The following is a 55,418-nucleotide window of genomic DNA, read 5'->3' on the forward strand; positions in this document are numbered from 1 at the left end:
AAGCTCGGCACCATCCTCTATTTCGCTTGTCTCGGCCTCGGCTACATCATGGTCGAGGTCGGGCTGATCAGCCGCTTCACCGTGGCGCTGGCCAACCCGACCGTGTCGGCCTCGGTGCTGATCTCCTCGATGCTGGTGTTCTCCGGTCTCGGCAGCCTGTTTGCCGAGCGTATCTTCGACCGCGCGAGATCGCTGCTGCCGGTGGTGCTGCTGGCGGTCAGCGTGCTTCTGCTCGCCTATGGCTTCTATCTGTCGCCGGTGCTCGACTGGATCGGCGCCTATCCCTATGCGGTGCGGCTGCTGCTCTGCTTCCTGCTGGTGTCGCCGCCGGCCTTCCTGATGGGCATGCCGATGGCCACCGCCATGACCTGGCTGGCACGGCTCGGCAAGGAACATCTGTTCGTCTGGGCCTGGGGCATCAATGGCTGTTTTTCGGTGATCGGCTCAGCCGCCGTGCCGATCGTCGCCACCAGTTTCGGGCTGAGCGCCGTGCTGCAATGGTCGGCGATCGCCTATCTCATTGCCATTCCGGCCTTCTTCGCGGTGCTGTTGCCGTCGAAGGCGCCTTCCATACGCCTGGTGCCAGCCTGATGCCGGACCGGCGCGCCATCGTCGCCGGATTGCTGGCCACGGTGGCATATCCGGTGGCCAGTGAGGGGGCGCGCTTGCACAAGGCCGTATCGACCATCCTGCCGTTCCAGGTGTCGCCCTTTCCCTACCGGGGCAAGCTGCCCGACGGCTCCGCGCCGTTTCTCGACGTAACGGCGGCGGGTGGCCGGCGCGGCCACACCTCGCCGCGCGGCGGCATCTATTGGGAGGACGAGACCTATTCCGACCGCTCGACGCTGCTGGCAGTTCCGAAAGGGTTCGATCCGGCCAAGCCGGCGGTCATTGTCGTGTTCTTCCACGGCAATGGCGCAACCTTGCAGCGCGATGTGGTCGGGCGCCAGCGGGTCGTTGCGCAGCTCGAGGCGTCGGGCCTCAATGCCGTGCTGGTGGCGCCGCAATTCGCCAGCGATGCGCAGGATTCCAGCGCCGGGAATTTCTGGACGCCGGGCTATTTTGCGAAGTTCATGGCCGAGGCAGCGCGGGAGCTTGCCAAACTCACCGGCGCCAAAGCGGCAAAATTCGACGCCATGCCGGTGGTGCTGGTCGCCTATAGCGGCGGCTACAACCCGGCGGCCTTCGTGCTGAAAAACGGCGATGTTGGTGGCCGCTTGCTCGGCGTCGTCCTGCTCGACGCGGCGTTCGACGAGGCCGACATTTTTGCCAGCTGGATCGCGCACCACCGCAAGAGTTTCTTCGTCAGCGCCTACAGCAAATCCTCGGCCTCCGGCAATGCCGAGATCAGGCAGTTGCTGGCGGGCCAGGGTTTCAACGCGAGCGCCGAACCGCCACGCCGCCTCGAAGCCGGGACGGTTGCCTTCCTCGCCTCGGATGCAGGCCACGATACGTTCGTCACACGGGCCTTTGTCAGCAATCCATTGCAGTGGCTTCTAGGGCGCGTGCATGGCTTTCCCCGTTAGAGCACGTTTGCATTTGCGCGATTGATGGGCAGCGTCCTAAATGTTTGCCTGCGAGAAAACTCACGAGGCTGAGTGATGGCTGCGGTGGTCGGAGATCGAACGTCCTTTGCTATCGAAAGTGCAATCACGCAGGCATTTCCCAATCATGCGCAAGGCGCGTTGGGCTACTTTCTCATTCACATTCGAGGGAAGGCGTATGGTGTCCACGAACCTGATGCCTCGATGTTGGGCTGCTCCTTCGAAGCGGTAAATGATCGTCTGCGGCGACGCGGAACGCATCAAGTTCTGTTTCTATCGACCATGGACGCGTCGCAGATTGCCGAGGCTTTCCTCGATGCCGTGTACAGGCAAACCGCTCGTGTTGATTATTTCGGCCTGCCGGCCATCGAGTTCACCGAAATTCTTTATGGAAACGCGATCGTATGGGCTCCGGATGGTGATGAGGCATTCGATGACGGAAGCCATGTTCTCCAATTCGATGTCGGCAACAAGGTTCGCCTCATTGCTTTCGTGAATACGGAATCTCCCGAGGATGTCGGCGGCACGGTTGTGGAGGAATGGCTCGACGACGAGGTTTTCTACAGCGTTCTCTCTCGTTGGAGAGAGCAGTTCGCTGCCGAGTGGGTGAATAAATCAATTGAAAATCATGCGACCTCGGTATCGAACTGATTGGTGGAACGTGGCATTGACCTGACACGGATTTACTGAGGCAAGGCGCTATCGATGCCGATATCGGCAATCGCTGCCAGTTCAGCGGCAAAGACGGCGGCGCGGCGGGCCTTCGGCCCATTTTCAGGCCAGACCAGCCGGCGCTTGATGGTCAGTGCCGGTACCTCGCCCCCGATCTCGACGAGATGGCCTGCGTCGAGATGGCGGCGCAACACCAGTTCGCTGGCCAGCAACGCGCCCATCCCGGCGATCGCCGCTTGCGCCGCGACAATGGTCAATCCGAAGCGCGGACCCTGGTCGATATCCTTCCTCTGCCGCGCTGCCGCGATGAACCAGTCCCGCCAGGCGGGGTAGACATCGTCGCCCATCGTCGGGTCGATGTGCAGCAGCGGCATCCTGTCCAGCACTTCGGCTCTGGTTGGCCCGGTGTGACCCTCGACCAGCGCCGGCGCGCAAGCTGGAATGACCCGCTCGGTGAAGAGGTCGAGTGCCGCGATGTGCGATGCCGCGCCTTTGCGGTAGCTGATGGCAAGATCGACGCCTTCCTCCGCCATTGTCTCGAGCGCGACGGATGCGACAATGCGGACCTCGAGCCGTCCAAGGGCCGGTCGCACCATCGCAAGGCGCGGTGCCAGCCAGAGCGAGGCGAAGGACGGATCGGCTGAGATGGTGAAGGTCTCCGCCCGCCGTTCGAAGCGCAGCCGCCGCATGCCGGAGGCAAGCGCGTCGAAGCCTCGGTCGATGTCGGGCAGGGCTGCCTCGGCGGCCCGGGTAAGCACGATGCCATTGCCTTCGCGCCGCACCAGCTTGATGCCGAGCCGGTCTTCCAACTGCCGGATCTGATGGCCGATGGCGCCGGGCGTCACGCCCAGCTCCTCGGCGGCGCGCGTCAGGCTGCCGGCCCTGGCGGCGGCCACCAGCGCTCGTAAGCCGGAAAGCGGCAAATCCCTTAGCACCATGTTTTGAATTTATCTCAAAACTTTGGGAAGGGAACTCGTTTGAGTTGGGATTCTTCTCTGCCTAGGCTGGTCGAAGAAATTCAACCGCCGGGGACATCAGATGCTCGACACTCCGAAGCACCAGCAAAGACATGCCGTCGCACCAATCCGTGCCATGCGCGCAGAAGGCGCACGTATTGCCGTCGATTTGGCTGACGGTCGCTCGGCAAAACTCTCGACGCGCTGGCTGCGGCTGGCCTGCGAGTGCGAGCAATGCGGCGACACCGCCTCGGGCAAGAGGTGGCTGACGCCGGCCGATGTCGGCAAGGAAGTCCATGCCGAGAGCTTCGATGTCTCCGTGCCCGGGCAGGTCACTGTCATTTGGCAGGATGGGCACGTGTCGCGCTACGACGCGGCCTCACTGGCAAACCATGCCGGCGGCTCAGGCCCGGACCGGTTCCAGCCGCTTCTGTGGAACAGCGACCTCTCCGCACGGCTCGGCCGCTTCGCCTTCGATGCGGTGGTCGCGGATGACGAAGCGCTTTTCCAATCACTGCGGGCGTTGAGGGATCACGGCATCGCCATGTTGACCCGCGTTCCAGCCGAGACCGAAGCGACGGCGCGGGTTGCCAGCCGTTATGGGCCGATCCGCGAAACCAGCTATGGCAAGGTCTTCGATCTCATCTCGCGGCCGGATGCGCGGGTGGCGGGCGAGACGGCGCGGGCGCAAATCCCGCACACGGACGAGCCGTTCCGTTATGCGCCGCCGGGCTTCATCTTCTTCCACGCCATCCGCACGGGCGCGGGCACCGGCGGCACATCGCTGATGGTCGACGGCTTTCGTGTCGCAGAGCTGATGCGGGCGCGCACGCCTGACCTGTTCGAGCTGTTGACGCGGCACGGCGTCACCTTCCACCGCGAGCATTCGGGCGAGGTGTTCTTCAGCGCCGAGGCGCATGTCATCAGCCTCGACGCGACGGGTGCGGTCACCGGCATCCGCTACAATGACCGTTGCCTGGCGCCGCAATGGGCACCTCTGGACCAGATCGACGGGCTGATCGAGGCGCTGGCTGAACTGACGCGGCTGATCTGCGATCCGCAAAACCAGTTTCAGCATCAGTTGCAGCCCGGCGAAGTGCTGGTCTTCGACAATCAGCGCGTCCTGCACGGCCGCAGCGCCTTCGACCCGACGCTTGCCGTGCGGCATTTGAGAAGCTGCAACATTGACCGTGATGGTGTCCACAGCGCGTTTCGGACGTTGGCCAGGCGGTTCGCGCCGGAGGAGGCGGAGGCGATGTTGTATCAGGGGGCGATTTTCTGAGGGCACGGCAGGGTTCCCCGCCCCGCCCCGCTCCCGCTTTGCGCTACGCCATGCACACATTCCGTGACTGGGTGACTGATCGGCCCGAGGCTTGATTACCACGTGGTTCCCCCAATCCGTCGCTGCTTCGCAGCGCCACCTTTCCCCCTCCGGAGGGAAAGGAAGGGCGCGTTGCTGGAGGAGTGTTGACGGCAAAAAGCCTGGCACCTTTCCTCTACCCCGTCGATCGGGGGAGAGGTGGCTCGGCGAAGCCGAGACGGAGTGGGGGTCGACCAGCGCAGCATAAGAGAATGTATCCGCCAAGCACGCTATCGCCAAAGACCAGCTGCTTGGAAATGTGTGCATAGCGCAGCCGCTTTGCGGGCGAGGAACCCAAGTTCTGCTGGACCTCAGTTAAACCACAGCGCAAAGGTCAAAAACCCACCACCGCCGAACTCGCGCTGGATCTGGTCGAAATCCTCACTGGTCAGGATCTTGCCGGTTTCCAGATAGGGCGCGATTCCAGGGCCTGTGATCGACAGCACCAGGTCGAAGGGCTTCGGCTCGTCGAAGAAGCGCTTCATGTTGATGCCCTTGCCGGTGATGCGGAAGTGCGGCAGCAGCACGCGGCCTTCGAGGAGATCCTCGGCCATGCTCAAGGTGGCGAGCCAAGCTTGCACCTGCTCTTCGCCGACTTCGAGGCCGGTGAGCGGGTTCTCGCCCTTCTGCTGCGGTCCCGGCAGCCATTCGCGGTCATTGTCGGTCTCGGCACGGATCGCCTTCCAGTCCTCGCGCGACAGCCGGATCATTTCCAGCAATTCCAGGCGCGCAGCCTTGCGGCGCTCCGGCTCCACCACCGGCCAGTTGATGAGATGCACCATCGAGATGAAATCGGCGATGCGCCATTCCGAGGAGAAGATGTTCGAGCCCATCTCGCTCGGTGGGGGCACGAGAATGTCCTGCAACGGCAGTTTGGCGCGCGGGAACAGCATGTGGAAGGAGCCGTCGAAAGTGCTCCTGAAATCATGCGCCAGCCAGAAATCGGCTTGCGCCATCAGGAACTCGGCATAGCCCTGCAGCCAGTAGCCGTCGGCGCGATCGAAGCGGAAGGTGAGCGCGGGTGCGGCATCACCCTGCGAGATGCTGCCGCGCGACAGCGCGGCCATGACCGCCGCCATGCTTTCGTCCGGCGCGATGGTGCCGTCCTCGTTGAGGTCGATGCCGACATGGGTGAGGTCGATGACCATGCCGATATCGGCATCGGCCGGCACCGAGCCCAACGTGGTGGCGGATTTTTCCAGCCGGTCGCGGAAGGCGACCAGTATGGCGCGGAACTCTTCGTAGGTCAGCGGCTCGGGGTTGGGATTGGGCGGCACCGGCAGCTGCATCAGCGGCAACATGAAGGACTGCGGGCTCTCGAAGCCATGGCGGTGGAGGCCGCTGGCGAGCAACTCCAGTGCTGTGAAGAATTCGCCGGCGCCGGCGGCATAGGCCGATGCCGGGTCTTTTGGCGCGGCTGCCTCCAGCGCCGAGAGAGCGCTGTTGCGCGCGGCCACGGTCTTCGCCTCGAACAGCGCCGTTGCCGCTTCGGGCATGGCGGCACTGGCGGAAGCAGCACTGGCGGAAGACAGGGGCAGAAGCAAAATGAAGGCGGATGCCAGCAGGCTTGCTATTCGGGTCATCATTTTCCTCCCATGCATTTGTCGTTGGCGACCATATACGAATGTCGGTCCATGCGCTTCAACCCGCCCAGCGGACAGTCTAAACAAGGCAAACGATTGGACGTCGCGTGTCGAACTATCCGCTTTCCTACAAACTGTCCTGGCTGCCGCGTTTCCTGAAGCCGTCGCTTGGCGGCGATAGCAGTGGTTTCGCGCCGATGGCAGGGACGTTCATGGATCCGCCGCCAAAGCGGACGGTGCGGTTGGCCTTCGTGGGCGACATCTCGGCGGTGGCCAATCGCCGTGCGCCGGACTGCGATCCGGCGATCAAGGCGCTGCTTGACAGCGCCGATCTGGTGATCGGCAATTGCGAAAGCCCTGTTGTAGACAAACCAAGTGCCGTGCTGGGCACGAAGCTCGGCACGCATCATGCGATGACCGAGCGCTTCCTGGCCGAGGCGCTGGCGGCGGTCGGAATCGCGCGTGAAAGATTGGTGCTGTCACTCGCCAACAATCATGTCCTCGACCAGGGCGTCGCCGGTTTCGACGGGACGGTGGCGGCGCTGCAGCGGATCGGCATCCGCATCATTGGCCTCGCTGCCAATGGCCCCGTGCAGCCGGTCAAGGTCGGAGCCCTGAATGTCGGCTTCGCTGCCTTCACGCTGTGGCGCAATGCCGACGAACACCTGTTTGCCGGGCGCGTGTTGACGGATGGCGATCTGACAGGCCGGCCGCGTGACGGTTTCGATCTTCTCTGCGCCGTGCCGCATTGGGACTGGGAGTTCCGGCACTTTCCCCGCGTCGGGACGCGGGCACTGGCGAGGCGGCTGGCCGGGCAGGGCGTTGGGCTGATCGCCGGCCACCACGCCCATGTCGTGCAGCCGGTGGAGCGGATCGGCAGGACGGTCGTCGCGTATGGGCTCGGCGATTTCCTCGGCACGGCCCTTGCCCGCCAGCCATGGCCTGGGCGCATTGGCGGGATTTTCGTTGTCGATGTGAGTGCTGATGCCGGGACGCGTGGGATGGTTGCGGCTTACCGACTGCGTCCGTTTGTGCGGCTACGGAACGGGGATCATGAGCGGCTGGTGCCGGTGGAGGCGCTGGAGGGCCGAATGCGCGAGAAGGTGGTGGGGCGGCTAGGCGCGGTTTTCCCTTCTCCCCTTGTTGTGGGAGAAGGTGGATCGGCGCGGTAGCGCCGAGACGGATGAGGGGTGTTCCAGCGGAGTGAGGCGTTGGTGTTCCCTGGAGCACCCCTCATCCGTCGCCTTCGGCGACACCTTCTCCCGCAAGGGGGCCTGTTGCGTAATTCGCTGGTTGTGATTCTCTGATGCGGACGCTCGGAGGGAATCACGATGGCAGTGAAGCAGACGGGTCAGTTGAGCTTGGCGGAAGCCTTTCTGGGTACCAAGCTGGTGGGCGGTTCTTCGCCGCTCGACCGGCTGTCAGGTTTGGTGAAGTGGTACCGCTTCGAGAAGCTGCTCAACCCGCTGCGCGATGGCGGACCGGGTCGGGCTGCATGGCCGCCGCTGGTGCTGTTCAAGGCACTGCTGCTGCAGTCGCTCTACGGCCTATCTGATCGCGAACTGGAGGAGGCGCTGAGCGACCGGTTGTCATTCAGGCGTTTTGTCGGGCTTGGTCTTGAGGAGAGCATTCCCGATCACACGGTGCTGTCGCGCTTTCGCAACCTTCTTGTCGGCGAAGGGCTGATGGAGAAGCTGTTTGGCGAACTGGATCGGCAGTTGGAGAAGGCCGGCGTGATCTTAAAGCGCGGCACAATGCTGGATGCCACGCTAATCGACGCGGTCTCATTGCCGCCGACGGACGAGCGGCCGTCGAGGGATGCCGATGCCCGTCCCACCGTAAGACAGAGTAAGCGCGACTTCACCTTCGGTTACAAGGCCCATGTCGGGGTGGATGAGGGCTCCGGCCTGATCCGCACGGTGATCACCACTCCAGCCAACGTCAACGACACCGTGGTGGCCGATGCCTTGATCTGCGGCGACGAAAAGACGGTATGGGCGGATGCCGCCTACGACACCCATGCCCGCCGTGCTCGGCTCAAGGCTGCAGGCAAGAAGCCCCGCATCGCGCGCCGCCCCAACAAGCACCATGCGCTGCCGCCGCGGCTCAAACATTACAACCGTCTGATCGCCAGACGGCGTGCCGCAGTCGAGACCACCTTCGCCACGCTCAAGAACCGCATGAAGCTGACCACGATCCGCTATGTCGGGCTGGCGAAGGCCACTGCCCAGGTGACGATGGCGGCGATCGCCTTCAACATGCGCCGATGGATTGCCATCTCGGGATAGGTGCGCCCGGTATCCGGCTTCAAGGGCCGCACTACCATCGAACTCCACCCCAAAACCCAAAGCCAAGCGAGACCTCTCGGTCAAATCGCTCCGCAAGTCTGCTCTCGCTAACTACGCAACAGGCCCACAAGGGGGAGAAGGGAAGGTCGCGCTTGTTGCTCTGGCTGGCGACTTTCCCATAGATGCAGATATCATGAGCCGGTCGAGGCAGCAGGGGGGTAGCGGTGGAAACAGCGGATTTCATGCCAAGCGAGACGATCATCGCCGGCATCCGGAAAGCCATCGAGGCCTATGAGACGGCGAGGGCTTCGACATTGCGGCAGGTGCGCTGGCGGGTGCCGCTGTTTGTCGGGCTGGTGCTGGTGGTCGTGGCGCTGATCGCCTGGCTGTTCAACAAGGTCGCCGATCCCCACGAGCAGTGGTTTTCGCCGCCGCATGTGTTTCTCTACATCATCGGTTTCGTGGTGGCGATCCTGCTCTATTTCCGGGCGATCCGGCCGGCGACGCGGCTGCAGCAATCGTTTCGCGAAACGCTGATGCCGATCATCTTCGGCTTCATCGGGGACATGCGCTATCAGCACGATGTGACGCCACATTCCTTCGACCGGCTGCCGCGCGAGACAGTCGGCGGCGCCAGCATGAGCCGCTTCGACGATATCATATCGGGACGCTATGACGGGTTTGCGTTCGAACTCTACGAAGCTGACCTTTGGGATGGGGCGTCGACCAAGACCAAGGCGACAACCTTCAAGGGCGTCATCGTCGCTTTCGAGGCCGTCGAGCCGTTCCCGGGAATCCTGGTGGCGACACGGCGCACCAATGCGGTGATGGGCTTCTTCCGCGGCATGTTCGCCAGCAAGATGCAGGAATTGGCGTCCGGCGTGCCCGAACTTGATGCAGCCTACGAATTCCGCTCCGACAATGTCGAGGCGGCGCGGCCGCTGGTGATGGGCCGGCTGGCACAGGCGCTGAAATGGCTGGGCGAGACATGGCCGGACGATCCGGCCCGCGTCGCGCTTAATGGCGGCGACGGTTTCCTGCTGTTGCCGCAGGCGAAGAATTTCTTCGAGCTGCCCGAGATTTCGGTGCCGCTCGATTACACCAGACATGTCGCGCCGATGATCTCGGACATGGGTGCGATGCTGGCGACGGCTGCGCTGGTGCGCAAGATCGGGGCGAAGGACGGATAGACTCTTTGTTTTTACGCAATTCCCAAGGGAAAGCGCTACGCGCTTTTCCCGGGAAAAACCGCCACGCACTTTTCCTGGAATTGCTCTGTCGACCCTCGTCCGCACCGATCCATGAAACAAAATTTGTCCCGATGGAAAATCAGCAGGCTGTTTCGTGATGCTGGCCGATGCGGATTGCGGCAGCGGCGTGGTGGTTGAAGCTCGCCCGCCGCAATCCAGCTAAAGGACTCATTTCATGGAATGAACTGCGCACATCGCGGAAGCTGAAACCCCTGGATGTCATGCCGGCCGCAAGCAATGTGTCAGAATTAAGCCTATGATTTTGTTTGCGAAAATTCATCCAACGTGATTTGCGGCCAGCAGGCTTTCGGCCCAGTGTCGGCTCGTTCGGTGCTGTCGTTGCCCAAGGCGACGGCCCGGAAAACCGAAACAGCACGGAGTGCATCCGATGAAAAGAACCCTCGTAACCACCGCCGCTCTGCTCGCCTTCCTCGGCACGGCCTATGCAGCGTCCGTTCAGGGCACCATCCAGGCGGTCGATCCGACGACCAAGTCGATCACGCTTGACGACGGCAAGATCTACCAGCTGTCGCCGGAAGCGAATGTTGGCAAACTGAAGGTCGGCGCCAAGGTGGCGGTGACGGTGGATGACAAGACCGGCATGGTGACGTCGATCAAGAAGGCGTCGTAGAGACCGTTCAGGCGTCTCCCTTCTCCCCGTTTTACGGGGAGAAGGTGCCGGAACGCCGTTCCGACAGCGCCCCTATGGTTTTTGCCAATGAGCCACGCTATCCCTTGGCCAACGGGGGATATACATGGCCGAGGACCAAAAAGGCTTTCGCCTGTCGCGCCGGCTGGTGCTCGGCGCGGCGGTGGTCGGCGGCGCGATGCTGTGGGGCGGTACCACATTGGCGCGGCTGGCGCGCGGCCCGTCGGGGCCAAAGAACGCTGGACGCATCGCCGATATCGATGGCATCGCCCTGCCGCTGAAGCCCCTCTCCAGCCCGCCGGCCTTTGACCCTGCGCTGCCATGGTCGGCCAAGGGCGGCGACATCAACGACGCCAGCGGCCTGTCGCGGACGCCGGTCTACGGTATCGTCGAGGTCAGCGAGGAGGACCACATCGCCAAGGCGTTGGCTTTCGCCCGCGCCAACGGCTTGAAAGTGTCGCTGGCCGCCATCCGCCATTCGATGGGTGGGCACGCCTTCGACGACAATGCACTGGTGCTCGATCTCAGGAAATTCAACAAGGTCAGCGTCGACGCGGCGGCCAAGACCATGACCCTGCAGCCGGGCGCGCGCTGGCACGACATCCAGAACATGCTGCATCCGCGCTTCGCGGTGAAGGCGATGCAGTCGACCGACATTTTTTCGGTCGGCGGTTCGCTGTCGGTCAACGCGCATGGCATGGACCATCAGGCAGGCTCGGTGGCGGGCTCGATCCGCTCGATGCGGGTGATGCTGGCGGATGGCTCGGTGACGACCTGCTCGCCAAGCGAGAACACTAACCTGTTCCGCCATGTCGTCGGCGGCTACGGCCTGTTCGGCGTGGTGCTGGAGGCGACACTCGATATCGTCGACAACGCCGTCTACCGGACCTCGCGTGAAATCATCAAATCGGATGATTTCCCGAAATTCTTTGCGCAGGTGCTGGAGCCGAACAAGGATATTGGCCTGTTCTACGGCCATCTGTCGACGGCACCGGGCAATTTCCTCGAGGACATGATCGTCTATCGCTACGACAAGGTGGCGGAGGAGCCGCCGGCTGGCCAGCCCGAAATCGGCGAACCGGAGGGCGTCGGGTTGAAGCGGGTAATCATCAATCTGGCGAAATGGGGCAGCGTGTTCCAGGAGCTGAAATGGTTCACCGAAAAGACGCTGGAGCCGAAATTCGAAAGCTGCACGGTGCCGCGCACGGCAGCCATGGCGCAAGGCGAGGCGTGCCTCGTCACCCGCAACAATCCGATGCACGATTCGGTGCCGTACTTGTTCAACGATCTGACTGACGAGACCGACATACTGCACGAATATTTTATTCCGCGTGCTGCGTATAATCCCTTCATCACGCAAGCCCGCGAGATCCTGCGCAACCAGACTCTGCCGGTGCTCAACGCCTCGGTGCGCATCGTCCACAAGGAGGATGTGGCGCTCACCTATGCGCCGGAGCCGGCCTATTCGCTGGTGCTCTATATCAACCAGCCGACCGATGCCGACGGCGATGCGAGGATGCGGGCGCTGACAAGGGCGCTGATCGACGTGACGATCAAGCATGGCGGGCGCTTCTTCCTGCCCTACCAGCTGCATTACACGGGCAAGGAGTTGCTGGCATCCTATCCCGAGGTGCCGGCCTTCCTGGCGGCAAAACGGCACTATGACCCGACGGAACTGTTTTCCTCGACCTTCTACCGTGCCATCAAGGCGCTGAGCGGGGTGGCGTAAGCAGTTCCAGGAAAAGTGTGAAGCGGTTTTCCGTCCGGAACTGCTCAGGAATAGAGCAGGAGAACAGTCAATGCGGATGGTATCGGCGGCAGCCCTCACTCTCATCGCGCTGTGCGCTGGACCGGCCGGAGCCGAGGACCTCAAGGCCTTCAAGCTGACCATCGATGGCGTCACGGTCGATATCGATCCCGGCGACACCGCAAATGTGACGCTGCCCGGCGGCAAGCAAAGCAAGGTGACGCTTGAACGCAACGACTTCGCCACCTTTTCCGGCGGCGGCTTCTCTTTCGTCCATCCGAGCGGCATTTCGGTGACCAAGACCGATCTCGGCGAAAACATCACGCAATATCTGATGGCATCGGCGCTGGGCACGATCGTCGTGGTACAGGAATATGGCAATATGAATCCGGTGTCGCTCAACCAGCTGATGCTGCAGGAAATGACGAAGGAATCGGTGCAGGCGGGCGCTGAGCTGACGCAGCAACCGACGACGCGCAAGCTCGCCGACGGCAAGGAATTGACCGGCATCAGCGCTGACGTGAAGACGCGTACCGATGCTGCGCATTTCGAGATCGTCGGCTATGGCCTGGCCGATCAGGGCCTGCTGTTCATCACGCGCGTTGCTGCCGGCGATGACGAGGCCACCGAACAGCCGCTGATCGACAGGTTCTGGGAGAGCCTGAAGCTTGAGATGTAGAGGGAGCCTAAAGCTTGCTCGGCACCAGACCAGCCAGCCAGTTCACCGAGCGTTTTGCCACATCGGCGGTCGCGGAAGCCGCGCGGCCGAGATCGGTCTTGACCACGGCATAGCCGTTCTTGGTGCGATAGAGCACGCCGGTTCCGCCATCGACGACCTGCTCATAGGCGACGGGCCGGGCAGCGTCCGCTTCGACCGCCGTTGTCGGCGAGCCGACCGGGACGCTTGGCCGATGGCTCAATTCCGGCGGCAGCGGGCTTTCTGTCCTGACGACCCTGCTGGCCGGCTTCAGCTCGGGGCCGGATGCGATCGCGGCCAGGTGTGAGGTGGACGACGAGCCCTTGGTGCGGCAGATGCCGGACACCAGCGGATAGTCGAAATTGCGCTGGTGCAGGATCTGGCTCTTCATCGCGGCTTCGCATTCGGCGATCGTCGACCACTTGGCCGGCGTCTCGCCGATATATTCGCACAGCTTGGCATCGCAGTCGCAGCCGACAATGGTCATGGCGACAAGGGCGGTCTTGATCACGGGTCTCGTCCCTTCGAGATGCCCCCCGGCAGCCCATTCAGGTGCATGTCGCGTTTTCAGGCGGCATGCAACCCTCCATCGCGCGCGAACAAGGCGGGATTTGGCCGCGATTGTGAAATGAACGTGGCGGCGCGACGAAACTGCCGCCTATTGGGCCGAGAGCGCGGTCCGTGCCAGGAAATTGGCGATCAATCGCACCACGTCCCGCGGGCGTTCCACCTGCGGGATGTGGTTGACGCCATCGAGAACAGCCAACTCGGCGCGCGGAAACAGCGAGGCAATCTCTTCACCTTGGTCAAGCGGCGTGGTCGTATCGTCTCGCCCCCAGATGACGAGAACGGGTGGTCTGAAGGCACGATAGTTCGCCTTGTTGGCGGCAAGCGATTTCCGTTCGTCGTTGTAGAGGCCGCTGAACAGCCAGTGGCCGACCGCGTCGGTGGTGCCTCTGACGTTCAGCGGGCGCCTATAGATCGCCTCGCGCTCGGCCGTGACGAGATCGTCGTTTTCAATGAAGTTGCGCAGGCCAGGACCGGTCATCAGCGGATTGGTGAAGGTCGAGGCCGTTAGGAGCTGGCGCGGCCAGTCCCTGTTCAGGAACGATGCGAACGGCAAGGCCGGCGCCTCGGTCCGGCCAAGGCCAAGGGCGACATCGAGCAGGATCAGCGCATCGATGCGATCCGGGGCCGAGAAGGCGGCTTCGATCACGCCACCGCCGCCATAGGAGTGGACGCCGACGCTGAAATGGCGAAGGCCGAGCGCGTCGGCAAAACCGAGGACGCGCCTGGCGTGGGCGGCGCGAGAATAGTCCTGATCGGCCGGCCTTTCCGAATAGCCGAAGGGCGGCATGTCGGGCGCTATCACGCGAAAGCCCCGTTCTCCCAAGGGTGCCGCGATATCGCGGTAGGTCTCGGCCCACGAGGCCGTCCCGTGGAACAGAAGCAGCGGCGGTCCGTCGGCCGGGCCCCAGACCTGATAGTGCATCTTCAGCCCGTTGACGGTCACGAATAGCGCGCCGGCCGGCGCTGCCTCCTGCGGCGACAGGTTTTCGCGCAAGGCCGCAGCGCAGCGAAAGCCAACGAGCGCGACAACGATCAGCACGACCAGCGTGAGCGCGAACCAGCCGACAATCCGGATCAGTCGACGCATGGCCGTCTGCCGTTTCAGTAGTCGTAGACGTGTTCGAGCTTCGCGCCTGCCTTCATGAGCGATGGCAGCACCAGATGCAGCTTGCGCACGGCCACCACCATGCCGGTGCGGCGCGTCGAGGGGTCGGCCGGCAAGGGATAGCTGAACAGGATGCGCATGCCTTCGGGCACGGCGATCGAGTCGGTCGAGAGCATGGTGACCATGATCTCGTCATTGCCGCCGATCTCGACGAAGGAGACGCCCTTGTCGATCAGGCGCGGGATCATGTCGGTGAACGCCTGATAGCGCTTGGTGACGAAGATGGTGCCCTCGGTGCCGTAGTCACGTTCCAGCAAGGTGTCGGGTTCGTTGCGGGTGGCTTCGCCGACCGGGCCCTTGGCCCAGACATGGACATCGAGCAAGGCCGGGTCTGAGGTGGCGGCGAGCGCCTGTTTGATCAGGTCGGCATAGCCCTGCTTGATGGTGTCGGCGAGACCGAAGGCGAGCTTGCGTTCGCTGGTGCGGATGGAACTGTCTCCCGGCGCCGGCTGTATGGCGAACAGGCCGGCGCGCTTCTCGGCATACGGGAACTGGTACCACGGCACCTGGTCGAGAAAGCTTGCATAGTCTGCCGCCACCTTGGCCTGGTAGATGTCGGCGGCGGTGCGCTTGGTTGCGGTCGCCTCGGTGATGCGGCCGACCGTGTTCTCATAGGCCCATTGCAGGATGTGCTCGATCGAATGGCTGGTGCCGATGATGACCAGCATCTGGTGGTTTGCATAGTTGAACTTGTAGGGAGAACTGGCGCGGATCACCGTCGCGTAGTCCTGCCAGAAGCGGCCGACATAGGACCAGTAGGGAAAGCCGCTCGGCTGGTCCTTGGCGACGAAGCCGGCATATTCGCGCGCGGCGTAGACGATCGCCCATTCCGGATAGGTGAGGAAGGTCGATTCCTCCGGCCGCTGATAGCCGGGGATTTCGGCGCGCACCTTGTCGGCCAGCGCCTTGGGTGGCGCGCAGTCGGCGATGCCGGGCAGGGGTGACTTGTCGAGCGACTGCGTGGTCAGGAAGCCGTAGCTCAGCCCGGCGATCGGGATGAGGATGACGATGACGATCAGCCAGATAATCGTCTTGATAAGGCGCTTCAGCCAGCGGAACAGGAACATGGCCGGTCAGGCCGTGGCGAAGTGGTCATAGATGCGCTTCGACAGCCAGAAGCCGACATAGACGGCGAAGCCGCCAATGACGATGTGCGGCAGATTGGCGAAGAAGCGGGTGGGGAATTCGATGTCGTTGAGGGAGCGGAAGCCGTTGATGAAGATGCCGGCATCGAGACAGCCGGAGCCGGTGATCAGCCCGAGCACGCCGTCGAACAGGTAGACCGAGCCGAACAGCTTGAAATAGAACACTGCCTGACGGTGCGAAATGAAGGCCGCGGCCAGCGCCCAGACGCCGGAGAAGGCATGCAGCAGGTCGTCGTACCATTGCAGCGAGAACAAGCCGAACAGATTGCCATTGGCATCGTTGAAGGCCGGTATGTAACCGATGGCGACGACGCCGAAGAACAGGAAGGCGTAGGCAACGGCAAGCTTCTGGATGAGCGTCATGAAGTATCCCCCTTCAAAGAGCCCATTTGCAAACGCTACTCTCCCGGTCGCCTGACGCGGTTTTCTGCGCTTCCGATGCTCACGGACCCAAACGTCCGCTGCGCTTCGGTTCTCGAAAGCCACGCCATCCGACTCGGCAGAGCGCGTTTTCAAACGGACTCCGACGTCGAACGTTAGCCGATTTTGGCGCCGGTTGCAGCCCCAACCGAAAACACCGTAAAAATTGTGGGGAATAGCCACAAGACAGTCGGCGCCGGGATTTCTCCCAGCGCCTCCCTGTCAGATCAGGACACGGTCGCGGCAGCAACTTCCGTAAAGTCGTCGCGCCATGCCGGCCTTGATTTTGACGGTCCTGCCAGCCACCGCCCGAAAGCAGCGTCCGTTCCAGACCACGCTGGTCTTGGCCCTTGCGGGCTTTGCCCTGCGCGCCATCGAAGGTTTTTGCCGTCCTTCATGGCAGCATCGGTCCGCCGTCGGCGTTGGCACGCTTTCCGCGGCCCCGTAGGTCTCGGCTACCGTCCCTCGAACAGGCAAGCCTGCTCTCGCTTCGGGCCGTACGGGCCTCAGGAAATCCGCCTTTCACTTCGCCTTTCGGCTTGATGATTGGTAGCCGCCTGAGATGGGTTAAACTTACGCCGGGTAAGGGTCTTGGGGAATGGCCCCAGGCCTGTGGATAGCGGGATTATCGGGGATCGTTTGCCACGAGCCCCGGAATTTCCGTGCCGGCTGCTTTAGACAGCCCGCCCGCTTTTTCGCGTACAGCCGACAGCGCCCCTTGCTCCACCGGCGGGCGCGATGTTGAATGCCGGCAAAGGATCGGGCCTGAACGTCCGGCGCCGGGGAGAGCGGGTATTTGAAAGTCGGGGTGGTACTCAATCCGATTGCCGGTGGCGGCCGGCTGAAACGGCATTGGCCCGAGGTTGCCGCCTCGCTGAAAAAGCATTTTGGCGATTTCGAGCTGCGCGAGACGCAAGCCGAGGGCGATGCCGAACGGCTGGCCATCGACCTCGCCGTCAGCGGCTTCGATCTGGTGATCGCCGCCGGCGGGGACGGCACGGCGAGCGAGGTGGCCGACGGGCTGCTGCAGGCATCCGAAGAGAGCGGCAAGACGACCGAGCTTGGCCTGCTGCCATGCGGCACGGGTATCGATTTCGCGCGCGGCCTCGGCCTGCCGAAGGAGGTGGACGCGACTCTGAAGCAGATTGCCGGCGCCAAGCCTCGCAAGGTCGATGCCGGCCGCATCTGTTACATAGACGACCATGGCGCGCTGGCCAGCCGTCACTTCATCAACATTGCCAGCCTCGGCCTCTCAGGTGCGACGGACCGCGCGGTCAATGCCGACAAGCGCAAGGGCAAGATGTCGGCCAAGGTTCTGTTCCTGTGGCGCACCGTGGTCGAGTTCATCCGCTACCGTTTCCAGGATGTGCGGATCACCGTCGATGATGGCGCCCCGGTCGAGGCGCGCATGGCGCTGGTTGCGGTGGCCAATGGCAAATTCTTCGGCGGCGGCATGATGATCGCGCCGGATGCCGAACTGACCGACGGGCAATTCGACATCGTCATCCTGCGCGCGGCGGGCAAGCTGAAGCTGATCTGGGATATCCGCCTGCTCTATGGCGGCCGGCATCGCAGCCATCCGGCAATCACCATCCTGCGCGGTATGAAAGTGGTTGTGGAACCGCTCGGCGATGTCGAGAAGAATGGCGCACTGGTCGACATAGACGGCGAGTCGCCCGGACGCATACCGGCGACCTTCGAGATCCTGCCGGGCGCGCTGACGCTCAGATATTGAGTCGCTCGCTAAGCCGCTTTGATCACCGTCGCGGCGAGGTAGAGCGCCAGCACGACGAAGATGAACAGGTCCGAAATCATGGCGATATTCTCGTTGGTGTTGCGGTTGCCATTGCGCGTATGCAAGGCGCCCGCCAGACCATAGAACAGGCCACCGGCGATTGCCGCCGGCACCACCCATTCACGGTTCAGCAGCGACACGGCGCCGAGCACGCCGATGGCGAAATTGCCGAAACCAAGCTCGCGGACAATGACCTCCGCCGCCTTGTCCTTGATGCCGAAGATCGTGTCGGCGGTGAAGGCGGGGTTTGCCATCTGCCTGACGCCGGCAAGCAGCAGCCGCATGCCGACCGCCCAGAAGACGAACCACTTGCCGATGAGAAACACCAGGCCGGCGTCGCTGTGGAATGCGAAGGATTCGATGAGGATCGCGGCGACGGGAAAGACACCCATCAACAGCACAACAACCGCCAGATACATGAACCGCCCCCAAGCCGCCCCGGCTTTCGCGCCATGGGGTTATCTGAGCCGAGCTGAGGTTCTGAATCAAGCGGCTGCGAGATTGATTCAGGTCTTTTCGAAACTGAATCCGGCTATCTATCCAAACGAATGAAATTGTTTACTTTTCCGGCCGCTGGTCAGATTTCCAGTCTGGCCGGGAAGCCGGGCGCACGCAGGTCGGTGCCGACCGTATCTTCCAGCAGCTTGACGATCTGCGTCGACCAGGCACCGCCGCCATAGGCTTCCTTGCCTTGCTGAAAGATCGCGTTGACGCGCGTGGCGAGATCGAGCGGCACGCCGGATTGTTCCCCCATGGCGAGCGCGAAGCCGAGGTCCTTCAGCGCCAGGTCCATGGTGAAGCCGATGTCGTAGGAGCCGTTGAGGATGAGCTGGCTTTCGGTCTCGTGGACGAAGCTGTTGCCGGAGGAGGCAACGATGGCGTGGTAGCTCTGGGCGAGGTCGAGCCCGCCCTGTTTGGCCAGCATCAGTGCTTCGCCGGCGGCGACGAGATGGATGAAGGCCAGCATGTTGGTGATCACCTTGATCACCGCCGCCGAACCGATCGGCCCCATCAGAAACGACTTCGCGCACATCGCTTCGATGGCCGGTCGGTGGCGTTCGTAGAGGGCGGCATCGCCGCCGACCAGCGCGGTGATTTTTCCAACCGCCGCCAGATGCACGCCACCGGTGACCGGACACTCCAACGTCTCGATGCCTTTGGCCGAGGCGAGGGCGGCAAGGCGGATGATCTCGTCGCGGCCATTGGTCGACATCTCGATCCAGGTGCCGCCTGGGGCCAAGCCTTCCAGCAATCCGCCCGGGCCGGCCAGCACCGCTTCGCTCACCTTGGGCGAGGGCAGGCAGGTGATGGCATTGCCAGCCCGCGCAGCCGCCTCGGCGGGGCTGCCAGCCTCGGTCGCGCCGAGCGCAACGAGGCGCTCAACGGCGGCGGGGTCGCGGTCGAAGACGGTGACGGCAAAGCCGTTGCGGATCAGGCTGGCGGCTAGGTTGCCACCGAGATGGCCAAGGCCGATGAAGGCGTAGCTTTCGCTCACGGCATCAGCGGCGTTTGCATCATCTGCAGATGCAGGTCCTTGCCGGTAAAGGGATGCGCATCGCAGACTGCTTCGTTGAGCTCGACGCCCAGCCCTGGCTCCTTCGACGGGATGACATTGCCGTCCTGCCACTCGATCTTCTTTTTCAGAAGCGTGGCGTGGAAACCGTCCCACTGCTTCAGCGATTCCAGGATCAGGAAATTGGGCAGCGTCACCGCCAGCTGGATGTTGGCGGCACCGACGATCGGCCCGCAATAGCAATGCGGGGCGATCTGGATGTGGTAGGCCTCCGCCATGGCGGCAATCTTCTTGGTTTCGAGAATGCCGCCGGAGCGGCCGAGGTCCGGCTGCAGGATGGTCGCGGCGCGGTTCTCGATGACGCGGGCGAATTCGAACTTGGTCGTCAGTCGCTCGCCGGTGGCGATCGGGATCGATGTGCCGCGCGCGACCTGCGCCATCACTTCGGGCATGTCAGGCGGCACCGGCTCCTCGAACCACAAGGGATCGTAGGGCTCGATGGCGCGCGCCATGCGCAGCGCGCCCGATGCGGTGAACTGGCCATGCGTGCCGAACAGGATGTCGGCGCGGGTGCCGACCGCTTCGCGGATCGCTTTGACCATGCGGGTGGCGACATCGATGTCGAGCAGGCGCGGCTGATGGCCGTCGAAAGCGGTGTAGGGGCCGGCCGGGTCGAGCTTGACGGCATTGAAACCCTGCTCGACATATTCGAGCGCGCAGGCAGCGGCGAGGTCCGGATCATTGTAGACGTTCTTGCCGAGCACGTCCTCGGAATGGACACTGCCGGTGTGCGGGTAGAGGTAGGTGTAGGAGCGCAAGGTCTCGTGCACCTGGCCGCCAAGCAGCTTGTAGACCGGCTTGTTGGCTTCCTTGCCGACAATGTCCCAGCAGGCCATTTCGAGTGCCGAGAAACAGCCCATGCCGGTCACGTCAGGCCGCTGGGTGAAGCCGGAGGAATAGGCGCGGCGGAAGAAGGTCTCGATGTCGTGCGGATCGTGGCCGATCAGATAGCGCTCGGCCATGTCCTCGACGAGCTTGGCCGTGATGTGGGCGGAGAAGGTGGCGTTGTAGGCCTCGCCATAACCGACCACGCCGCCATCGGTGGTCAGCTTGACGAAGATGAAATACTTGCCGCCGATGCCGGGCGGCGGGTTGCCGACAACCCAGGTCTTGACGTCGGTGATCTTCATTTTTGGTCCTCCAGAACCAGTTCGGCGCCCTTCCATCCGGTCATGATGGAGGCTGCATTGGTGTTGCCGGTGATGTTGTCGGGGAAGATCGAGGCGTCGATGACACGCAGGCCTTCGAGGCCATGCACCTTGAGACGCGGATCGACCACGGAGCGCTGGGGATCAGGCCCCATGCGGCAGGTCGAAACCGGGTGATAGACGGTGCCGGAGCGTTTCCTGAAATCGGTGATCAGGTCGGCGTCGGACTGGATCGACAGGCCCGGCAGAACCTCTTCGGCAATGATCTCGGCCATGGCAGGCATCGAGGCGATCTTGCGCACGAACTTCACCGCCGCCAGCATTTCCTCGACGTCGGCATTGGTCGAATAGGCGTTGGCGGTGATTTTTGGATACTCCAGCGGATTCTTCGAGCGGATCATGATCTCGCCGCGGCTCGACGGGCGGCAGTTGGATAGGCCGATGGAGAAGCCCGGCCACGGATCGGGCGTCAGGATGGGCCGCTCGCCGCTCCTCGGAATGACGGTCGAGAAGGCTTGGAAATAAAGCTGCATGTTAGGGCGGGTCGCTGTCGGGTCGGTGCGGAAGAAGCCGCCGCCATGGTTCATCGACAGCGACAGCGGACCCGACCGCGTCAGTATGTACTGCATGCCGACCAGCAGCTTGCCCCACCAGGGGCGCAGGATTTGGTTGAGTGTCGGCACCTTGCCCTTGAAGGTGTAGTTGATGCCGACATGGTCCTGCAGATTGGCGCCGACATTTTCGCTTGCGTGGACGACCGGTATGCCGAGTCCGCCAAGCAGCGCCGACGGACCGATACCGGACAATTGCAGCAATTGCGGCGAGTTGATCGAACCGCTGGACAGGATGACCTCGCGGCCGGCGCGCGCCGTCCTGGTCTCGCCGTTCTGCAGATACTCGACGCCGACCGCGCGTTTCCCTTCGAACAGGATGCGGGTCGCCAGCGCATTGGTCTCGACGCGGACATTGGCGCGCTTCATCGCCGGGCGCAGGAAAGCGCGGGCGGCGGACATGCGGCGGCCGTTTTTGGTCGAGATCTGGTAGGTGCCGACGCCTTCCTGGGAAGCGCCATTGAAATCGGGGTTGAGTGGCAGGCCGGCCTGCTGGCCGGCGGCGAGATAGCGCTTTGTCAGAGGGTGGACGGCGTTGGCCGTGCCGCTGATGTGCAGCGGGCCACCGGTGCCGCGCCATGTGTCGGCGCCTGCCTCATTGTCCTCGAGCGCCTTGAAGGCCGGCAACAGATCGTCATAGCCCCAGCCGGGATTGCCGGCGGCGCGCCAGTCGTCGAAATCCTCGCGCGCGCCCCGGATCCAGACCATGGCATTGATCGAGCTCGACCCGCCGAGCAGCTTGCCGCGCGGCCAGTGGTCGACGTTGCCGCCGAGACCGGGATCGGCTTCGGTCTTGTAGTTCCAGTTGACCGCCGGATCGAAGAAGGTCTTGCCGTAGCCGAGCGGCATCTGCACGTAGAAGCGCCGGTCGGTGCCGCCGGCTTCCAGCACCAGCACCGAAAAGCGCCCCGAGGCCGACAGTTTGTCGGCAAGCACCGAGCCGGCCGAGCCGGAGCCGACGATGATGAAGTCGTAAGTCTGCATGATTGAAACGGGAGGCTCCTGAAATCCGGCCGCAGCCTAGACGCGACGGGTTCTCCGCGTCGCCGCGCCTTCCGGCATGCGTTGTGAAAAAAGCGACTGTGATGCCGGGTCGAGTTGTGGGGAATCCCGACAATCGCGCTTGATATGCTTGATATGCATGGGGTCGACAGCTTATGCGGTGGGATTGTTCTGGAGCAGGAAATCATATGCGGACGCTGTCGGATGCCTTCATTCCCGAGCTGCCGGGCCACTACAAAGGCAAGGTCCGCGAAAATTACGATTTGGCCGACGGGCGGCGCATCATCATCGCCACTGACCGTCTCAGCGCCTTTGACATCATCCTGACCTCGATCCCGTTCAAGGGAGAGATACTCACCCAGACGGCGCGCTACTGGTTCGAGGAAACTGCCGATATCTGTCCGAACCATGTGCTGGAATACCCCGACCCCAACGTCGTCGTCGGCACAAGGCTCGACATCCTGCCGGTGGAGATCGTCGTGCGCGGCTATCTGGCGGGCACCACCAGCACCTCGATCCTGACCCGCTATCGTCGTGGTGATCGTGATATGTATGGAATGCGGCTGCCGGATGGCCTGCGCGACAATGAAAAGCTGGCGGAGCCCGTCATCACGCCGACGAGCAAGGCTGCGGATGGCGGCCATGACGAGCCGTTGTCCAGGGCCGAGATCCTCGAGCAAGGTCTTCTCACGCAGGCGCAGTGGGATACCGTCTCGGATTACGCCTTGAAGCTGTTCGCCCGCGGCCAGGCGCGCGCCGCCGAACGCGGCCTGATCCTTGCCGACACAAAATACGAATTCGGCACCGACAAGAACGGCACGATCATCCTGGCCGACGAAATCCATACGCCGGACAGCAGCCGGTACTGGATCGCGGCGAGTTACGGACAGGCATTGGCCAACGGCACGCGGCCGGAAAGTTTCGACAAGGATTTCATCCGCTCGTGGGTGACGGCGCGCTGCGACCCCTACAAGGACCCGATCCCGAAGATTCCGGACGAGATCGTCGAACAGGCCTCCGGGGTCTACGCGCAGGCCTACGAGGCGATCACGGGCACGGCATTCGTTCCCGATGTTTCCGGGGATACGGTTCTCGATCGCATCCGCTCGAACCTCGCGCGCTATTTCTAGCGGACCAGCGAAGCTTTGCCGCGTTGACGCGTCCGCGCCGTGACGCTACGGGATCGGGGGCAATCGATCCCGGGGATTTCTCGCATGGTGCATTACGCGGACGGCCGGCCGATTGGCGATCTGACCTTGCGCACGCTGGCCATGCCGGCGGATGCCAATGCGGCCGGTGATATCTTTGGCGGCTGGGTGATGGCGCAGATGGATTTGGCCTGCGGCATCCGCGCCGCCGAGCGTGCCAAGGGTCGCGTGGTGACGGCGGCCGTGAAGGAGATGTCCTTCGCCAAGGCAATGAAGATCGGCGACACGCTGTGCATCTACACCCATGTCGAACGTGTCGGCCGCACCTCGATGACGCTCAAGGTCGAGGCCTGGGCGCAGCGCTATCTCTCGGACCTGATGGAAAAGGTAACGCATGCCGATTTCGTCATGGTGGCGCTGGACGGCGATGGCAAGCCGAAGGCCGTTCCGGCCGAAAGCTGACCAAAGCCCGTTCTCTCAATCCCTCGTTCTCCTAATGTAGCGCAATTGTAACATCACCCGTGCGGGCGATGCGCTTGGCGACATCCTATGGTTGCCTTCACGTCCGATTGTGACGGCATTGGGGGAGAAACAATGCGTCAACACATGCTGAACGGCTGGCTCGTGGCAGCCCTTTTCGCTTTGATCTGCCTGCTCGGCGTAACCGCTTATGCCGCGGTCAAGGACGACCTTCCGCGCACCGCTTGCCTGCATGTCAACAAAAGCGTCAGGAAGCCCGCCGCGACATGCGCGCCCTGCAGCCCGGCGCCTTGCGAAGGCATGGCGTCGAGAGCCTGACTGGTTGCCCTTGGCATGCGGCTTTCGTCGTCAAGGCGACACGTCAGTGGTCGATCATAAGACAACGCTGCCAGGCCGCATCTAGAGAGCCGCCAGTTCGCCTGTCATCAGGCAAATTCACTTTACTGCGAAACTCCGGATACCTTGCCGTGCAAGGGTTTCAGGCGTGCGCGCCGTCGAATTTCTCGCGTGCCGCCTGGACGCGCTGGGTGTTCCTGCGTGCCCAATCGCCGAGCGCGCTGACCGGTACCAACAGTTCGTGACCGAGTTCGGTCAGTTCATAATCGACGCGCGGCGGGATGGTGGGGAACACGGTGCGGGTGACGAAGCCGTCGCGTTCCAGGCCGCGCAGGGTCGTCGTCAACATCTTCTGTGAAATGCCGCCGACAGCCGCGCGCAACTCGTTGAAACGCAGGGGTCCATCGCCCAGCTTGCCGACCACAAGCACGGTCCATTTGTCGCCGACGCGCTGCAGGATTTCCGAGATGGCGCGGCAGTCCTCGGTGTTGTGCGGGTGCCTCAGTAACAAAACGGTGCCTCCTTGCGTCGGGAGTTGACAGTATCTCATATAGCGCCGGTATCCAAACGATACCAGCTTTATACTGGAATGGAGAGCCCCCATGTCAAAGCCGAAAATCGCCATCATCGTCGGTTCGACGCGCGCCGCGCGCTTCGCCGATGTGCCCACCCAATGGATCGCCAAGATCGCCAAGGCGCATGCCGATATCGACGTCGAGATCGTCGACCTCAGGGACTTCCCGCTGCCCTTCTTCGACGAAGTCGCATCCTCCGCCTGGGTGCCGTCGACCAACGAGGTGGCGCAGCGCTGGCAGAAGAAGGTCGCCGAATATGACGGCTTCATCTTCACCGCCGCCGAATACAATCACGGCCCGACGGCCGTGCTGAAGAACGCCATCGACTACGCCGCCAACGAATGGAACAAGAAGCCGGCCGGCTTCGTCGGCTATGGCAGCGTCGGTGGCGCCCGCGCCGTCGAACAGCTCCGCCTCCATGCCGTTGAGTTGCAGATGGCACCGGTGAAGTCCGCCGTCCACATCGCCTGGGCCGACTTCCTCGCCGTTCGCCAGGGCGAGAAGAAGCTCGAGAATCTCGAGCACCTGAACCAGGCCGCCACAGCGCTGGTCAACGATGTTGCCTGGTGGGCCAAGGTGCTGAAGGCAGCGCGTCGGGCCGACGTGGTTGCCGAGGAAGTCCAGGCGGCCTGATCGCCTTTTCTGAGATTATCCTCCCAAGGGATATGGGGCGGCGCATGCGCCGCCCTTTTTCATTCATATCGACTCAAACCGGAAGCTGCCGCCGGATCTGACGACACGGCCAATGCCCGGCGAATCCAGATGCGCGCCGGCAACGAAATGATTGTCGTCCGCCGCAAGCGCCAGCAGCCGCAACCGGCTCTCGCGCGCTTGGTCCTGATCCGCATCGAATTCCCATGTCACCTCAGGCCGATCGAACTGAAGCGATGGGACGTGAACGGTGTCGCCCCAAATCAAAATGCGCTCGCTGCCACTGGAAACGCGAAAGCAGCTGTGACCCACCTCATGGCCATGAGCGCCGATAATGTCGACATGTGCCCCGAGATGGTCTCCCGCTTCGAATGGTTCGGCCATGCCGTGAAATCGTTCAAGCCGCGCTTCGGTGCGAAACAGGCCGAGTTCCTCCCTGGGAACGAGCAGGCGCGTCAGGCGCGGGAAAGCGTCGCCGCCATCGGCAAGCACAAGACCATGGATATGGTCGAGATGGGTATGGGTGTAGCAGACGGTGCGGATTCGCTCGACATCGATCCCGGCTTCGTCCAGCGCCTGGGGTAGCCGGCCCATGGTCGGGTGCCAGGCATTTGAAGCGCCGGTATCGATCAGGATGATCTCATTTCCATCGTCAATCGCGAAGGCATTGACGGAGAGCCTGAGCTGACCGCCAACCAGCGTGACCTGATCCGGAAAGTCATCGCCAAATGGCTTGTCGCCGCTTTGCCGAAGCCGCCTGATCGGCATGTCGACATAGCCATCGCGCAAGGCGGTGATGCGCAGATCACCAAGAGTGTAGGTCTGATAAAGTTCGCCTGAAGCTATGGGGTGCATTTGCCGATCCGTTCCGTGGATGTCTGACGGTCTGCGACGGGCAGCCGGCCTCGGCAACCCGCCCTGTCAGTTCGATTCAAGCCATCTGTGCGTGCGTCGCCTGCCCGTGGCCTGATGATGCAGTCGGCGAGGCGGTGCGTCTCGTTCAGTTCGTCAGCATGATGCTCGCCCCATTGGCAGAGCGCCAACAGGATCGGCTCGAGGCTGAGGCCGAGGCTGGTCACCATGCTGGAGGTTGTCGAGCTGCCAACGCAGGTGCCGCAGGCCGGCGAGGTGCTGATCCGGATTCATACGGCGGGAATAAACGTCTTCGAGGTTCTGATGCGTCCGCACCATCGAAACAGGGCCGGATTTTCATGATCACGCGCGAGTTACTTGCATAATGCAACTTACTTCGCTATTTGTCACTTTCATTTTGAAAGAGACTCCGATCATGGTCGCCAAAACAAGCTTCGAAACACGCCCATGCCCCATCGCGCGCAGCCTCGACGATGTCGGCGAGTGGTGGAGCATCCTGCTTCTGCGCGACGCGTTTCAGGGGCTGACGCGCTTCGACCAGTTCCAGAAGAGCCTGGAGATCGCTCCCAACATCCTGACGCGGCGGCTGAACAGTCTGGTCGAGCGCGGCCTGTTCGAAAAGCGCGCCTACTGTGAGCGGCCGCTTCGCCACGAATATGTGCTGACCGCCAAGGCGCGCGATTTCCGCCCGGTGCTGCTGTCCCTGCTCACCTGGGGCAACAGGCATCTGGCGCCCGAAGGCCCGAGCCTGGTGGTGGTGGATAGGGCGGACGGGCGCTGGGCCGAACCGGTTCTGGTCGATCGCCAGACCGGCAAGGAGCTCGACAGCGAGGGCTTCACCATGGCGACGGCACCCCAGGCCACCGATCGCATGCGGCAGCGCTATCGCTTCAGCACAGAGGGCTCCGGCCTGCCGCTCACCGACAACACGCCAGCTGATCAAAGCCGTGAAGAGGCGCGGGGCAAATGAACAAGGTTCTTTCCGCTGCCGAGTTGCAGCCTGCGCAGCCATCGGTCGTCCCGGCACCCGCGCCTGCAAAAAGCCGCCGCAAGCCGTTCGTCATGCTGGGCGCCGCGATCGCCGTGGGCGTCGCCGGCTGGTATGGCTTTCAGTGGTGGCAGGCGGGCCGTTTCCTGATGTCGACCGACGATGCTTATGTCGGCGGCAATGTCACGCCGCTGGCGCCACGGGTCGCCGGGCATATCGACCAGATCCTCGTCGAGGACAACCAGCATGTCGATGCGGGCCAGCTCATCATCCGCATCGACGACCGGCCGTTCAAGGCGGCGGTCGAGCGTGCACAGGCATCGGTCCAGCAGCAGCAATCGGCGCTCGACAATCTCCGTGCCCAGGTCTCGCTGCAGAATTCGCTGATCGAACAGGCCGAGGCCGATCTCGACGCCAAGAGCGCCGCCGCCACATTCACCACCCAGGACGCCCAACGCTACGCGGTGCTGGCCAGCACCAAGGCGGGCACGCAGCAGGACGCGCAGAGAAGTCTTGCCGCCGACAGCCAGGCCAAGGCTTCCGTTGCCGCCTCCCGCGCCGGGCTTGCCGCCGCCAGGCAACAGCTCACTGTGCTCAACACCCAGATTGCGGAAGCGACCGCCGCCGTTTCGGCCGCCAAGGCCGATCTCGACACGGCCGAGCTCGATCTCGGCTTCACGCAGATCCGCTCGCCCATCGATGGCCTCGTCGGCAACCGGCTGGCGCAGGTCGGCACCTATGTCTCGCCGGGCAGCTATCTCTTGACGATCGTCCCGCAGACCGGGCTGTGGGTCGATGCCAATTTCAAGGAGGACCAGCTGCGCAGCATGACAAACGGACAGGTGGCGACGGTCTATTCGGATATCGCGCCCGACCAGCCGCTCAAGGGCCATGTCAGCAGCCTGGGGCCGGCGACGGGAGCGATCTTCAGCGTCATCCCGGCGCAGAACGCCACCGGCAATTTCACCAAGATTGTCCAGCGCGTTCCCGTTCGCATCACCATCGATCCGGATCAGGGCAACAAGGTTGCGCTGCGGCCGGGCCTGTCGACCGTCGTGACCGTCGACATCGCGTCGCGCTGAGGACGCCATGCCCGGGCGCGCCGAACCGCAATCGTTCTTAGTCAGCATCCTGCCGTTCATGGTGATGTGCGTCGGGATGTTCATCGCGCTGCTCGATATCCAGATCGTCGCCTCCTCGCTGCAGGACATCGGCGGCGGCCTATCTGCCGCCCAGGACCAGATCGGCTGGGTGCAGACCTCCTATCTGGTGGCGGAAATCATCGTCATCCCGCTGTCGGGCTGGCTGACGCGGGTGTTCTCGACACGCTGGCTGTTCACCATCTCGGCGGCCGGCTTCACGCTGGCCAGCATGCTGTGCGGCTTCGCCTGGAGCATCGAAAGCATGATCGTGTTCCGCGCGCTGCAGGGGCTGCTCGGCGCGTCGATGATCCCGACCGTCTTCACCTCGTCGTTCCACTATTTCCAGGGGCCAAGGCGGGTCTATGCAGCTGCGGTGGTCGGCAGCATCGCCTCGATCGCACCAACGCTCGGGCCCGTCATCGGCGGCTGGATCACCGATACGCTGAGCTGGCACTGGCTGTTCTATGTCAACGTCATTCCGGGCACCATCATCACCATCCTCGTCGCGGCGCTGGTCAAGATCGACAAGGCCGATCCGTCGCTGCTGAAGGGCGCCGACTATATCGGCATGGTGCTGATGGCCGTCAGTCTCGGCACCGCCGAATATGTGCTGGAAGAGGGCACACGCTGGAACTGGTTCGACGATGCAACGATCCGCAATGGCGCCATCGTTGCCAGTGTTACGATGGTTCTGTTCGTCATCCGCAGCCTGACCTATTCGCAGCCGGTGGTCGATTTCCGCGCTTTCGGCAACCGCAACTTTGCCATTGGCTGCTTCCTGTCCTTCGTCACCGGCATCGGCATCTTTGCCACGATCTATCTGACGCCGCTGTTCCTGGGGTACGTGCGCGGCTACGACGCTTTCCAGACCGGGATGGCGGTGTTTTCCACCGGCGTGGCCTCGATGGTCGGCGTTCCCGTCTACATCTTCCTTGCCAAGCGCTTCGACACGCGCTGGCTGATGATGTTCGGCCTGGCCTCCTTCGGCGCCTCGATGTGGAGCTTCAGCGCCATCACCAGCCAGTGGGGTGCGGCGGAGCTTCTGATCCCGCAATTGTTTCGCGGCTTCCCGCAGGTCTTCGCCGTCGCGCCAAGCGTCAATCTTGGGCTCGGCAGCCTGCCGCCCGAAAGGCTGAAATATGCCAGCGGCCTGTTCAACACGATGCGTAATCTCGGCGGTGCGGTCGGCATCGCCATTTGCGGCGCGATCCTCAACGACCGCACCAACTTCCATTTCCTGACGATCGCCTCGCACCTGACGCCGCAAAACGAGGCCGCGATGCGGCTCGTCGACAACGTCGCGCTGCGCTACGGCCAACTGCCCGGTGCCGTCGCGGACGGCCATACCGCTTCGCTGAAGCAGCTGTGGTCGCTGGCCTACCGCGAAGCCTCGACCATGGCTTATGCCGATGCGTTCCTGGTGATCATGGCAGCGTTCGTCGTCGCCACTGCGCTGGTTCCCTTCCTGCGCAATGTCACGCCCAAGCCCCTGCCTCCGGGCGCGCACTGAGGTGCGCCCGGGTTTTCCGGGTATCGGCTCTTCAGCGATTCATCTCGATGCGCCGGCGCCGGTGTCCGTCCTTTTGCCGAAAGCCTGCCAGCGAGCCTCGACTTCGGCGCGAAGCCGGTCGCGGTCAGTGGAGAGCACCTCATGAGGCAGCGCGACAAATCGTTTGCCATCCTGGGCCGGGAAAATGTTGCTCAGACGAGAGGCCGTGAGGTTCGGGGCGAATGTGAAGGTCACCAGACCGATGCCGAGCCGCTTTGGCCCCCTGCTGCTTCGGTAGACAACCCGCCACAGAGGCATGATCGTTTCATTCATGAATGCCTCGGAAACCTGCAGCGCGGTGACATGCCGGTACTGGTCTTTGCCCCAGCGATACCAAGACGTGCCCCATCGCCTCTTTACAACCTCGAAGGTAATGTCGAGCCAGGAAATGCCCTCCACCTCCCGCCAGGGGACGTCGAGAAAGACATAGCCGTCGAGATTGAGGCGCAACCCGTCCGGCGACAGCCGCAAAAATGGCTCGGCGGTCAGCCATCCGTTCGTTTGCCAGACAAGCACAACGGCGGCCACAGCCGCCACCGGAAGACCCAACAGCCAGTTCTTGGCCCCGAAGGCGACAATGAGCCCGACAACGAGAATAAGCGCCGATGAGGCGATGAATTTCAACGCGGCCTTACCGGTGCCATAGGCAATGATCCGGCTAACGTCTTGTGCCTGGTCTGAACTCAACGGTCCGCCTCCCATGGCCGGCACGACTTTGCAGGCAAGAGCCGCCGCCAAGACAGTCAAGTACGATACAGGCTGGCTATCGGCCCAACAAGCCCAGCGCTGAACCTCACAGCGTCGATGGTGGCGTCCGCCTCAAGGCACCGGCTCGCGGTGGGGGCCCGGGGCAGGCGGTTGCTAGTCACCCGCGCGGGCGAGCAACAGCGCACGCTCCCTGTCATTGCCGGTCAACTGCGCAGCCTGGCGGAACGCGGCGCGGGCTTCCGCCTGATGTCCCAGTTTCTCCAGCAGATCGCCGCGCACTGTCGGCAAGAGGTGCGAGCCCTTCAGGCGCGGTTCGTCCTTCAGCGCCTCGACGATGGCGAGGCCCTGCGCCGGTCCGAACGCCATGCCGACGGCCACCGCCCGGTTGATTTCGACGATGGGTGAGGGGGCGGAGAGCGCAAGGGCTTGGTAATAGGCCGATATGGCAATCCAGTCGGTGTCGGCGGCTGTTGCCGCGCGGCTATGGCAGGCGGCGATCATCGCCTTCAGGAGATAGGGGCCGGGTGTCGGCATCAGGGTCATGGCCCGGCTCAGGCCGTCGAAGCCGCGCCGGATCAGCGACCAGTCCCATCGGCCGCGGTCCTGGTCGAGCAGCAGGATCGGTTCGCCCGCCCGGCCGGTGCGGGCAGGGAAGCGCGAGGCGTTGAACTCCATCAGCGCCACCAGCCCCTGCACCTCGGGCTCATCCGGCATCAGCGCCGCCAGCGAACGACCGAGGCGCAGCGCTTCGCCGCAGAGATCGGTGCGCAGCCAATCCGGCCCGGCGGTCGCCACATAGCCCTCGTTGAAAGTGAGATAGACCACCTCCAGCACGGCGGCGAGGCGTTCGCGACGCTCCTGCCCGCGCGGTGTCTCGAACGGGATGGCGGCATCACGAAGCGTCCGCTTTGCGCGCACGATGCGCTGGGCGATGGTGGCTTCGGGCACCAGGAAGGCGCGGGCGATCTGAGGCGTCGACAACCCGCCCAGCAGCCGCAAGGCGAGTGCGGTGCGCTGCTCGGCCGGCAACAGGGGATGGCAAGTGGTGAAGATCAACCGCAAAAGGTCATCGTCGATATCCTCGTCGAGCGCGGCCTCGATGTCGGGCATCTCGCGCTCAAGCTCGGTGAGGTCGATGGCGAGTTCACGATGCTTGCCGTCGATCATGGTAGTGCGGCGCAGCCGGTCGAGTGCGCGATTCCCAGCAACCTCGGTCAACCAGGCGGCCGGGTTGCGCGGAATGCCGTCCCGGGGCCAGCGCTCCAGCGCCAGCAGGAAGGCGTCTTGCGCAATCTCCTCGGCCAGCCCGATATCCCTGAGATAGCGCACGAGCCTGGCGGTGAGCTTCGGCTGCTCGATCCGCCAGATTGCTTCGATGGTGGCTGCGGCTGTCAACCGTTCAGCTCGCCAAAGCTTTCCGCCACCTTCTGGACGTCCTCGGGGAACTCGCTGATCTCGAAGACGCGGCGAACCTCGATCACGTCATTCTCCCCGGCGGGGCAGCGGCGGGCCCATTCGATGGCCTCTTCACGCGAGCGCACGTCGATCACCCAATAGCCGCCCAGCACTTCCTTGACCTCGGCGAACGGCCCGTCGGTGACGGCAGGCTTGCCGCCCTTGTAGCTGACCCGCGCGCCCGATGACGGCGGATGCAGCCCGTCGAGCGCCAGCAGCACGCCGGCCTTCTTCAGCTCCTCATTGTATTTCATCATCCCTTCCACCGCCTTGGCATCGGGCATGACATCGGGCGCCGCCTCCGCGTAGCCGCCGGGGATCATCAGCATCATGAACCGCATGGTCTTTCTCCTTGGTTGGGTTGGTTCGATCATATGACGAACGGGAGATGGTGGAATCGACACGAGTGGCAAAAAAGTTCAAATCCCCGGTCGCGCCAAAGACCAGACGTGTTGGACCCCCATATGGGCGAGGCTGCCATCTGGCCCTGCCAGTTTGCCCTGATATGTCAGCTTGCATCCGTCACATCGAGTAAGCCCGCGTGAAATCATCCAACCTGGCCGGCGCCGTCTCTCCCATGATCCCGGTGCTCGTCTGCGCGTTCGGCATCTTCCTGCTGTCTGGCATGGATGCCGCGATGAAGGTGCTGGTCATCGCGGTCGGCGTTTACAACACGGTGCTTTGGCGCAGCATGCTGGCGACCGTCGTTGCGGGCGCAGGCTGGCTGGCGGGGCCGCGCTCGCTTCCGTCGCCTTCCGTGCTGAGGCTGCATGCGCTGCGTGCCGCGGTTGTCGGCATCGTCCTGCTGTCGTTTTTCTGGGGGCTTGCCAGGCTGCCGCTTGCGGAGGCGATTGGGCTTAGTTTCGTCGCGCCGCTTTTCGCTCTCTTGCTGGCGACGCTGTTGCTGGGGGAGAAAATACAGCGGCAGGCGATCTGGGCCTCCCTGGCCGGCATGGCCGGTGTTGTCGTCATCATAGCCGGCCAATTCGGGCATGCGACCTATGCCAGGGATGCCTTGCTTGGCACGGTGGCGGTTCTCGCCTCGACGGTGTTCTATGCCTACAATCTGATCCTGGCGCGGCAACAGGCGCAGGTCGCCAAACCCATCGAGATCATGCTGTTCCAGAACCTTTGTCTGGCGATCATGCTTTGTCTCGCGGCACCTTGGCTCGCCGTTGCCTTGCCTGGCAATCTCTGGCTTCCGCTGGCGGGAGTGACGGCATTGTCGCTCACCGGACAGTTTCTGATGAGCTGGGCCTATGCGCGGGCCGAAGCGCAATATCTGATCCCGACCGAATACTCGGCTTTCATCTGGGCGATCGTGCTTGGGTGGTTTTTCTTCGAGGAGGCGGTGACCTGGACCACGCTGGCGGGAGCCGGCCTCATCGTGGCCAGCTGCCTGATCGCCGCGCGCTCGAACCCCAGACTTGCCGAGCCGATCGAAGCCGCGGTTTGAGGCGGAAGCGCCCTCCACGACGCGTCGTTCTCACCGCAGAAATTGCACGATCCTATCAAAGGCTGGGAGCGCTTGTGCGTAGCCTGAATCAAGCATGATCGTAAGTAGATCTGCTTCTTGTAGAATTTTACTAAACATTTCTCCAGCCGAATTACGATCTGTAGACCATCTGTCGGGTTGTTGTGCTTCCAGTTCGGAAAACGTCACTGAATGTTCGATGTAATGGTGAACTATGTGGCAAGCTCCTGGAACGCGATCTTGCATGGCGATTTTGGTCCGGATGCGGTCACCTGGAGTCGAACGATCCAGGCAGGCGAGGCATCAGGAGAAGGATTTATCCGATGAGCTTCTTCGTCAACGCCCTAGGCGTTCCTCTTCCCTACAGCGGCGCTTCCACCCATTGGTACTCGGCGGCAGGGTCCGGGCCGGACTTGTACGGCAGCTCTGGAAACGACTCGTTCTACGGAGCAACCGGCGTCACCATGCACGGCGGCGCAGGCGATGACATCTATTACCTCTATGCGGCGAGCAACAAGGTGGCCGAGGGCGCTGGGGCAGGCATCGATACGATCAGCACATGGATGAGCTACAAGCTCCCCGACAATGTCGAGAACCTCGTCGTCACAAACGCCAACAACTATGCTTTCGGAAACGGGCTGGACAACATCATCACCGCCCAGGCCGGGCACCAGACGCTGGACGGCGGCGCGGGAAACGATGTGCTGATCGACGGCGGCGGCGGTTACGACACTTTCATCGTCTCGAAAGGCAATGGAAGCGATCTGATAGCGAATTTTGCCGCCACGGACACCGTCCGCCTGAATGGCTATGGGTTCACGTCGTTCGACGCCATCCACTCAAACATGATCCAGGCGGGATCGAACGTGCTGTTGAACCTCGGATCCGGAGAGATCCTCGAGTTCAAGGACACGACCATCGACAAGCTGCAGCCCGGCCAGTTCGAATTGCCGATCGACAAGTCCGCAATGAGCCTGTCCTTCAGCGACGATTTCAACACGCTGAATCTTCACAATAGCCAGGGCGGCACGTGGGATACCAACTTCTCGTGGGGAGCGCCGAACGGCAGCACCTTGAGCAGCAACAACGAGCTGCAATGGTATATCGACGCCAATTACGCACCGACGAGTTCGGTCCACCCGTTCAGCGTGAACAACGGCGTGCTCACTATCACCGCAGCCCAGGCGCCGGCGGACATCAAGCCGCTGATCAACAATTATGAATACACCTCAGGCATCCTGACGACCCACGACACCTTCTCGCAAACCTATGGCTATTTCGAAATGCGGGCCGACCTGCCAGAGCACGCCGGCGCCTGGCCGGCCTTCTGGTTGCTCCCGGAAGACGGTTCGTGGCCGCCGGAGCTCGATGTCGTGGAGACGATCGGCCAAGCACCGAACTCGTTGGTCATGACGGCGCACTCGAATGAGACCGGAACGCACACCAAGGTCACGTCGACGGTGAGTGTCTCGGACCCCGCCGGCTTCCACACCTATGGCCTGCTCTGGACGCCGGACAAGCTTGTCTGGACCTATGACGGTGTGCAGGTCGCGGAAGCGGCGACGCCGTCCGACATGAACAAGCCCATGTACATGCTGGTCGATCTCGCGGTCGGCGGCTTGGCCGGCACCCCTCCGGATCATTTGGCCACGCCGGCCGAGATGAAGATCGACTACGTGCGCGCCTATACGCTGGACAGTGCTCCGGCAAATGCCCTGAACATCGCCAGCAGCAGCACTACATCCAGCACGGGCACGCACAGTATCGCCAGCAGCACGCTGCATGGCGGTTCCGAATTCGGGGGCCACGCGTAGGTCTCGGGATCATGCAGCGTAGGGGAATGCGGAAATGACCGGACCGTCCGACCTGCGCCCGGTCTTCCTGCGCGCCATCGCCGATGTCGGCGTCTTCTCGGTGTTGATCAACGTCCTGCTGTTGGTGATCCCGCTCTATCTGCTGCAGGTCTATGACCGCGTGCTGCCGTCCTCCAGCGTCGAGACGCTTGTCTATCTTTCGGGCATCGCGGTTCTCGCGCTCGCGGTTCTCGGGCTGCTGGACGCGATCCGCGCCGTTTACACGCAGCGCGTCGCGGCGACCCTCGACCGGAAGCTGGGTGCCGGCACATTCGCCATTTCGCTTGGCGCAAAATATGCCAGCGGCCTGTCGCCGCTGCGCGACCTCGCCTCGATCTGCGCCTTCATCAGGTCGCGCGGCGTGGCGGTGTTGTTCGATCTGCCCTTCGCCCCTGTCTTTCTCGCCCTGCTGTATCTGATCGATCCGGTGCTGTTTTGGGTGACCGTCGGTGGCGCGGCGCTTCTGCTTCTCCTGGTCGTGGCCAACCAGCTTGCCATCGGCAGGAACGACGCCTTGTCCGCGGAGCGTTCGGCTTTGGCCAGCCAGGCAGAACAGGCCTTTGCCCGCAATGCGGAGACGCTGCGTGCCATGGGCATGGTCGAGAACGCCGCGCAGGTCTGGGGCCGGCACGTCGCGGCAGCGCTCACCCTCCATGACCGCTCCGCGAGTGCCAATGCGATCTTCAGCGGCGCTTCGCGGGCGCTGCGCATGATGCTGCAACTGGCGATCCTCGGCGCCGGCGCATGGCTGGTGCTCGAAGGGCAGATGACGGCAGGCATGATCTTCGCCTCCTCGCTGGTGTCGTCGCGCGCGCTGCAGCCGCTCGACCAGTTGATCGGCGCCTGGCGTCAGATCGCGGACGCCCGGCGAGCGTGGCGCCGGCTTGAGACGGCGCTTGCGGCGCGTCCGCTTGAAGCGCGGAAACTGATCCTGCCCGATCCGACCGGCGCGATTTCCATGCAGGACGTCTTCTTTATGGCGCCGAATGCGCAGCCCGGCACCGAACCCATCCTCAAGCGACTGAACTTCCAGATTGGCGTCGGCGAAGCGTTGGCCATCGTTGGCCCAAGCGGCGCCGGCAAATCCACGCTGGCGCGGTTGCTTGTGGGTGCTGCCCGGCCGACCGGCGGCGCGGTGAGGATCGACGGCGCCGACCTCAGGACCTGGGACGAAAACCAGCTCGGAAAGCATATCGGCTACCTCGCGCAGGAGGTCGAGCTCTTTCCAGGATCGATCGCGCAAAACATCGCCCGCTTCAACCCCGATGCAGATGACGCCTCGATCATCGAGGCAGCCAGGCGGGCTGAGGCGCATGACCTGATCCTGGCGCAGCGGGACGGCTACCAGACATTGATAGGTCCGTCGGACAGAAATTTGTCGGGCGGCGAGCGCCAGAGGATCGGGCTGGCGCGCGCCTTCTACGGCGCTCCCAGGATTCTCGTGCTGGATGAGCCCAACGCCCATCTCGATGGCGCTGGCGAAGCAGCGCTCGAAACGGTGCTTGCCGCCGTGAAAGCGGCCGGCGTCACGACAATCGTCATCACGCACCGCCCTTCGATTGCTGCCTCCTGTGACCGCGTGATGCTTTTGCGCAGCGGCGTGATCGAAGCCTTCGGCCCCAGCGGCGAGGTGTTGCGGCAGTCTGTGGCCAGCACCGGCGCCGGGAAGGGCATTCCCCGGCAGAATCCGGTGGTGACAGGGTCTTTCGCCGCGACGCTTCGCACGCACAACACCCGCTTCGGATCATAGACCATGGCAGTCCAGAGCCTCGCTTGGGAAGGCAGTCCGCGCACCGACATAAGGCGTGTGGCATCCGCCGGATACGCGGCGATAGCACTATTGGTGGGTTGCTTTGGCTATTGGTGCGTCAGCGCGCCCTTGTCGGGAGCGGTGATCACGCAAGGGACGATCTCGGCGACCGGCGGAAACATCCTGATCCAGCATCCCGAGGGCGGCATCGTCCAGGAATTGCTGGTCCATGAAGGCGATCGCGTGCAACAGGCCCAGGATCTGATCGTGCTCGATCCAACGGCCGCGCGGGCACAGCTCAACCGGTTGACAAGACAGTCGATCGCGCTCAGGGCGAGCGCGGCGCGGCTGGAGGCGGAACGCGACGGATTGGACCGGCTGGCGCCAATCACCAAAGCGGCGCCAGCGCCGTTCCAGGCCGATTTCGAGATGTTGGTTCGAGAACAGCAGAAGGAATTCCACGCCAGGCTCGCCCGGTTTCGATCGGAACAATCGATCCTCGCCCAACGTCTAGCCATGCATCGCCAGTCTGTCGTGGGATTGCAGTCCCAGAAACAGGCCATTCAGCAACAAGTCGAAATCGTGAAGAAGGAACTCGGCATCAAGACCAGCCTGCTGGACAAGGGCCTCACCAACCGTACCGAATACTCCCAGCTCTTGCGCAGCGAGGCCGATCTCGTCGGGCAGGCCGGGATGCTGGAAGCCAATATCGCAGCGGCCAACGCCCAGATCGTCGAAGCCCAGGAGCAGAGCGAGCGCCAGACCACGCAACGCGTGGAGGAGGCGCTGACGAAGCTGGAGGAGGTTCGTTCCAACCTGGCCGACTTCGAGGAACAGATCGGGGCGGCGGAGGCGGTGCTGCGGCGAACGACGATCAAGGCGCCGGCGGCGGGCATAGTCGTCTCGTCGACCTACAATTCCAAGGGCAGCGTGATTGCCCCCGGCGAAAAGATCATGGAGATCCTGCCCACGGCATCGGGCCTGATCGTCGATGCAAGGCTGCGGCCAAAAGACATCGACCAGGTCCGTGTCGGCCAGCCGGCGAAACTGCGACTGTCGGCCTTGAACATGCGGCTTACCCCAGAGGTTTCAGCCACCGTGACACAAATTTCCGCGGACCGGCTCATCGACCAGGCCACGCATGAGCCCTATTTCCGCGCCAGGCTCAGGATTGCCGCAGAGTTGCCGTCCGGCGTGGAACCCGAGCAGCTTTATCCCGGAACGCCTGTCGAGGTGTTCATCAACACCGGCAACCGGACATTCTTCGAGTATCTGGCACGGCCGATGCTCGATTCCTTCGCTCGCGCCTTCACGGAGCGGTAGACATTGGGAATCGAACGATCAGCGCACCGCTTCGCGTTGGCTGCCCGGCAGGCGGGTGGCGATCAGCTTGTCGATGCGGCGGCCGTCGAGGTCGACGACCTCGAAGCGCCAGCCTTGCGCGTCGACGCATTCGCCGGTCGCCGGCAGATGATGCATGTGCGACAGCACATAGCCGGCGACGGTCTCGTAGTCGCGGTTTTCGGGCAGGTCGATGCCCAGGATCTCGGCCATCTCGTCGGCCTGCATGTAGCCGGCGAGCAGCCATGAGCCGTCCTCGCGCTTGACGGCGTTTTCCTCGTCGCCGGCATCGAGATCCGCGCGGAACACGCCGGTGATGGCTTCGAGAATGTCGGCCGGGGTGACGATGCCTTCGAAATGGCCGTATTCATCATGCACCAGCGCCATCGGCACGTCGGATTCCTTGAGCTTGTGCAGCACATCAAGCGCGTCGGCCTGGTCGTAGACGATGGGGGCGGCGCGCACATGCTTGCGCGGGTCGAGCGTGCGGCCGGCAAGGATCGCGGCGAGCACGTCGCGCGTCTGGACGACGCCAACCATGACGTCGACACCGCCGTCGCCTGCCGGCAGGCGCGAATGCTGGGTTTCCATCAAGAGCTTGCGGATCGCCGTGTCGTCGGACTGCAGATTGATCCAGTCGACCTCGGTGCGCGGTGTCATCACCGCGCGCACGGCGCGGTCGCCAAGCCGCATGACGCCGGCAATCATGCGCCGCTCGTCGGATTCGATGGTGCCATGATGCTCGGCCTCGGCGACCAGCATCTTGATCTCCTCGTCGGTGACCTTCTCCTCGCTTTCGCCGCGCTGGCCAAGCAGCCACAATATTGCGCGGCCGGAGATGTCGAGCAGGAACACCAGGGGTGCTGAGACGGTGGCGAGGATGGTCATGGCCGGAGCAGCGCGGGCAGCGACGCGTTCGGGATCGCGCAGCGCGATCTGCTTGGGCACAAGTTCGCCGACGATCAGCGAGAAATAGGTGATGATGGCAACGACAATGCCGACGCCGAGCGGGTCGGCAACGCTTTCGCGCATGCCGGTCGAGGCCAGGTACACCGACAGCCGGTCGCCCAGCGTGGCGCCGGAGAAGGCGCCGGACAGCACACCGACCAGCGTGATGCCGATCTGCACCGAGGACAGGAACTTGCCGGGATTCGAGCCAAGGTCGAGCGCGCGGCCGGCGCCATTGATGCCGCGGTCGATCATCGCCTTGAGCCTAGCCGGGCGCGATGAAACGATAGCGAGTTCGGACATCGACAACAGGCCGTTCACGCAGATGAGGACGACCACGATAGCGATTTCAACGTATAGCATGAGGGCTCAATAGCATTGCGGCGCTGCCTTCGAAAATAGTCCGCCAGCATTTTTAGAATATGACGCGTGGCTTTCAGGCCTTGTCCCAAGGCGGCGCCGAAAAATGTTCGACGAGAGCGTCGACGACAACACGCACCTTTGGGGTGAGCGCGCGCGTCACTGGCCACACGGCATGCACGACGATGTTTTCCACGAGACAGTCCGACAGGACCATTTCGAGATCGCCATTCCCGAGGCTGTCGGCTGCCAGCCAGGTCGGCAGGAAGGCGATCCCACAACCGGCAAGGGCGGCATCGAGCATCGGTTCGCCATGGCCGAGAACCAGCCTCGCCTTGGGGACGAAGGTCGTCAGATGGCCGTCGCCATGCCTGATCACCCAGGGGCGGACGACGCCCTCGCGGCCATAACCGATGACGCTATGATGGGCGAGATCGTCGACCGATCGCGGCCTGCCGTGTTCCCTGAGATAGGCGGGAGCCGCACAGATGGCCGAGCGCTGGGCATAGATGCGTCTGGCCGCGAGCGACAGGCTGTCGTCCAGTTCTCCCATGCGCACCGCGAGGTCGATGCCTTCCTCGATCAGGTCGACGCGGCGGTCGTTGAAGGAGATTTCCACCGTCAGCTCCGGGAATTTCCTGGAAATCGCAAACAGGACGGGTGCGACGCAGCGCCGGCCGAAGGCGAGCGGCACGTCGATGCGCAGGCGGCCGGACGGGATCTGCCGGCGCGAGGCAAGCAGTGACTGCGCCGCCTCGATCTCGGCCAGCGCCCTGACGCAGGCCTCATAGTAGCACTCGCCTTCGCTGGTCGGACTGAGGCTGCGGGTGGTGCGGTTGAGCAGGCGAACGCCGAGCCGCTGCTCCAATTGGGCGACCGACTTGCCGATCGCCGACTTTGTCACATGCAGCCGCTCGCCGGCGCCGGTGAAGCTGCCAGCCTCCACGGCCTGGACGAATGCGACGATGCCTTGCAGGTCGGTCGATTCCATGACGGTTCCAATTGGCGAATTTAAATTATCAATCAGTTGCCTGATATGCCGCATAGAAGCTCTATTTTCTATAGTTAAAAAGCATAAATGTCTCGCGTGGCCATCAATCACGGAGCGCGAAGCGACATGAGCACCCAAATCAACAGATCCTGGCAGATGAGCGGTTTCGGCCTGTCCAGGCTGAGCCAGGTGACGGGCGAAATCCCCGAAGCCGGGCCGCACGATCTTCTGGTGCGTACGAAAGCCGTGTCGCTGAACTACAAGGACAAGATGATCGTCGAGGGCACGCTGATCCCCGACCTCAGCTTTCCCTTCGTGCCGACGTCGGACGCGGTGGGCGAGGTGGTGGCTGTCGGCAGCGCGGTCAGCCGCTTCAAGGTCGGGCAGCGTGTGCTTGGCCAGGTGATCGCCGACTGGCCGGATGGCGACGCTCCGCCCGTGCTGCACAAGCATACCCTTGGTTCCTCACTGTCGGGGATGCTTTCAGACCATGTTGTCTTTGGCGAGGATGCCGCTGTGCTGGCGCCGCCATCGCTCAGCGACATCGAGGCGGCGACGCTGCCGATCGCTGCGTTGACGGCCTGGTTTGCGATGGCTGAGGCGACCAGACCGGTGGCGGGCCAGACCGTCCTCATCCAGGGCACTGGCGGCGTGTCGCTGTTTGCGCTGCAGTTCGCCAAGGCATTCGGCTTGCGCTCCATCGTCACCTCGAGCAGTGACGAGAAGCTTGAGCGGGCAAGAAAGCTTGGTGCCTGGCAGGGGATCAACTACCGCACGCAGCCGGCATGGGACGAAGCCGCGCGTGCGCTGACGGACGGGCTGGGCGTCAACCATGTGCTGGAAATGGTCGGCGGCGACAATGCGCGGCAATCGCTCAACGCGCTGGCCGCCGATGGCCGGCTCTCGATCATCGGTCTTCTGGGTTCGATGGAACTCAGTTTCCCGATCCTGCCCTTCATGCGCAACCGCATCACCGTGCAGGGCCTGTCGATCGGCCATCGCCGGTCTTTCGAGCGGATGAACCAGGCGATCGAGGCGCTCGGCATCAAGCCGGTCATCGACAAGGTCTTTGGCTTTGACGAGGTGCCGCAGGCCTTGCAGCATTTGGAGAAGGGGCCGTTCGGCAAGATCGTGATCAGCTCGACCTGACCTTGCCGTTGGTCACTTCAGGTCCTTCAGCACGCCGATGATTGCCTTGCCGTCGGTGAAATAGGGGTCGCCGCCGCCGTTGCGGCCAGTCCTGGTGGGGCCGATGCCTCCCATGTCGCTGGTCGATGCCAGCAGAGCGGCTGCGTTCAGGTCGTCGATCAGGAAGTCGCGTTCGGCATCGATGTCCGGAGCGATGTGGTGCGTGATCGCGCCCGTGTCGTGGCTGAGACCGACGCCGCGATCGAAGCTGGCGGAGCCCAGCCAAAGCGGGCGGCCGTCGTCGCCCACCGTATCGGTCTGCCAGAAGCGGACGTGGTGGCGCCGGTCGGCACTGTCGCCGACCGGCTTTTCGAAAGCGAGATCCTGGGCGCGGCCTTCGAACACCAGGCGGCTCATCGGCGCATCGGGATAGGGGCGGGAAAACAGGACACTTTCGCCGATATCGATGGCTGTCCTCAATGTGACGGCGTCAGCGGTATCCCAGCCGGCGACGGCGAAGCCATGGACCACCTCCTTCTCAGTGCCGACGAGGCCGACATTGATCGGGTCGCCCGGAATGCCTTGCGGCGTGTGCGTCACCATTTCGAAGCGCTGGTCACGAAAACCGCGCTCCCGGAATGTCCAGAATTCGGGTGCAGCGAGATAGGCGAGCGCGAGCCAGGCGGCCAGAAAGGTTGCCAGCCAGATTGCTACACGGCGCTGTATGCTTCGTTGGCTCATTTGCCGCCGCCCCACCGTTCCACCGTCACTCTATGCGGTGAGGCAGCCCTTCGGCAAAGGGTGACATGGTGTCGCCCGATACTCTACCGGCAGGCGCGATAGCCGTTCTTGCGGTTCTTGATGTCGAAATGGAAATGGTTGCGGTGGTCGTAATTGTAACCGGGGCCGAGCACGGTGGTGAAATACTGGCAGCCATCGGCGCGCACATTGTTGAGGAAGCCTCGCGTGCGGAAGGCGAACAGGCCGGGCTTGCGCACGTCGATATCGTCGCCATTGTTGAGCTCGATGCTCATGACGTCGAGCGCGTTGCCCTTGCCGTGCTCGGACAAAACACCTTCGCCGGCGATGTTGCGGCAGGAATAGCTCGAGCCCTGGTGGATGGTCTTGACGCCGGAGAAGTAGCGCCAGCGGGCGGAGGGAACGAGCTCGTTCTTGGTCCAGGCAGCGAAGGTAGCCGCCATGTCGCAGGTCAGGGTCGCGGCGGGTTTCATCTGGATGCTGCCGATGGCCGTGACTTTTACGGGGTAATCGATGCCGCACTGGCCTTCATGGATCGGCGCCATGTCGGTGTAGGCGACATCGAGGCGCTTCAACTGCTGGCGGCAGTCGGTTTCGCTGGCCGGTATCTGCTCGACCGGCGACATCGGCTCATCCATACGCGGATAGGCGGCCTGCGTCATGTAGGGATTGGACGGGACAAGCTTCTGCATGCCCGTATATTGCGGCACGGCCGAGGTCTGCGTGCCGACATCGACGGCCGGCTGCAGCGACAGCACGCTACCGGTGTTGCAGGCCGAAACGGCCGCAAGCGTCAGGCCGGCGGCCAGCAGCATTACGGGTTTCGAGTGGCGCGCGGTGACGAAAAACACGGCGCGAATTTTGCCGGTCATTGGCGGAATCCCAATCGTGGTTATCCGGCATTTTAACGATCAAGGGTAAAGGAAAACTCAGCGTCCCTGTTCACGCCTGCGGCTGAAATGCGGCAAGCCGTCCAGTCGACCGCCTACTGGCAGAACGTCCCGCCATGTTTGCGCGGTTCGAGATCGAGATGGAAATGCAGCGCGTGGTCGGCGTCGGCACCCGGTCCAAGCACCGTCTTGAACGGACCGCAGGCAGCCTTGCGCACCGCGTTGAGGAATTTTGCGTCCTTCTCCGGCGGCGTCGGGCTGATTTCGATCTTCTTTCCGTCGGAGAGTGTGAAGCTGCCGATATCGAGCGCGTTGCCGAAAGCATGTTCGGACAGTTTTCTGGTGCCGTGGCGCGGCCGGCAGACGAAGGCCGAGGCCTGGCTGATCGATTTCACCTCTGTGCCGAACTCCGCCTTGGCGGCCGGCTCAATAACATCGATGGTGAAGCGGGCGGCGGCTTCGGCCATCGAGCAATTGAGCTCGGTGGCAGGGCCGATAGCGACCGACTTGTTCAGCGTCTTGATCACGATCGGGTATGGGATGGAACAGCCGATTTCGGGATTGCTTTCCGCCTTGTGCTCCTCGAATTCGACGCCAAGCGCCTTCAGGCGCTCACGGCAAGCAACTTCGTCGGCGGGCATCTTGTCCGCAGGCAGGTCGGCAGAGCGCGCGTCGGGAAGCATCTTCTTGTCGCCGGCATCCGCAGGCTTTGGCGGCGGTTGCGGGGCGACAGCCGGCGGCTGAGCCTCAGGCTCGGCGGTGTCGGGCTTTGGTGTCGGGATAGGCACATCGGCCGGTGGCTCAGGCTCACTTTCCGTATCCGTTGACGGCTCCGGGGCCGAAGGCTCGGGACGCGCCTGCTTTTTCTGACGGGACTTTTCTTCATTGAACTGGTCGGAATCTGCGTCAGGGATGGGGGCGTCAGACTTGGCCCCGTTTGTCTTGGGATCCTCTATCTTGGGAACATCGGTCTTCTGGTCTTCCGTCTTTGCAGCGGCTGCGGGACGTGGTTCAGGCACCGGAGCATCGGCAGGCGATGGCAGCGGAGGCGATGGCGTCGCAGACAATGGCGGGGGATTTTGCGTTTTCTGCGGGGCCGTGCTCGGAGCGGACTGCTGTTCCACGCGCGATTTCGTCTTATGCCGGCCACGCGGCTTCAACGGCTGGTCGACCCGTGGCGTCAACGGCTGTTCCACCCGAGGGGACAGCGGCCCGTGATGCTTGTGGCGATGTCTGGCGTCGGCAGGCGTCACCAGCAAAGCGGTGACGGCCGTGGCCAGTACAATCCTGTAAATTCGGGAAAAGACAAGCGACCCCATCGCCGACAACGGCGCGCGCGCCCGGAAGTTGCCTTCAGCCCATCACGAACGGTAACCGCGCCGTTACGCGCCGATCGCTTCCAGCCCTTCCTCCAGCCAGTCGGCAAGCAGCGGCATGCCAAGCAGGTACTTCGCCGTGCGCTTGCTGGCGCGTTCGCGCGCCGCGGCCAGCGCATCCGCCCACTCCGACGCATCGTAGTCGCCGCGGCCGACCCAGGCGAGCGCCACCAGTTCGGCGGCTTCATCGACATTGAGGTCGTTGATCAGCTCGCGCAGCTCTTCCTCGGTGAGGTTTTCCGAGCTCTCCTCGGCGAGACCGTCATGGTGATGGTTGACATGGGACTCGCCGTCGAGTTCGACCTCGTGCTCGGCGCCGTCGGCATAATCCTCGTTGACGGCGGCACTCAAGGCCTTGGCCTTGAGAATGAACAGGCGCACAGTGTCGGGGCCGATCGTAAGGTCCCAGTCCTTTTCAAGCCGTCGCTGCACGGGTCGTCTCCGTCAGTCGTTGGCTGGATGATAGCGGATTTCAGGCATGCGTCACCTGATGTTCTCCAATTCTGCTTTTTTCCGGGATGAAACCCGGGCCATGCGGCGTTAGTCTTGCATTCTCACCCCTCAAGGAGGCTTCCATGCATAAAAGAGTGCTGATCCAGGCGGCGGGCGCGCTTCTCGCCCTGCAGTTCATGGCCGTTCCGGTGTTCGCCGCCGGCGGCGACAGTACCGGTACCGACCAGACGGTCACCCAGTGCAAGAAGGGCCAGGTCTGGGACAAGAAGAAGAAAAAGTGCGTTGCACCGCAGGAAGGCATGCTGGACGACGACAGCATCTATGATGCCGGCCATGCGCTGGCGCTGGCTGGTCGCTATGACGAAGCGATCGCGGTGCTCAGCCTTGCCGCCAACAAGCAGGATCCGCGCATCCTCAACTATCTCGGCTATTCGCACCGCCATTCCGGCCGTGTCACCGTCGGCCTCGGCTATTACGAGGAAGCGTTGCGCATCGACCCGAACTACACGCTGGTGCGGGAATATCTCGGCGAAGCGCATCTCCAGATCGGCGATCTGGCCGGCGCCCAGCAGCAGCTGACGGAAATCGAGAAGCGCACCGGCAAGGGTTCGCGCGAATACGGCATGCTTTCGGAGCAGATCGATCACTTCATGAGGAGCTGATCAGCCTCTCGAAAGGTTCCCCAAGCGGCCGCGAGCGATCGCGGCCGTTTTTTTACCTGCTATCTTATGCGCCACCTCGCTGATGAAAGCGGGGATGATTTTCGCAAAACCGATTTTTGGGCGTGAAAAACCCGGAAAGATTGCTATATCTTGGGAAATTGCGGTGAAACGGTTCCGTTAGCCCGAGGCTGCCGGACCCGTTTTCTTTTTGTGACAAGGCTTTCCCCGAAACGCGGGGGTGGCGGCAGGAAAGGTCAGGCGTCATGAACAAGGTCCCGATGACAGGCGAGGGGTTCGCGTCATTGAAGGAAGAACTGCGTTGGCGCCAGCAGCAAGAGCGGCCGCGCATCATCGAGGCGATCTCCGAAGCGCGCTCGCATGGCGACCTGTCCGAAAATGCCGAATATCATGCCGCCAAGGAGGCGCAGAGCCTCAATGAGGGCCGCGTCAACGAGCTCGAAGACTATATCGCGCGCGCTGAAGTGATCGATGTCAGCAAGCTCAGCGGTGAAAAGGTCAAGTTCGGCGCCACCGTCGTGCTGGTCGACGAGGATACTGAGGAAAAGAAGACCTACCAGATCGTCGGCGACCAGGAAGCCGATGTGAAATCGGGCCGCATCTCGATCTCCTCACCCATCGCGCGCGCGCTGATCGGCAAGGAAGTCGGCGACGCCATCGAGGTCAATGCGCCCGGCGGTGCACGGGGATATGAGATCGTCCAGGTGCAGTTCATTTAGAGATTTGGGCGCAGGCGCCTATTCAAGAGAAGGTTTGCGCTGCCCCTCATTGTCCTGCCGGGCATTTCTCCCCGTAGAGTGACGGGGAGAAAGATGCTCGCATTGATCGTTTCGCCAATTTCAACGGTGCAAGAGGGCGCTGGCGCTGCGCGCAGCTCCCTTCTCCCCATCACTATATGAGGAGAAGGTGCCGGCAGGCGGATGAGGGGCAGCGCTGACCTTTCCGGTTGAACTGATTGGATAAATCACTCGCTGCCGGCGCCGACCTTAAGCTCCAGCAATCTTTCCGCCACCGCAATGACCTCCACCGGCGTCACACGCCCGCCGAGTGCTGCAAGCAGCGTCGATGCGTACGGGCCGCGCGGACCCGTTAAACCTGGCTCTGTCGCCAAAAACACCGCGACCGTCGGCAGGCCGAAGGCGCTGGCGAGGTGGGTCAGGCCGGTGTCGGCGCCGACGACTAGCGTCGAACGGCCGAGGATGGCGGCGATGTCGGCCAGCGGCGATTTTGGCACCACGATCGTGGATGGGATGGCCCTGGCGATCGCTTCGGCGACAGCCTTTTCACGTTCGTTCGACCAGGTGGTGACCGGCGTCAGGCCGCGCTCGACCAGCAGGCGGGCGGTTCCGATCCAGTCTTCGACCGGCCATTTCTTGTCCTCGCGGCTGGTGCCGTGCAGCAGGAAGGCGGTTTTCCCGGTGATGCCGGCGCGACCGCCGGGTGGTGGCGCAATGCCTGACCCGAGCGTCGACAAATCGGGCTGGTAGCCAAGCGCCAGTCCAAACAGCCGGCGCGTCCGTTCGATGGCGTGCAGGTCACGCGGCACGGCGTAGGTTACGTCATAAAACAGCGTCGCCGAAGGTTCGCGTGCGCTCGAGCGGTCAAAGCCGGCGATCGGGGCGCCCGCCTGCCGTGCCACCAGGGCCGATTTCAGCAAGCCCTGCGCATCGATGACCAGGTCGTAGCGGCATTCGCGTAAGTTGCGGCGCAGCGCAACCGCCTCGCGCCAGGTGCCGCCACTGAACAGCGCCTTGCGCCAGCGCCGGATCGCGACCGTGTGAATACCAGCGATCGCCGGATGCAGCGCGACAACGCCGGCGAATGCCTCTTCGACGCACCAGTCGAAGGACACGTCCGGCCTGGCGAAACTGGCATCCTCGACCGCCGGAAATGTGTGGATGACATCGCCCATCGACGATGTCTTGACGATCAGCACCTTCATGCCGCCGCCGGAATTTTCAGCAGCCGATCCGCCGCCGCCGCAACCTGTCCGACTTCCAATGTCTTCAGGCAGTTGAGATGGCCGAGCGGGCAGACCTTCTGGTGGCAAGGCGAGCAGGACAGGCCGAGCCAGACCAGTTCGCGACGTTCCGCCAGCGGCGGCGTGTTCTGAGGCGAGGTCGAGCCATAGACGGCGACGATCGGCGTGCCGACGCCCGCCGCGACATGCATCAGCCCGCTGTCGTTGGAAACCGCCAGCCTGGCCGCCGCGATCAGGTCGATGGCGTCCTCCAGCCGTGTCTGGCCGGCAAGGTCGATGACGCCGGGAGCAAGGGCTGCGATCTCCGCCGTCACGTCGCGGTCGTTCTTCGAACCGAACAGGGCGACCTTCAAACCTTTTGCCATGAACCCGCGGGCGAGGCCGGCATAGCGTTCGCTCGGCCAGCGCTTGGCCGGGCCGAATTCGGCACCGGGCATCAGGGCCGCGAATTTCTGTGGCGCCAGCCCGAAACGGTCGAGCAGGGCGGCCTGGTTTTTCGCATCCACGGTCAGATGAGGGGCGCGAAAACTGCCGCCCTGGGCGAGGCCGAAATAGGCCTGCGCGGTGCGACGTTTCACGGCCTCGGGCAGCGGCACGATATCGGTCAGCAGGCCATAGCGCATTTCCCTGAGATTGCCGAAGCGGCGCGGAATATGGGCAAAGAAGGGGATCAGCGCCGACTTCCAGCTGCCGGGCAGGATATAGGCCATGTCGTAACGGCCGCGCAGCAGGCGGCCGAAGCGGCGGCGATGGGTGAATTCGAGCGCACCGGGCTTCAGCGGAAAGTCGATCTGCTGGCGTAACTCGGGCATGCGCTTGACCAGCGGCGCGGCCCAGGCTGGCGCCAGCACATCGATGGCGGCGTTGGGATGGAGCTCCTTCAGCGCCGAAAACAGGCACTGCGCCATCACCATGTCGCCCACCCAGCGTGGGCCGATCACGAGGATCGTTGGGCTTTCAGCCATTCGACATAGTCTCTGACACCGGTTTCCACTGTCCGGAACTGGCCGTTGTAACCGGCCGCGCGCAAACGGGACATATCAGCTTGCGTGAAGCTCTGGTAGCTGCCCTTGAGGTGGTCGGGAAAGGGGATGAATTCGATCTCGCCCTTGCCCAGCGTGTCGATGACGGTTTCGGCAATGGCGCGGAAGGGTTGGGCGCGGCCGGTGCCGCAGTTGAAGATGCCGCTCGAGCCCCGCTTCCACAGCCACAGATTGACGTCGGCGACGTCACCGACATGAATGAAGTCGCGGCTTTGTTCGCCGGGACCAAAACCGTCATAGGCGCCGAACAGCTTCGGGTTCTGGCCTTGCTCGACCTGGTTGAACAGATGGAAGGCGACCGAGGCCATGGTGCCCTTGTGCGCCTCGCGCGGGCCGTAGACGTTGAAATAGCGCAAGCCGGCCACTGGCGAATGGTCGGTATCGAAGACGGTGCGGCGGACATAATCGTCGAAAAGTTTCTTGGAATAGGCATAGACGTTGAGCGGCCGTTCGAACTCCGGTTCCTCGCGGAACTCGCTGCCGCCGCCATAGACCGAGGCCGACGAGGCATAGAGGAAAGGCACGCGCAGTTCGAGGCAGGCATGCAAAAGCCGCTTCGAATAGGCGTAGTTCACCTCCATCATGAACTTGCCATTCCATTCAGTGGTGGTCGAGCAGGCGCCCTGGTGGAAGACGGCCTCGATGCGGCCGAGCCCGCCATCCTCCAGAAGGGCGCAGAAATCGTCCTTGTCGAGGTAGTCAGCAATCTTGAGATCGGCGAGGTTGGCGATCTTGTGGCCGTCAGTCAGATCGTCGACGACGACGATGTCGTCATGGCCTTCGGCGTTGAGCGCGGCGACGATGTTGGAGCCGATCATGCCGGCGCCGCCCGTGACGATGATCATGAAGGCCTCTGGTTGCTTGCGATTCCGGTCCTTATAAGGGAGGCCAGCCGGACTGTCGACAAAGCAGGCGTTCCGCTATCTCGCTGTGTTCTTGCTTGTCTGTTTTGTCCATTTTGTCTATTATGGACAAAACAGAGTGTCCCATGAAACATTATCCATCGACCGATCTGAAACAGAACCTTGGAGACGTGCTTGCGGCCGCCAGCCAGCAGCCCGTATCCATCACGCGTCACAACAAGCCGAGATACGTCCTGATGAGCATCGAGGCTTACGAGGCTCGCTTCGTCAATGACAGCCGCCGCGCTTACGCGGCCAAGGACGCCCCGTCCGAACATGCCGGGATGCTCGAGGAATACTCTGCGGAATTGGACCGTGATTAAACCGGCCGCCGCGGACGTCTGGCGATATCCATATCTGTGGCACCGTCAACATGGAGACGGCGAGACCGAAGGTCGCAAGACACGACCTGTCGCCTTCGTGGCTGTCCTTCCCGGGAAAGCCGGCGGCACTAATCTCTTTATCCTTGCAATCACTTCAACGCAGCCCGGCCGCGATCGCATCGCTGTTGGCGTTCCGGAAATTGAACGCCGCCGTGCCGGCCTTGACCCTATCCCCCTTTGGGTCATAGTCGACGAGTACAACCACGATATCATGGAATCTTCAGCCTACTTCGAACCCGGTGCGCGGATCGGCGCATTCAGTCCGTCGTTCCACAAAAAAGTCATGTCCGCTTTCATCGCGGTTGTTCGCGCAGGCCAATCCAAAGCTATCCCACGGGCTGACTGAACGGCCTGCACGGCAGGATCACAAGGGACAAAAAATGCCGTCGACCGAACTGCTCATCGCGTTTTTCGCCACCACGGCGATCTTTGCCTATATTCCGGGTCCGGCCATGCTTTATGCGGCTGCGCAGACCATGGCGCGCGGGCGCTGGTCGGGACTGACGGCCGCACTTGGCATCCATCTTGGTGGTTATTTTCATGTTTTCGCCGCTGCCGCCGGCCTGTCCGTGCTGTTTCACGCCGTGCCGCCGCTCTACATGGCGGTCAAGCTGGTCGGCGCGCTCTATCTGATCTGGCTCGGTGTCTCGCTGTTTCGCAAGCGGGTCGAAGGCGAGATGGCGCTTCCTGTTCTTGAACGCAAATCGGCCCGTCGTGCGTTTTTCGAGAGCATCACCGTTGAGCTGCTCAATCCCAAGACCGCGATTTTCTTCATGGCGTTTCTGCCGCAGTTCATCGATGCCTCGGCGGCCCTTCCGGTCTGGCTGCAATTCGTGGTGCTGGGAACCATCGTCAACCTGATGTTCTCCTCGGCCGACATCGTCTGCGTCTTCCTCGCCGGAATGGTGATCGGCCGGCTGCGGCGTTCGAGCCGGGCGCAGCGGCTGATGCAGCGGGCCGGCGGCGCGGTGCTGGTCGGGCTTGGCGTTCACGTTGCGCTGCAGAAGAGCTGACCGCGCGGAGGTGTGCCGTGCTGCCGTTGCGCTGCGTGGATTTGCGGTATATCGGCTTCGCTGTCGGGGTCCGGCCCGTAAATTGACAATTTTCAGCACGACACAGATCAGCCTCTCCACACATTGCCAGTGACATGATCAAGCACAATCCGCCTTCCGCCGAACCCTTGCACCGCGCCATTGCGCGCTTTGGCGGCGTCACCGTGCTGGTGGTCGGCGACCTCATCCTCGACCGTTTCGTCAACGGTGTCATCGAGCGGATTTCGCCGGAAGCGCCGATCCCGGTGCTGCATGGGCGCGGCGAGACTTCGGCGATGGGCGGCGCCGGCAATGTCGTGGCCAACATCATCTCGCTTGGCGCGCGCGCCATTCCGGTGTCGGTGATCGGCACCGACGCCGCCGGCGACAGCCTGGTGCGGATGCTGGGCGAACTTGGCGCCGACACGGCAGGGCTGGCGCAGGAGCGCGGCCGCATGACGTCGTCGAAGAGCCGCTTCAGCGCCCTCAACCAGCAAGTGCTGCGCTTCGACGAGGAAGAGATCAAGCCACTCTCCGCCCATGAGCGTGCGATGCTGATCGAGCATTTCCAGGCCGAACTGACGCGCGCGGACATCGTCATCCTCTCCGATTACGGCAAGGGCATCCTGCTTGACGGTGTCGCCGGCGAGCTGATTGCCATCTGCCGTGATGCGGGAAAGCCGGCGCTGGTCGACCCCAAGGGCCATGATTATGCACGCTATGCCGGCGCCACGGCGGTCACGCCCAACCGCAAGGAGCTTGGCGAGGCGGTCGGTCGCAAGGTGTTTGGTGACGACGAGATCGAGGCCGCGGCGCGCGATCTGATTGCGACCCATGATTTTGATTTCATCGTCGCCACGCGCAGCGAGAAAGGCATGAGCGTCGTTACCGCCGAGGATGCCCGCCACATCGCCACCCAGGCGCGGGAAGTGTTCGACGTTTCCGGTGCTGGCGACACGGTGATCGCCACCTTCGCGCTCTCGCTCGCGGCAGGCGCCGATCGCGTGCAGGCCGCGGTTATCGCCAATGCCGCTGGCGGCGTTGTGGTGGGCAAACGCGGTACCGCGCGTTTGACGGTCGAGGAACTCACCGGCGCGCTGTTCCGCTCGCACGGACCGACCGCCCACAAAGATGCCATCCTCGATGCCACATCGGCGGCGCGCATGGTGGCGGCGTGGAAGGAAGAGGGCCTGAGCGTCGGTTTCACCAATGGCTGCTTCGACATATTGCATGCCGGCCATGTCAGTCTCTTGCACGCCGCGCGCAGCCAGTGCGACCGGCTGGTGCTCGGCCTCAACAGCGATGCCTCGGTGCGGCGGCTGAAAGGGCCGGGCCGCCCGGTCAACGACCAGCATGACCGCGCCTGCGTGCTTGCGGCGCTTGCCTCGGTCGATGCGGTCGTGGTCTTCGAGGAGGATACGCCGCTGGCGCTGATCGAGGCGCTGTTGCCCGACATTCTGGTCAAGGGCGCGGATTATACGATCGACACCGTGGTCGGCGCCGATGTGGTGCAGAAGGCCGGCGGACGCGTCGTGCTGGTCGATCTCGTCGCCGGCAAGAGCACCACCAGCACCATCGGCAAATTGCGCGCCGGCTCCACAAACTGAGGGTTTCATGTCCGAACTGAACGACTATCTGGTCCGCTCGGCGGAAGCGATTTCAGCCATGGTCGAGCGGGATCTCACCGCCGAGATGGAGCGGGCGGCGAACACTGTTGTGACGGCGCTTTCATCCGGGAAAGCCTTGCTGATCGCCGGCAATGGCGGCTCGGCCAGCGATGCGATCCATATTGCCGGTGAGCTCGTCGGGCGCTTCCTGAAGGAGCGCAAGGCCTACAATGTCATCGCGCTGCCGGCCAATGCCGCCGTGCTGACCGCCTGGGGCAATGATTACGGCTTCGACACGGTGTTCTCGCGCCAGGTTGAGGCGCATGGCTCGGCCGGCGGCGTGCTGCTGGCCATCTCGACCAGCGGCAATTCGCCAAGCATTCTCGCCGCCGCCGAACAGGCGCGGATGATGGACATGACGGTGATCGGCCTGACTGGCGACACCGGCGGCAAGCTGAAGCCCTTGTGCGACATCCTGCTCAACGTGCCTTCGACCTCGACGCCGATCATCCAGCAGGGGCATCTGTGCCTCTATCATTACCTCTGCGAAGTGGTTGAAGCGCGTCTGCATAATGGTTGACGGAACAGGGCTTCGGCTGACCGAGCCGGGCCTGTGGGTCGAGCGCATCGGCGACCGGGTTTTCCCCCAGCACTTGCCGGCGCTGTTCCTCGACCGTGACGGCACCATCAATGTCGACACCGACTATCCCAGCGACCCGGCCGGGATCGTGTTGCGCGACAACATCGTGCCGGCGATCGCGGCGGCCAACCGGGCCGGTGTTCCGGTCGTCGTGGTCACCAACCAGTCCGGCATCGCGCGCGGCTATTTCGGCTGGAGTGTCTTTGCGGCGGTGAACGGCCGCGTGCTTGAGCTGCTGGGCGATCAGGGCGTGTTCGTCGATATGGTGCTTGCCTGCGCCTATCACGAGGCGGGCGTCGGACCGCTCGCCGTATCAGATCATCCGATGCGAAAACCCAATCCGGGCATGCTGATCGAGGCGGGCAAACGCCTCGATCTCGATCTCCAGCGCTCCCTGATCGTCGGCGACAAGCTGGCCGACATGCAGGCGGGAAAGCGCGCCGGGCTGGCACAGGGCTGGCTGGTGGACGATGAGGCGGCGGTTCAACCCGGTTTCGCCATCAGGCGCCTGCATGACCGGGATGACTTGGCCGGTCTTATCACCGCCATTGAAACGATAGGCGGGGACAACAGGTCCTGATCCTGCCCAGAAGGCTCACGCCTGATCCTTGCCCTCCGACGCTTCGTAGAGCTTGGCCTCGGTGGCGAAGGAATAGATCATCACCGACATCGAGTAGACGAAGCCGTGCCGGCCGCACAGGAAGTAACGCTTGGCCAGGTAGAATTTCAGGAAGTTGCCGAACGGCGACAGCACCAACCGCACCAAGCCGGGCTTCTTGCCCTTCTCGACCAGCGTGACGGCCTTGAGGCCGGAATAGGTATTGGCCCGGGCAAGATCCTCCGCGACCGATATTTCGCGGCGATGCAGCAGGACACCCTTTTCGATCGTGCCGGTCTCGCCCGGCACGTGGAAGGCTTCATGCACCCGCGCGGTGAGATCCATGGTGGCGCCTTCCCTGCGGAAGAGCCGCATCAGCCTGTTGTGCAGCACCCAGCGATGCGCATAGCCGTAGCCCTTCAGCCAATCGCGGCGGCGGATGTACCAGCCGCGGATCTTGTCGTCGGCGGCCTGCGTGATGGCTACGATCGACTGCCGCAGCTGGTCGTCGACGCGCTCATCCGGGTCGATCGAAAGGCACCAGGGCTGGGTGGCATGGTCGAGCGAGAATTGCCGCTGGCGCGGGAACCCCTGCCAGTCATTGTGCATGAGGGTTATCGGGTAGCCCTTGGCGATATAGGCTTGCACGCATTCGACGGTGCCGTCGGTCGAGCCGGAATCGACGATGATGATCTCGGCGCAGAAGTCGATGCTTTCCAGGCATGGGCCGATCATGTCGGCCTCGTTCATGCAGATGAGAAGCGCCGAGACCGGGCTTGCAAATCGAGTCATGGTCCCCTTCCCATGGCGGGCCGTCCCCGGAATTCACGATGCCTAAGCTACCTGTTCCGGCAGGGCCGTCCAGCCTTGTACATCAGCGTCTGTCGAATACCAACGCGGCGCCGGTGTGGCGAAGGTCAGGAATTCGCCGGCGCAGGCGTTCATCCCGGCCTCAGGGGCGCTCGAACGAGACCAGCCCTTCGTCCTTGACCCGGCGGATGGTAAGCGCGGTGCGCACCGTGTCGACATTCGGCGTCGAGGTCAGTTCCTCGATGACGAACGTCTGGAGGGCGCCGAGATCGCTTGCCACGCAATGCAGCAGGAAATCGGATTCGCCCGACACCATCCAGGCATCGCGCACGATCGGCCA

General features: G+C 63.1%; 58 protein-coding genes and 1 pseudogene (2 of these 59 cut by a window edge). 32 read left to right on the forward strand and 27 right to left on the reverse strand.

Annotated features, from left to right (window positions below):
- The 3 genes from EB235_RS12880 to EB235_RS12890 all read left to right on the forward strand — a co-directional run.
- Positions 1-591 carry the final stretch of a hypothetical protein gene (locus EB235_RS12880; RefSeq protein ID WP_027030606.1) on the forward strand. Its footprint begins 2,097 nt before the window's first position, so 591 of the gene's 2,688 nt are visible here — the last part of the coding sequence; its start codon lies off the left edge, out of view; its stop codon occupies positions 589-591.
- The gene (locus EB235_RS12885; protein WP_027030605.1) at positions 591-1,526 is read left to right on the forward strand and encodes a hypothetical protein; all 936 of its coding nucleotides are present in this window, start codon (positions 591-593) and stop codon (positions 1,524-1,526) included. The genes EB235_RS12880 and EB235_RS12885 overlap by 1 nt, the downstream gene beginning before the upstream one ends.
- A gap of 75 nt (positions 1,527-1,601) precedes the next feature.
- On the forward strand, positions 1,602-2,195 hold the full coding sequence (locus tag EB235_RS12890) for an Imm42 family immunity protein (RefSeq protein WP_155256405.1): 594 nt from the start codon (positions 1,602-1,604) through the stop codon (positions 2,193-2,195).
- A gap of 32 nt (positions 2,196-2,227) precedes the next feature.
- Here the strand turns inward: EB235_RS12890 and EB235_RS12895 are convergent, their stop codons facing one another.
- Positions 2,228-3,112: a LysR substrate-binding domain-containing protein gene (locus EB235_RS12895; protein WP_051429660.1), complete on the reverse strand. Its 885-nt coding sequence runs from the start codon at positions 3,110-3,112 to the stop codon at positions 2,228-2,230.
- A gap of 142 nt (positions 3,113-3,254) precedes the next feature.
- On the opposite strand from EB235_RS12895, the gene EB235_RS12900 reads away from it, so the two are divergent.
- The gene (locus EB235_RS12900; protein ID WP_027030603.1) at positions 3,255-4,454 is read left to right on the forward strand and encodes a clavaminate synthase family protein; all 1,200 of its coding nucleotides are present in this window, start codon (positions 3,255-3,257) and stop codon (positions 4,452-4,454) included.
- A 389-nt stretch (positions 4,455-4,843) separates the two neighbouring features.
- On the opposite strand, the gene EB235_RS12905 is transcribed toward EB235_RS12900, so the two are convergent.
- Positions 4,844-6,115: a hypothetical protein gene (locus tag EB235_RS12905; protein ID WP_027030602.1), complete on the reverse strand. Its 1,272-nt coding sequence runs from the start codon at positions 6,113-6,115 to the stop codon at positions 4,844-4,846.
- Between the two features lie 107 nt (positions 6,116-6,222).
- Between EB235_RS12905 and EB235_RS12910 the strand changes: the two genes are divergently transcribed.
- The 6 genes from EB235_RS12910 to EB235_RS12935 all read left to right on the forward strand — a co-directional run bounded on the left by EB235_RS12910 (position 6,223) and on the right by EB235_RS12935 (position 12,728).
- Positions 6,223-7,287 carry a CapA family protein gene (locus EB235_RS12910; RefSeq protein ID WP_032925516.1) on the forward strand — a complete coding sequence of 355 codons (1,065 nt, stop codon included), beginning with the start codon at positions 6,223-6,225 and terminating at the stop codon, positions 7,285-7,287.
- A gap of 159 nt (positions 7,288-7,446) precedes the next feature.
- On the forward strand, positions 7,447-8,403 hold the full coding sequence (locus EB235_RS12915; protein ID WP_027032034.1) for an IS5 family transposase: 957 nt from the start codon (positions 7,447-7,449) through the stop codon (positions 8,401-8,403).
- A 242-nt stretch (positions 8,404-8,645) separates the two neighbouring features.
- Positions 8,646-9,593 carry a DUF3137 domain-containing protein gene (locus EB235_RS12920; RefSeq protein WP_051429857.1) on the forward strand — a complete coding sequence of 316 codons (948 nt, stop codon included), beginning with the start codon at positions 8,646-8,648 and terminating at the stop codon, positions 9,591-9,593.
- Between the two features lie 448 nt (positions 9,594-10,041).
- Positions 10,042-10,284 carry a DUF1344 domain-containing protein gene (locus tag EB235_RS12925; protein WP_027030598.1) on the forward strand — a complete coding sequence of 81 codons (243 nt, stop codon included), beginning with the start codon at positions 10,042-10,044 and terminating at the stop codon, positions 10,282-10,284.
- A 124-nt stretch (positions 10,285-10,408) separates the two neighbouring features.
- On the forward strand, positions 10,409-12,031 hold the full coding sequence (locus EB235_RS12930) for an FAD-binding oxidoreductase (RefSeq protein ID WP_027030597.1): 1,623 nt from the start codon (positions 10,409-10,411) through the stop codon (positions 12,029-12,031).
- A gap of 70 nt (positions 12,032-12,101) precedes the next feature.
- Entirely contained in the window at positions 12,102-12,728 is a 627-nt protein-coding gene (locus tag EB235_RS12935) for a hypothetical protein (RefSeq protein WP_027030596.1), read from the forward strand.
- A 7-nt stretch (positions 12,729-12,735) separates the two neighbouring features.
- Here the strand turns inward: EB235_RS12935 and EB235_RS12940 are convergent, their stop codons facing one another.
- The 4 genes from EB235_RS12940 to EB235_RS12955 form a co-directional block, all read right to left on the reverse strand.
- Positions 12,736-13,257, reverse strand: coding sequence for a hypothetical protein (locus EB235_RS12940; RefSeq protein ID WP_027030595.1), 522 nt, complete (start codon positions 13,255-13,257; stop codon positions 12,736-12,738).
- Between the two features lie 147 nt (positions 13,258-13,404).
- Positions 13,405-14,403 (reverse strand): alpha/beta fold hydrolase, encoded by a 999-nt coding sequence (locus EB235_RS12945; RefSeq protein WP_027030594.1) that lies wholly within the window; start codon positions 14,401-14,403, stop codon positions 13,405-13,407.
- A gap of 14 nt (positions 14,404-14,417) precedes the next feature.
- Positions 14,418-15,548 (reverse strand): hypothetical protein, encoded by a 1,131-nt coding sequence (locus tag EB235_RS12950; protein ID WP_027030593.1) that lies wholly within the window; start codon positions 15,546-15,548, stop codon positions 14,418-14,420.
- A 6-nt stretch (positions 15,549-15,554) separates the two neighbouring features.
- Positions 15,555-15,989, reverse strand: a complete 435-nt coding sequence (locus EB235_RS12955; RefSeq protein WP_027030592.1) for a hypothetical protein — start codon at positions 15,987-15,989, stop codon at positions 15,555-15,557.
- Positions 15,990-16,842: 853 nt separating this feature from the next.
- Here EB235_RS12955 and EB235_RS12960 point away from each other — a divergent pair.
- The gene (locus tag EB235_RS12960; RefSeq protein ID WP_027030591.1) at positions 16,843-17,781 is read left to right on the forward strand and encodes a diacylglycerol/lipid kinase family protein; all 939 of its coding nucleotides are present in this window, start codon (positions 16,843-16,845) and stop codon (positions 17,779-17,781) included.
- An 8-nt stretch (positions 17,782-17,789) separates the two neighbouring features.
- Here the strand turns inward: EB235_RS12960 and EB235_RS12965 are convergent, their stop codons facing one another.
- From EB235_RS12965 to EB235_RS12980, 4 genes are all read right to left on the reverse strand, one after another.
- Positions 17,790-18,260 (reverse strand): hypothetical protein, encoded by a 471-nt coding sequence (locus EB235_RS12965; protein WP_027030590.1) that lies wholly within the window; start codon positions 18,258-18,260, stop codon positions 17,790-17,792.
- Between the two features lie 158 nt (positions 18,261-18,418).
- On the reverse strand, positions 18,419-19,336 hold the full coding sequence (locus tag EB235_RS12970; RefSeq protein WP_027030589.1) for an NAD(P)-dependent oxidoreductase: 918 nt from the start codon (positions 19,334-19,336) through the stop codon (positions 18,419-18,421).
- A complete protein-coding gene (locus tag EB235_RS12975; protein WP_027030588.1) occupies positions 19,333-20,544 on the reverse strand; it encodes a mandelate racemase/muconate lactonizing enzyme family protein in 1,212 nt (403 codons plus the stop codon). The genes EB235_RS12970 and EB235_RS12975 overlap by 4 nt, the downstream gene beginning before the upstream one ends.
- Positions 20,541-22,157 carry a GMC family oxidoreductase gene (locus tag EB235_RS12980; protein WP_027030587.1) on the reverse strand — a complete coding sequence of 539 codons (1,617 nt, stop codon included), beginning with the start codon at positions 22,155-22,157 and terminating at the stop codon, positions 20,541-20,543. Before EB235_RS12980 ends, EB235_RS12975 begins: the two co-directional genes overlap by 4 nt.
- A gap of 206 nt (positions 22,158-22,363) precedes the next feature.
- Here EB235_RS12980 and EB235_RS12985 point away from each other — a divergent pair, with 206 nt between their 5' ends.
- The 3 genes from EB235_RS12985 to EB235_RS12995 all read left to right on the forward strand — a co-directional run bounded on the left by EB235_RS12985 (position 22,364) and on the right by EB235_RS12995 (position 24,121).
- Positions 22,364-23,305, forward strand: coding sequence for a phosphoribosylaminoimidazolesuccinocarboxamide synthase (locus EB235_RS12985; protein ID WP_027030586.1), 942 nt, complete (start codon positions 22,364-22,366; stop codon positions 23,303-23,305).
- Between the two features lie 84 nt (positions 23,306-23,389).
- Entirely contained in the window at positions 23,390-23,785 is a 396-nt protein-coding gene (locus tag EB235_RS12990; protein ID WP_027030585.1) for an acyl-CoA thioesterase, read from the forward strand.
- 132 nt (positions 23,786-23,917) lie between these two features.
- Entirely contained in the window at positions 23,918-24,121 is a 204-nt protein-coding gene (locus EB235_RS12995; protein ID WP_027030584.1) for a hypothetical protein, read from the forward strand.
- Positions 24,122-24,281: 160 nt separating this feature from the next.
- Here EB235_RS12995 and EB235_RS13000 read toward each other — a convergent pair whose 3' ends face one another.
- Positions 24,282-24,650: a winged helix-turn-helix transcriptional regulator gene (locus EB235_RS13000; RefSeq protein WP_027030583.1), complete on the reverse strand. Its 369-nt coding sequence runs from the start codon at positions 24,648-24,650 to the stop codon at positions 24,282-24,284.
- Positions 24,651-24,741: 91 nt separating this feature from the next.
- Here EB235_RS13000 and EB235_RS13005 point away from each other — a divergent pair, with 91 nt between their 5' ends.
- Positions 24,742-25,347, forward strand: a complete 606-nt coding sequence (locus EB235_RS13005; protein WP_027030582.1) for an NADPH-dependent FMN reductase — start codon at positions 24,742-24,744, stop codon at positions 25,345-25,347.
- Positions 25,348-25,410: 63 nt separating this feature from the next.
- Here EB235_RS13005 and EB235_RS13010 read toward each other — a convergent pair whose 3' ends face one another.
- Both EB235_RS13010 and EB235_RS34730 read right to left on the reverse strand, forming a co-directional pair.
- On the reverse strand, positions 25,411-26,220 hold the full coding sequence (locus EB235_RS13010) for an MBL fold metallo-hydrolase (protein ID WP_027030581.1): 810 nt from the start codon (positions 26,218-26,220) through the stop codon (positions 25,411-25,413).
- 89 nt (positions 26,221-26,309) lie between these two features.
- Positions 26,310-26,441, reverse strand: a pseudogene (locus tag EB235_RS34730) (winged helix-turn-helix transcriptional regulator); the annotation flags it as partial.
- A gap of 4 nt (positions 26,442-26,445) precedes the next feature.
- On the opposite strand from EB235_RS34730, the gene EB235_RS35095 reads away from it, so the two are divergent.
- The 4 genes from EB235_RS35095 (at position 26,446) to EB235_RS13030 (ending at position 29,878) form a co-directional block, all read left to right on the forward strand.
- Positions 26,446-26,580 (forward strand): hypothetical protein, encoded by a 135-nt coding sequence (locus EB235_RS35095; RefSeq protein ID WP_280945043.1) that lies wholly within the window; start codon positions 26,446-26,448, stop codon positions 26,578-26,580.
- A 73-nt stretch (positions 26,581-26,653) separates the two neighbouring features.
- Positions 26,654-27,208 carry a winged helix-turn-helix transcriptional regulator gene (locus tag EB235_RS13020; RefSeq protein ID WP_027030579.1) on the forward strand — a complete coding sequence of 185 codons (555 nt, stop codon included), beginning with the start codon at positions 26,654-26,656 and terminating at the stop codon, positions 27,206-27,208.
- The gene (locus EB235_RS13025; RefSeq protein WP_032925513.1) at positions 27,205-28,308 is read left to right on the forward strand and encodes an HlyD family secretion protein; all 1,104 of its coding nucleotides are present in this window, start codon (positions 27,205-27,207) and stop codon (positions 28,306-28,308) included. Before EB235_RS13020 ends, EB235_RS13025 begins: the two co-directional genes overlap by 4 nt.
- A 7-nt stretch (positions 28,309-28,315) precedes the next feature.
- Entirely contained in the window at positions 28,316-29,878 is a 1,563-nt protein-coding gene (locus EB235_RS13030) for a DHA2 family efflux MFS transporter permease subunit (protein WP_027030577.1), read from the forward strand.
- 39 nt (positions 29,879-29,917) lie between these two features.
- Here the strand turns inward: EB235_RS13030 and EB235_RS13035 are convergent, their stop codons facing one another.
- From EB235_RS13035 to EB235_RS13045, 3 genes are all read right to left on the reverse strand, one after another.
- Positions 29,918-30,655: a hypothetical protein gene (locus tag EB235_RS13035; protein WP_155256404.1), complete on the reverse strand. Its 738-nt coding sequence runs from the start codon at positions 30,653-30,655 to the stop codon at positions 29,918-29,920.
- Positions 30,656-30,778: 123 nt separating this feature from the next.
- Positions 30,779-32,020 (reverse strand): RNA polymerase sigma factor, encoded by a 1,242-nt coding sequence (locus EB235_RS13040; protein ID WP_027030575.1) that lies wholly within the window; start codon positions 32,018-32,020, stop codon positions 30,779-30,781.
- On the reverse strand, positions 32,017-32,421 hold the full coding sequence (locus EB235_RS13045) for a YciI family protein (protein ID WP_027030574.1): 405 nt from the start codon (positions 32,419-32,421) through the stop codon (positions 32,017-32,019). Before EB235_RS13045 ends, EB235_RS13040 begins: the two co-directional genes overlap by 4 nt.
- 236 nt (positions 32,422-32,657) lie before the next feature.
- Between EB235_RS13045 and EB235_RS13050 the strand changes: the two genes are divergently transcribed.
- From EB235_RS13050 to EB235_RS13065, 4 genes are all read left to right on the forward strand, one after another.
- On the forward strand, positions 32,658-33,536 hold the full coding sequence (locus EB235_RS13050) for a DMT family transporter (protein ID WP_051429659.1): 879 nt from the start codon (positions 32,658-32,660) through the stop codon (positions 33,534-33,536).
- Positions 33,537-33,877: 341 nt separating this feature from the next.
- The gene (locus tag EB235_RS13055) at positions 33,878-35,368 is read left to right on the forward strand and encodes a family 16 glycosylhydrolase (RefSeq protein ID WP_027030572.1); all 1,491 of its coding nucleotides are present in this window, start codon (positions 33,878-33,880) and stop codon (positions 35,366-35,368) included.
- 34 nt (positions 35,369-35,402) lie between these two features.
- Positions 35,403-37,157, forward strand: coding sequence for a type I secretion system permease/ATPase (locus tag EB235_RS13060; protein WP_027030571.1), 1,755 nt, complete (start codon positions 35,403-35,405; stop codon positions 37,155-37,157).
- 3 nt (positions 37,158-37,160) lie between these two features.
- On the forward strand, positions 37,161-38,480 hold the full coding sequence (locus EB235_RS13065) for an HlyD family type I secretion periplasmic adaptor subunit (RefSeq protein WP_027030570.1): 1,320 nt from the start codon (positions 37,161-37,163) through the stop codon (positions 38,478-38,480).
- A gap of 18 nt (positions 38,481-38,498) precedes the next feature.
- Here the strand turns inward: EB235_RS13065 and EB235_RS13070 are convergent, their stop codons facing one another.
- Both EB235_RS13070 and EB235_RS13075 read right to left on the reverse strand, forming a co-directional pair.
- Entirely contained in the window at positions 38,499-39,809 is a 1,311-nt protein-coding gene (locus EB235_RS13070; RefSeq protein ID WP_027030569.1) for a hemolysin family protein, read from the reverse strand.
- A 73-nt stretch (positions 39,810-39,882) separates the two neighbouring features.
- Entirely contained in the window at positions 39,883-40,797 is a 915-nt protein-coding gene (locus EB235_RS13075) for a LysR family transcriptional regulator (protein ID WP_027030568.1), read from the reverse strand.
- 126 nt (positions 40,798-40,923) lie between these two features.
- Between EB235_RS13075 and EB235_RS13080 the strand changes: the two genes are divergently transcribed.
- On the forward strand, positions 40,924-41,946 hold the full coding sequence (locus tag EB235_RS13080; protein WP_027030567.1) for a zinc-dependent alcohol dehydrogenase family protein: 1,023 nt from the start codon (positions 40,924-40,926) through the stop codon (positions 41,944-41,946).
- A gap of 12 nt (positions 41,947-41,958) precedes the next feature.
- On the opposite strand, the gene EB235_RS13085 is transcribed toward EB235_RS13080, so the two are convergent.
- The 4 genes from EB235_RS13085 to EB235_RS13100 all read right to left on the reverse strand — a co-directional run bounded on the left by EB235_RS13085 (position 41,959) and on the right by EB235_RS13100 (position 45,382).
- Entirely contained in the window at positions 41,959-42,666 is a 708-nt protein-coding gene (locus EB235_RS13085) for an LssY C-terminal domain-containing protein (RefSeq protein WP_027030566.1), read from the reverse strand.
- 83 nt (positions 42,667-42,749) lie between these two features.
- Positions 42,750-43,556: an extensin-like domain-containing protein gene (locus EB235_RS13090; protein ID WP_027030565.1), complete on the reverse strand. Its 807-nt coding sequence runs from the start codon at positions 43,554-43,556 to the stop codon at positions 42,750-42,752.
- Positions 43,557-43,669: 113 nt separating this feature from the next.
- Positions 43,670-44,362 carry an extensin-like domain-containing protein gene (locus tag EB235_RS34735; protein WP_245268814.1) on the reverse strand — a complete coding sequence of 231 codons (693 nt, stop codon included), beginning with the start codon at positions 44,360-44,362 and terminating at the stop codon, positions 43,670-43,672.
- 594 nt (positions 44,363-44,956) lie between these two features.
- The gene (locus EB235_RS13100; protein WP_027030563.1) at positions 44,957-45,382 is read right to left on the reverse strand and encodes a DUF3775 domain-containing protein; all 426 of its coding nucleotides are present in this window, start codon (positions 45,380-45,382) and stop codon (positions 44,957-44,959) included.
- 143 nt (positions 45,383-45,525) lie between these two features.
- On the opposite strand from EB235_RS13100, the gene EB235_RS13105 reads away from it, so the two are divergent.
- Both EB235_RS13105 and greA read left to right on the forward strand, forming a co-directional pair.
- On the forward strand, positions 45,526-46,065 hold the full coding sequence (locus tag EB235_RS13105) for a tetratricopeptide repeat protein (protein ID WP_027030562.1): 540 nt from the start codon (positions 45,526-45,528) through the stop codon (positions 46,063-46,065).
- A gap of 263 nt (positions 46,066-46,328) precedes the next feature.
- Entirely contained in the window at positions 46,329-46,802 is a 474-nt protein-coding gene (greA, locus tag EB235_RS13110; RefSeq protein WP_027030561.1) for a transcription elongation factor GreA, read from the forward strand.
- A gap of 245 nt (positions 46,803-47,047) precedes the next feature.
- Here the strand turns inward: greA and waaC are convergent, their stop codons facing one another.
- The 3 genes from waaC to rfaD are packed head-to-tail and all read right to left on the reverse strand — an operon-like array spanning position 47,048 to position 49,952.
- A complete protein-coding gene (gene waaC / locus EB235_RS13115) occupies positions 47,048-48,025 on the reverse strand; it encodes a lipopolysaccharide heptosyltransferase I (protein WP_027030560.1) in 978 nt (325 codons plus the stop codon).
- Positions 48,022-49,029, reverse strand: coding sequence for a lipopolysaccharide heptosyltransferase II (gene waaF / locus EB235_RS13120; protein ID WP_027034736.1), 1,008 nt, complete (start codon positions 49,027-49,029; stop codon positions 48,022-48,024). The genes waaC and waaF overlap by 4 nt, the downstream gene beginning before the upstream one ends.
- Complete coding sequence (gene rfaD, locus EB235_RS13125) at positions 49,002-49,952, reverse strand: ADP-glyceromanno-heptose 6-epimerase (protein WP_027030559.1); 951 nt, start codon at positions 49,950-49,952, stop codon at positions 49,002-49,004. The genes waaF and rfaD overlap by 28 nt, the downstream gene beginning before the upstream one ends.
- Positions 49,953-50,095: 143 nt before the next feature.
- Between rfaD and EB235_RS13130 the strand changes: the two genes are divergently transcribed.
- The 6 genes from EB235_RS13130 to gmhB all read left to right on the forward strand — a co-directional run bounded on the left by EB235_RS13130 (position 50,096) and on the right by gmhB (position 54,250).
- Positions 50,096-50,332 carry a type II toxin-antitoxin system Phd/YefM family antitoxin gene (locus tag EB235_RS13130; RefSeq protein WP_027030558.1) on the forward strand — a complete coding sequence of 79 codons (237 nt, stop codon included), beginning with the start codon at positions 50,096-50,098 and terminating at the stop codon, positions 50,330-50,332.
- Positions 50,325-50,738, forward strand: a complete 414-nt coding sequence (locus EB235_RS13135; RefSeq protein ID WP_027030557.1) for a hypothetical protein — start codon at positions 50,325-50,327, stop codon at positions 50,736-50,738. The genes EB235_RS13130 and EB235_RS13135 overlap by 8 nt, the downstream gene beginning before the upstream one ends.
- Before the next feature lie 34 nt (positions 50,739-50,772).
- Complete coding sequence (locus EB235_RS13140; RefSeq protein ID WP_027030556.1) at positions 50,773-51,405, forward strand: LysE family translocator; 633 nt, start codon at positions 50,773-50,775, stop codon at positions 51,403-51,405.
- Between the two features lie 134 nt (positions 51,406-51,539).
- Entirely contained in the window at positions 51,540-53,030 is a 1,491-nt protein-coding gene (rfaE1, locus tag EB235_RS13145) for a D-glycero-beta-D-manno-heptose-7-phosphate kinase (protein WP_027030555.1), read from the forward strand.
- A gap of 7 nt (positions 53,031-53,037) precedes the next feature.
- Positions 53,038-53,610, forward strand: coding sequence for a D-sedoheptulose-7-phosphate isomerase (locus EB235_RS13150; protein ID WP_027030554.1), 573 nt, complete (start codon positions 53,038-53,040; stop codon positions 53,608-53,610).
- Positions 53,603-54,250 carry a D-glycero-beta-D-manno-heptose 1,7-bisphosphate 7-phosphatase gene (gmhB, locus tag EB235_RS13155; RefSeq protein ID WP_027030553.1) on the forward strand — a complete coding sequence of 216 codons (648 nt, stop codon included), beginning with the start codon at positions 53,603-53,605 and terminating at the stop codon, positions 54,248-54,250. The genes EB235_RS13150 and gmhB overlap by 8 nt, the downstream gene beginning before the upstream one ends.
- 15 nt (positions 54,251-54,265) lie before the next feature.
- On the opposite strand, the gene EB235_RS13160 is transcribed toward gmhB, so the two are convergent.
- Together EB235_RS13160 and EB235_RS13165 are read right to left on the reverse strand one after the other, a co-directional pair.
- Positions 54,266-55,060, reverse strand: a complete 795-nt coding sequence (locus EB235_RS13160; protein ID WP_027030552.1) for a glycosyltransferase family 2 protein — start codon at positions 55,058-55,060, stop codon at positions 54,266-54,268.
- 160 nt (positions 55,061-55,220) lie between these two features.
- On the reverse strand, positions 55,221-55,418 hold the final stretch of the coding sequence (locus EB235_RS13165) for an Lrp/AsnC family transcriptional regulator (protein WP_027030551.1). Its footprint extends 282 nt past the window's final position; the window shows 198 of its 480 coding nt (coding positions 283-480); the start codon falls outside the window, past its right edge; the stop codon is at positions 55,221-55,223.

Origin of the sequence: Mesorhizobium loti R88b (assembly GCF_013170845.1) — a bacterium.
Classification (GTDB): Bacteria; Pseudomonadota; Alphaproteobacteria; order Rhizobiales; family Rhizobiaceae; genus Mesorhizobium; species Mesorhizobium loti_B.

Excerpts from the sequence above, each read along its gene's own strand:
- EB235_RS13005 (WP_027030582.1), top strand. The coding sequence starts at position 24,742 with ATGTCAAAGCCGAAAATCGCCATCATCGTCGGTTCGACGCGCGCCGCG.
- waaC (WP_027030560.1), bottom strand. The coding sequence starts at position 48,025 with ATGAAGGTGCTGATCGTCAAGACATCGTCGATGGGCGATGTCATCCAC.
- EB235_RS12920 (WP_051429857.1), top strand. The coding sequence starts at position 8,646 with ATGCCAAGCGAGACGATCATCGCCGGCATCCGGAAAGCCATCGAGGCC.
- gmhB (WP_027030553.1), top strand. The coding sequence starts at position 53,603 with ATGGTTGACGGAACAGGGCTTCGGCTGACCGAGCCGGGCCTGTGGGTC.
- EB235_RS13060 (WP_027030571.1), top strand. The coding sequence starts at position 35,403 with ATGACCGGACCGTCCGACCTGCGCCCGGTCTTCCTGCGCGCCATCGCC.
- EB235_RS12955 (WP_027030592.1), bottom strand. The coding sequence starts at position 15,989 with ATGACGCTCATCCAGAAGCTTGCCGTTGCCTACGCCTTCCTGTTCTTC.
- EB235_RS12945 (WP_027030594.1), bottom strand. The coding sequence starts at position 14,403 with ATGCGTCGACTGATCCGGATTGTCGGCTGGTTCGCGCTCACGCTGGTC.
- EB235_RS12905 (WP_027030602.1), bottom strand. The coding sequence starts at position 6,115 with ATGACCCGAATAGCAAGCCTGCTGGCATCCGCCTTCATTTTGCTTCTG.
- EB235_RS12975 (WP_027030588.1), bottom strand. The coding sequence starts at position 20,544 with ATGAAGATCACCGACGTCAAGACCTGGGTTGTCGGCAACCCGCCGCCC.
- EB235_RS13140 (WP_027030556.1), top strand. The coding sequence starts at position 50,773 with ATGCCGTCGACCGAACTGCTCATCGCGTTTTTCGCCACCACGGCGATC.
- EB235_RS13050 (WP_051429659.1), top strand. The coding sequence starts at position 32,658 with ATGATCCCGGTGCTCGTCTGCGCGTTCGGCATCTTCCTGCTGTCTGGC.
- rfaD (WP_027030559.1), bottom strand. The coding sequence starts at position 49,952 with ATGATCATCGTCACGGGCGGCGCCGGCATGATCGGCTCCAACATCGTC.
- EB235_RS13130 (WP_027030558.1), top strand. The coding sequence starts at position 50,096 with ATGAAACATTATCCATCGACCGATCTGAAACAGAACCTTGGAGACGTG.
- EB235_RS12935 (WP_027030596.1), top strand. The coding sequence starts at position 12,102 with ATGCGGATGGTATCGGCGGCAGCCCTCACTCTCATCGCGCTGTGCGCT.
- EB235_RS12950 (WP_027030593.1), bottom strand. The coding sequence starts at position 15,548 with ATGTTCCTGTTCCGCTGGCTGAAGCGCCTTATCAAGACGATTATCTGG.
- EB235_RS13080 (WP_027030567.1), top strand. The coding sequence starts at position 40,924 with ATGAGCACCCAAATCAACAGATCCTGGCAGATGAGCGGTTTCGGCCTG.
- EB235_RS13160 (WP_027030552.1), bottom strand. The coding sequence starts at position 55,060 with ATGACTCGATTTGCAAGCCCGGTCTCGGCGCTTCTCATCTGCATGAAC.
- EB235_RS13045 (WP_027030574.1), bottom strand. The coding sequence starts at position 32,421 with ATGCGGTTCATGATGCTGATGATCCCCGGCGGCTACGCGGAGGCGGCG.
- EB235_RS13010 (WP_027030581.1), bottom strand. The coding sequence starts at position 26,220 with ATGCACCCCATAGCTTCAGGCGAACTTTATCAGACCTACACTCTTGGT.
- EB235_RS12890 (WP_155256405.1), top strand. The coding sequence starts at position 1,602 with ATGGCTGCGGTGGTCGGAGATCGAACGTCCTTTGCTATCGAAAGTGCA.
- EB235_RS13085 (WP_027030566.1), bottom strand. The coding sequence starts at position 42,666 with ATGAGCCAACGAAGCATACAGCGCCGTGTAGCAATCTGGCTGGCAACC.
- EB235_RS13065 (WP_027030570.1), top strand. The coding sequence starts at position 37,161 with ATGGCAGTCCAGAGCCTCGCTTGGGAAGGCAGTCCGCGCACCGACATA.
- EB235_RS13055 (WP_027030572.1), top strand. The coding sequence starts at position 33,878 with ATGAGCTTCTTCGTCAACGCCCTAGGCGTTCCTCTTCCCTACAGCGGC.
- EB235_RS13030 (WP_027030577.1), top strand. The coding sequence starts at position 28,316 with ATGCCCGGGCGCGCCGAACCGCAATCGTTCTTAGTCAGCATCCTGCCG.
- EB235_RS12985 (WP_027030586.1), top strand. The coding sequence starts at position 22,364 with ATGCGGACGCTGTCGGATGCCTTCATTCCCGAGCTGCCGGGCCACTAC.
- EB235_RS13150 (WP_027030554.1), top strand. The coding sequence starts at position 53,038 with ATGTCCGAACTGAACGACTATCTGGTCCGCTCGGCGGAAGCGATTTCA.
- EB235_RS13105 (WP_027030562.1), top strand. The coding sequence starts at position 45,526 with ATGCATAAAAGAGTGCTGATCCAGGCGGCGGGCGCGCTTCTCGCCCTG.
- EB235_RS13090 (WP_027030565.1), bottom strand. The coding sequence starts at position 43,556 with ATGACCGGCAAAATTCGCGCCGTGTTTTTCGTCACCGCGCGCCACTCG.
- EB235_RS12965 (WP_027030590.1), bottom strand. The coding sequence starts at position 18,260 with ATGTATCTGGCGGTTGTTGTGCTGTTGATGGGTGTCTTTCCCGTCGCC.
- EB235_RS12990 (WP_027030585.1), top strand. The coding sequence starts at position 23,390 with ATGGTGCATTACGCGGACGGCCGGCCGATTGGCGATCTGACCTTGCGC.
- EB235_RS13020 (WP_027030579.1), top strand. The coding sequence starts at position 26,654 with ATGGTCGCCAAAACAAGCTTCGAAACACGCCCATGCCCCATCGCGCGC.
- EB235_RS12885 (WP_027030605.1), top strand. The coding sequence starts at position 591 with ATGCCGGACCGGCGCGCCATCGTCGCCGGATTGCTGGCCACGGTGGCA.
- EB235_RS12915 (WP_027032034.1), top strand. The coding sequence starts at position 7,447 with ATGGCAGTGAAGCAGACGGGTCAGTTGAGCTTGGCGGAAGCCTTTCTG.
- EB235_RS12900 (WP_027030603.1), top strand. The coding sequence starts at position 3,255 with ATGCTCGACACTCCGAAGCACCAGCAAAGACATGCCGTCGCACCAATC.
- EB235_RS12930 (WP_027030597.1), top strand. The coding sequence starts at position 10,409 with ATGGCCGAGGACCAAAAAGGCTTTCGCCTGTCGCGCCGGCTGGTGCTC.
- EB235_RS13075 (WP_027030568.1), bottom strand. The coding sequence starts at position 40,797 with ATGGAATCGACCGACCTGCAAGGCATCGTCGCATTCGTCCAGGCCGTG.
- greA (WP_027030561.1), top strand. The coding sequence starts at position 46,329 with ATGAACAAGGTCCCGATGACAGGCGAGGGGTTCGCGTCATTGAAGGAA.
- EB235_RS13070 (WP_027030569.1), bottom strand. The coding sequence starts at position 39,809 with ATGCTATACGTTGAAATCGCTATCGTGGTCGTCCTCATCTGCGTGAAC.
- EB235_RS12995 (WP_027030584.1), top strand. The coding sequence starts at position 23,918 with ATGCGTCAACACATGCTGAACGGCTGGCTCGTGGCAGCCCTTTTCGCT.
- EB235_RS13025 (WP_032925513.1), top strand. The coding sequence starts at position 27,205 with ATGAACAAGGTTCTTTCCGCTGCCGAGTTGCAGCCTGCGCAGCCATCG.
- EB235_RS12980 (WP_027030587.1), bottom strand. The coding sequence starts at position 22,157 with ATGCAGACTTACGACTTCATCATCGTCGGCTCCGGCTCGGCCGGCTCG.
- rfaE1 (WP_027030555.1), top strand. The coding sequence starts at position 51,540 with ATGATCAAGCACAATCCGCCTTCCGCCGAACCCTTGCACCGCGCCATT.
- EB235_RS12925 (WP_027030598.1), top strand. The coding sequence starts at position 10,042 with ATGAAAAGAACCCTCGTAACCACCGCCGCTCTGCTCGCCTTCCTCGGC.
- EB235_RS35095 (WP_280945043.1), top strand. The coding sequence starts at position 26,446 with ATGCTGGAGGTTGTCGAGCTGCCAACGCAGGTGCCGCAGGCCGGCGAG.
- waaF (WP_027034736.1), bottom strand. The coding sequence starts at position 49,029 with ATGGCTGAAAGCCCAACGATCCTCGTGATCGGCCCACGCTGGGTGGGC.